Annotated in this window: 55 protein-coding genes and 2 riboswitches (2 of these 57 cut by a window edge); of the genes, 7 read left to right on the top strand and 48 right to left on the bottom strand. The window is 34.7% G+C overall.

Going from position 1 to position 57,671, the window contains the following annotated elements:
* On the bottom strand, positions 1 to 232 hold the 5' portion of the coding sequence (locus CaldiYA01_RS03400; RefSeq protein ID WP_408612170.1) for a hypothetical protein. The gene continues 140 nt to the left of window position 1, outside the view; only the first 232 of its 372 coding nucleotides appear in the window; the start codon lies at positions 230 to 232; the stop codon falls past the left edge of the window.
* A 173-nt stretch (positions 233 to 405) separates the two neighbouring features.
* Positions 406 to 494: riboswitch (cyclic di-GMP riboswitch) on the bottom strand.
* Positions 495 to 619: 125 nt separating this feature from the next.
* Between CaldiYA01_RS03400 and CaldiYA01_RS03395 the strand changes: the two genes are divergently transcribed.
* Positions 620 to 4,105 carry an adenylate/guanylate cyclase domain-containing protein gene (locus CaldiYA01_RS03395; protein WP_238480584.1) on the top strand — a complete coding sequence of 1,162 codons (3,486 nt, stop codon included), beginning with the start codon at positions 620 to 622 and terminating at the stop codon, positions 4,103 to 4,105.
* 47 nt (positions 4,106 to 4,152) lie between these two features.
* On the opposite strand, the gene CaldiYA01_RS03390 is transcribed toward CaldiYA01_RS03395, so the two are convergent.
* The 18 genes from CaldiYA01_RS03390 to CaldiYA01_RS03305 all read right to left on the bottom strand — a co-directional run bounded on the left by CaldiYA01_RS03390 (position 4,153) and on the right by CaldiYA01_RS03305 (position 24,341).
* Positions 4,153 to 6,156 carry a vWA domain-containing protein gene (locus tag CaldiYA01_RS03390; protein ID WP_207181357.1) on the bottom strand — a complete coding sequence of 668 codons (2,004 nt, stop codon included), beginning with the start codon at positions 6,154 to 6,156 and terminating at the stop codon, positions 4,153 to 4,155.
* 103 nt (positions 6,157 to 6,259) lie between these two features.
* Positions 6,260 to 8,956 (bottom strand): pilus assembly PilX N-terminal domain-containing protein, encoded by a 2,697-nt coding sequence (locus CaldiYA01_RS03385; protein ID WP_207181355.1) that lies wholly within the window; start codon positions 8,954 to 8,956, stop codon positions 6,260 to 6,262.
* A gap of 2 nt (positions 8,957 to 8,958) precedes the next feature.
* Positions 8,959 to 9,756 carry a type IV pilus modification PilV family protein gene (locus CaldiYA01_RS03380; protein WP_207181353.1) on the bottom strand — a complete coding sequence of 266 codons (798 nt, stop codon included), beginning with the start codon at positions 9,754 to 9,756 and terminating at the stop codon, positions 8,959 to 8,961.
* Positions 9,757 to 9,775: 19 nt separating this feature from the next.
* Complete coding sequence (locus CaldiYA01_RS03375; RefSeq protein ID WP_207181351.1) at positions 9,776 to 11,035, bottom strand: hypothetical protein; 1,260 nt, start codon at positions 11,033 to 11,035, stop codon at positions 9,776 to 9,778.
* Positions 11,036 to 11,041: 6 nt separating this feature from the next.
* Positions 11,042 to 11,581: a PilN domain-containing protein gene (locus tag CaldiYA01_RS03370; protein WP_207181349.1), complete on the bottom strand. Its 540-nt coding sequence runs from the start codon at positions 11,579 to 11,581 to the stop codon at positions 11,042 to 11,044.
* Between the two features lie 36 nt (positions 11,582 to 11,617).
* The gene (gene pilM, locus CaldiYA01_RS03365) at positions 11,618 to 12,583 is read right to left on the bottom strand and encodes a pilus assembly protein PilM (protein ID WP_207181346.1); all 966 of its coding nucleotides are present in this window, start codon (positions 12,581 to 12,583) and stop codon (positions 11,618 to 11,620) included.
* A gap of 30 nt (positions 12,584 to 12,613) precedes the next feature.
* Positions 12,614 to 13,099, bottom strand: a complete 486-nt coding sequence (locus CaldiYA01_RS03360; protein ID WP_207181345.1) for a prepilin-type N-terminal cleavage/methylation domain-containing protein — start codon at positions 13,097 to 13,099, stop codon at positions 12,614 to 12,616.
* Positions 13,096 to 13,701: a prepilin-type N-terminal cleavage/methylation domain-containing protein gene (locus CaldiYA01_RS12455; RefSeq protein WP_207181343.1), complete on the bottom strand. Its 606-nt coding sequence runs from the start codon at positions 13,699 to 13,701 to the stop codon at positions 13,096 to 13,098. Before CaldiYA01_RS12455 ends, CaldiYA01_RS03360 begins: the two co-directional genes overlap by 4 nt.
* Before the next feature lie 27 nt (positions 13,702 to 13,728).
* Complete coding sequence (locus CaldiYA01_RS03350) at positions 13,729 to 13,995, bottom strand: late competence development ComFB family protein (RefSeq protein WP_238480583.1); 267 nt, start codon at positions 13,993 to 13,995, stop codon at positions 13,729 to 13,731.
* 40 nt (positions 13,996 to 14,035) lie between these two features.
* Entirely contained in the window at positions 14,036 to 14,812 is a 777-nt protein-coding gene (locus tag CaldiYA01_RS03345; RefSeq protein WP_207181341.1) for a prepilin peptidase, read from the bottom strand.
* Positions 14,802 to 15,257 (bottom strand): prepilin-type N-terminal cleavage/methylation domain-containing protein, encoded by a 456-nt coding sequence (locus CaldiYA01_RS03340; RefSeq protein WP_207181339.1) that lies wholly within the window; start codon positions 15,255 to 15,257, stop codon positions 14,802 to 14,804. The genes CaldiYA01_RS03345 and CaldiYA01_RS03340 overlap by 11 nt, the downstream gene beginning before the upstream one ends.
* 24 nt (positions 15,258 to 15,281) lie before the next feature.
* Complete coding sequence (locus CaldiYA01_RS03335; RefSeq protein WP_207181337.1) at positions 15,282 to 15,704, bottom strand: prepilin-type N-terminal cleavage/methylation domain-containing protein; 423 nt, start codon at positions 15,702 to 15,704, stop codon at positions 15,282 to 15,284.
* 16 nt (positions 15,705 to 15,720) lie between these two features.
* Complete coding sequence (locus tag CaldiYA01_RS03330) at positions 15,721 to 16,932, bottom strand: type II secretion system F family protein (RefSeq protein ID WP_207181335.1); 1,212 nt, start codon at positions 16,930 to 16,932, stop codon at positions 15,721 to 15,723.
* Positions 16,933 to 16,951: 19 nt separating this feature from the next.
* A complete protein-coding gene (locus CaldiYA01_RS03325; protein ID WP_207181333.1) occupies positions 16,952 to 18,007 on the bottom strand; it encodes a type IV pilus twitching motility protein PilT in 1,056 nt (351 codons plus the stop codon).
* A 63-nt stretch (positions 18,008 to 18,070) separates the two neighbouring features.
* Positions 18,071 to 19,768 (bottom strand): GspE/PulE family protein, encoded by a 1,698-nt coding sequence (locus CaldiYA01_RS03320; protein WP_207181331.1) that lies wholly within the window; start codon positions 19,766 to 19,768, stop codon positions 18,071 to 18,073.
* Between the two features lie 49 nt (positions 19,769 to 19,817).
* Complete coding sequence (locus tag CaldiYA01_RS03315; protein WP_207181323.1) at positions 19,818 to 22,892, bottom strand: response regulator; 3,075 nt, start codon at positions 22,890 to 22,892, stop codon at positions 19,818 to 19,820.
* Between the two features lie 91 nt (positions 22,893 to 22,983).
* A complete protein-coding gene (aroE, locus tag CaldiYA01_RS03310) occupies positions 22,984 to 23,835 on the bottom strand; it encodes a shikimate dehydrogenase (RefSeq protein WP_207181321.1) in 852 nt (283 codons plus the stop codon).
* On the bottom strand, positions 23,832 to 24,341 hold the full coding sequence (locus tag CaldiYA01_RS03305) for a YqeG family HAD IIIA-type phosphatase (RefSeq protein ID WP_207181319.1): 510 nt from the start codon (positions 24,339 to 24,341) through the stop codon (positions 23,832 to 23,834). The genes aroE and CaldiYA01_RS03305 overlap by 4 nt, the downstream gene beginning before the upstream one ends.
* A 175-nt stretch (positions 24,342 to 24,516) precedes the next feature.
* On the opposite strand from CaldiYA01_RS03305, the gene CaldiYA01_RS03300 reads away from it, so the two are divergent.
* Positions 24,517 to 25,416, top strand: a complete 900-nt coding sequence (locus tag CaldiYA01_RS03300; protein ID WP_207181317.1) for a hypothetical protein — start codon at positions 24,517 to 24,519, stop codon at positions 25,414 to 25,416.
* A gap of 67 nt (positions 25,417 to 25,483) precedes the next feature.
* On the opposite strand, the gene CaldiYA01_RS03295 is transcribed toward CaldiYA01_RS03300, so the two are convergent.
* The 17 genes from CaldiYA01_RS03295 to pdxS form a co-directional block, all read right to left on the bottom strand.
* A complete protein-coding gene (locus tag CaldiYA01_RS03295; RefSeq protein WP_207181314.1) occupies positions 25,484 to 26,443 on the bottom strand; it encodes a C40 family peptidase in 960 nt (319 codons plus the stop codon).
* A 4-nt stretch (positions 26,444 to 26,447) separates the two neighbouring features.
* Positions 26,448 to 26,606: riboswitch (cyclic di-AMP (ydaO/yuaA leader) on the bottom strand.
* Positions 26,607 to 26,707: 101 nt separating this feature from the next.
* Complete coding sequence (locus CaldiYA01_RS03290; protein WP_207181313.1) at positions 26,708 to 27,349, bottom strand: lactate utilization protein; 642 nt, start codon at positions 27,347 to 27,349, stop codon at positions 26,708 to 26,710.
* A 6-nt stretch (positions 27,350 to 27,355) separates the two neighbouring features.
* On the bottom strand, positions 27,356 to 28,597 hold the full coding sequence (locus CaldiYA01_RS03285) for an ABC transporter ATP-binding protein (RefSeq protein ID WP_207181311.1): 1,242 nt from the start codon (positions 28,595 to 28,597) through the stop codon (positions 27,356 to 27,358).
* A 4-nt stretch (positions 28,598 to 28,601) separates the two neighbouring features.
* On the bottom strand, positions 28,602 to 29,621 hold the full coding sequence (locus CaldiYA01_RS03280) for a FecCD family ABC transporter permease (RefSeq protein WP_238480615.1): 1,020 nt from the start codon (positions 29,619 to 29,621) through the stop codon (positions 28,602 to 28,604).
* A gap of 14 nt (positions 29,622 to 29,635) precedes the next feature.
* The gene (locus CaldiYA01_RS03275; protein ID WP_207181307.1) at positions 29,636 to 30,586 is read right to left on the bottom strand and encodes an ABC transporter substrate-binding protein; all 951 of its coding nucleotides are present in this window, start codon (positions 30,584 to 30,586) and stop codon (positions 29,636 to 29,638) included.
* 42 nt (positions 30,587 to 30,628) lie between these two features.
* Positions 30,629 to 30,949, bottom strand: a complete 321-nt coding sequence (locus CaldiYA01_RS03270) for a glycine cleavage system protein H (protein ID WP_207181306.1) — start codon at positions 30,947 to 30,949, stop codon at positions 30,629 to 30,631.
* 30 nt (positions 30,950 to 30,979) lie between these two features.
* Positions 30,980 to 31,480 carry a TlpA family protein disulfide reductase gene (locus tag CaldiYA01_RS03265; protein WP_207181304.1) on the bottom strand — a complete coding sequence of 167 codons (501 nt, stop codon included), beginning with the start codon at positions 31,478 to 31,480 and terminating at the stop codon, positions 30,980 to 30,982.
* 34 nt (positions 31,481 to 31,514) lie between these two features.
* Positions 31,515 to 32,162, bottom strand: a complete 648-nt coding sequence (locus CaldiYA01_RS03260; RefSeq protein WP_207181302.1) for a cytochrome c biogenesis CcdA family protein — start codon at positions 32,160 to 32,162, stop codon at positions 31,515 to 31,517.
* 17 nt (positions 32,163 to 32,179) lie between these two features.
* Positions 32,180 to 32,827, bottom strand: a complete 648-nt coding sequence (locus CaldiYA01_RS03255) for a hypothetical protein (RefSeq protein ID WP_207181300.1) — start codon at positions 32,825 to 32,827, stop codon at positions 32,180 to 32,182.
* On the bottom strand, positions 32,788 to 33,231 hold the full coding sequence (locus CaldiYA01_RS03250; protein ID WP_013290985.1) for a type II toxin-antitoxin system PemK/MazF family toxin: 444 nt from the start codon (positions 33,229 to 33,231) through the stop codon (positions 32,788 to 32,790). Before CaldiYA01_RS03250 ends, CaldiYA01_RS03255 begins: the two co-directional genes overlap by 40 nt.
* Positions 33,188 to 33,502: a hypothetical protein gene (locus CaldiYA01_RS03245; RefSeq protein ID WP_207181298.1), complete on the bottom strand. Its 315-nt coding sequence runs from the start codon at positions 33,500 to 33,502 to the stop codon at positions 33,188 to 33,190. The genes CaldiYA01_RS03250 and CaldiYA01_RS03245 overlap by 44 nt, the downstream gene beginning before the upstream one ends.
* Before the next feature lie 105 nt (positions 33,503 to 33,607).
* The gene (alr, locus tag CaldiYA01_RS03240; RefSeq protein WP_207181296.1) at positions 33,608 to 34,780 is read right to left on the bottom strand and encodes an alanine racemase; all 1,173 of its coding nucleotides are present in this window, start codon (positions 34,778 to 34,780) and stop codon (positions 33,608 to 33,610) included.
* Positions 34,777 to 35,298: a hypothetical protein gene (locus CaldiYA01_RS03235; RefSeq protein WP_207181294.1), complete on the bottom strand. Its 522-nt coding sequence runs from the start codon at positions 35,296 to 35,298 to the stop codon at positions 34,777 to 34,779. The genes alr and CaldiYA01_RS03235 overlap by 4 nt, the downstream gene beginning before the upstream one ends.
* A gap of 9 nt (positions 35,299 to 35,307) precedes the next feature.
* On the bottom strand, positions 35,308 to 36,843 hold the full coding sequence (locus tag CaldiYA01_RS03230) for an NAD(P)H-hydrate dehydratase (RefSeq protein ID WP_207181292.1): 1,536 nt from the start codon (positions 36,841 to 36,843) through the stop codon (positions 35,308 to 35,310).
* A gap of 23 nt (positions 36,844 to 36,866) precedes the next feature.
* A complete protein-coding gene (acpS, locus tag CaldiYA01_RS03225) occupies positions 36,867 to 37,232 on the bottom strand; it encodes a holo-ACP synthase (protein ID WP_207181290.1) in 366 nt (121 codons plus the stop codon).
* Positions 37,233 to 37,485: 253 nt separating this feature from the next.
* Positions 37,486 to 38,052, bottom strand: coding sequence for a pyridoxal 5'-phosphate synthase glutaminase subunit PdxT (pdxT, locus tag CaldiYA01_RS03220; protein ID WP_207181288.1), 567 nt, complete (start codon positions 38,050 to 38,052; stop codon positions 37,486 to 37,488).
* A 3-nt stretch (positions 38,053 to 38,055) separates the two neighbouring features.
* Complete coding sequence (gene pdxS / locus CaldiYA01_RS03215) at positions 38,056 to 38,946, bottom strand: pyridoxal 5'-phosphate synthase lyase subunit PdxS (RefSeq protein ID WP_207181286.1); 891 nt, start codon at positions 38,944 to 38,946, stop codon at positions 38,056 to 38,058.
* Positions 38,947 to 39,038: 92 nt separating this feature from the next.
* On the opposite strand from pdxS, the gene CaldiYA01_RS03210 reads away from it, so the two are divergent.
* Positions 39,039 to 40,427 carry an aminotransferase-like domain-containing protein gene (locus CaldiYA01_RS03210; protein ID WP_207181284.1) on the top strand — a complete coding sequence of 463 codons (1,389 nt, stop codon included), beginning with the start codon at positions 39,039 to 39,041 and terminating at the stop codon, positions 40,425 to 40,427.
* Between the two features lie 3 nt (positions 40,428 to 40,430).
* Positions 40,431 to 41,567 (top strand): M20 family metallopeptidase, encoded by a 1,137-nt coding sequence (locus tag CaldiYA01_RS03205; protein ID WP_207181281.1) that lies wholly within the window; start codon positions 40,431 to 40,433, stop codon positions 41,565 to 41,567.
* Here CaldiYA01_RS03205 and CaldiYA01_RS03200 read toward each other — a convergent pair.
* The 6 genes from CaldiYA01_RS03200 to CaldiYA01_RS03175 all read right to left on the bottom strand — a co-directional run bounded on the left by CaldiYA01_RS03200 (position 41,544) and on the right by CaldiYA01_RS03175 (position 47,893).
* On the bottom strand, positions 41,544 to 42,137 hold the full coding sequence (locus tag CaldiYA01_RS03200) for a hypothetical protein (RefSeq protein ID WP_207181279.1): 594 nt from the start codon (positions 42,135 to 42,137) through the stop codon (positions 41,544 to 41,546). The genes CaldiYA01_RS03205 and CaldiYA01_RS03200 overlap by 24 nt on opposite strands.
* Before the next feature lie 109 nt (positions 42,138 to 42,246).
* Complete coding sequence (locus tag CaldiYA01_RS03195; protein ID WP_207181277.1) at positions 42,247 to 43,857, bottom strand: peptide ABC transporter substrate-binding protein; 1,611 nt, start codon at positions 43,855 to 43,857, stop codon at positions 42,247 to 42,249.
* A 56-nt stretch (positions 43,858 to 43,913) separates the two neighbouring features.
* Complete coding sequence (locus CaldiYA01_RS03190) at positions 43,914 to 44,879, bottom strand: ABC transporter ATP-binding protein (RefSeq protein ID WP_207181276.1); 966 nt, start codon at positions 44,877 to 44,879, stop codon at positions 43,914 to 43,916.
* 34 nt (positions 44,880 to 44,913) lie between these two features.
* A complete protein-coding gene (locus CaldiYA01_RS03185; protein ID WP_207181274.1) occupies positions 44,914 to 45,930 on the bottom strand; it encodes an ABC transporter ATP-binding protein in 1,017 nt (338 codons plus the stop codon).
* Positions 45,931 to 45,972: 42 nt separating this feature from the next.
* Positions 45,973 to 46,950 carry an ABC transporter permease gene (locus CaldiYA01_RS03180; protein WP_207181272.1) on the bottom strand — a complete coding sequence of 326 codons (978 nt, stop codon included), beginning with the start codon at positions 46,948 to 46,950 and terminating at the stop codon, positions 45,973 to 45,975.
* 22 nt (positions 46,951 to 46,972) lie between these two features.
* Positions 46,973 to 47,893, bottom strand: a complete 921-nt coding sequence (locus tag CaldiYA01_RS03175) for an ABC transporter permease (RefSeq protein WP_207181270.1) — start codon at positions 47,891 to 47,893, stop codon at positions 46,973 to 46,975.
* Positions 47,894 to 48,303: 410 nt separating this feature from the next.
* Here CaldiYA01_RS03175 and CaldiYA01_RS03170 point away from each other — a divergent pair, with 410 nt between their 5' ends.
* Together CaldiYA01_RS03170 and rpsT are read left to right on the top strand one after the other, a co-directional pair.
* Entirely contained in the window at positions 48,304 to 49,248 is a 945-nt protein-coding gene (locus tag CaldiYA01_RS03170) for an L-lactate dehydrogenase (RefSeq protein WP_207181268.1), read from the top strand.
* Positions 49,249 to 49,366: 118 nt separating this feature from the next.
* Positions 49,367 to 49,666 (top strand): 30S ribosomal protein S20, encoded by a 300-nt coding sequence (gene rpsT, locus CaldiYA01_RS03165; protein ID WP_013291003.1) that lies wholly within the window; start codon positions 49,367 to 49,369, stop codon positions 49,664 to 49,666.
* 48 nt (positions 49,667 to 49,714) lie between these two features.
* Here the strand turns inward: rpsT and holA are convergent, their stop codons facing one another.
* The 4 genes from holA to CaldiYA01_RS03145 form a co-directional block, all read right to left on the bottom strand.
* A complete protein-coding gene (holA, locus tag CaldiYA01_RS03160) occupies positions 49,715 to 50,722 on the bottom strand; it encodes a DNA polymerase III subunit delta (protein ID WP_207181266.1) in 1,008 nt (335 codons plus the stop codon).
* A 7-nt stretch (positions 50,723 to 50,729) separates the two neighbouring features.
* Positions 50,730 to 52,988, bottom strand: a complete 2,259-nt coding sequence (locus CaldiYA01_RS03155) for a DNA internalization-related competence protein ComEC/Rec2 (RefSeq protein ID WP_207181264.1) — start codon at positions 52,986 to 52,988, stop codon at positions 50,730 to 50,732.
* Positions 52,985 to 53,824, bottom strand: a complete 840-nt coding sequence (locus tag CaldiYA01_RS03150; RefSeq protein WP_207181262.1) for a PHP domain-containing protein — start codon at positions 53,822 to 53,824, stop codon at positions 52,985 to 52,987. The genes CaldiYA01_RS03155 and CaldiYA01_RS03150 overlap by 4 nt, the downstream gene beginning before the upstream one ends.
* A 107-nt stretch (positions 53,825 to 53,931) precedes the next feature.
* Positions 53,932 to 55,320 (bottom strand): NAD(P)/FAD-dependent oxidoreductase, encoded by a 1,389-nt coding sequence (locus CaldiYA01_RS03145; protein WP_207181261.1) that lies wholly within the window; start codon positions 55,318 to 55,320, stop codon positions 53,932 to 53,934.
* 179 nt (positions 55,321 to 55,499) lie between these two features.
* Here CaldiYA01_RS03145 and CaldiYA01_RS03140 point away from each other — a divergent pair, with 179 nt between their 5' ends.
* Positions 55,500 to 56,546, top strand: coding sequence for a hypothetical protein (locus CaldiYA01_RS03140; protein WP_207181259.1), 1,047 nt, complete (start codon positions 55,500 to 55,502; stop codon positions 56,544 to 56,546).
* A gap of 58 nt (positions 56,547 to 56,604) precedes the next feature.
* Here CaldiYA01_RS03140 and CaldiYA01_RS03135 read toward each other — a convergent pair whose 3' ends face one another.
* Together CaldiYA01_RS03135 and CaldiYA01_RS03130 are read right to left on the bottom strand one after the other, a co-directional pair.
* The gene (locus CaldiYA01_RS03135; protein ID WP_207181256.1) at positions 56,605 to 57,348 is read right to left on the bottom strand and encodes a TIGR03915 family putative DNA repair protein; all 744 of its coding nucleotides are present in this window, start codon (positions 57,346 to 57,348) and stop codon (positions 56,605 to 56,607) included.
* A 3-nt stretch (positions 57,349 to 57,351) separates the two neighbouring features.
* Positions 57,352 to 57,671, bottom strand: partial view of a putative DNA modification/repair radical SAM protein gene (locus CaldiYA01_RS03130; protein ID WP_207181254.1) — the end only. It continues 928 nt past the right edge of the window; 320 of the gene's 1,248 nt are visible here — the last part of the coding sequence; its start codon lies off the right edge, out of view; it ends in the stop codon at positions 57,352 to 57,354.

Genomic DNA, 57,671 nt, shown 5'->3' with positions numbered 1-57,671 from the left:
ATTGAGCATCAGGAGAAAAATCAATGTATATATTACCATTTTCCGCATATATTTGAGCATTAAATGTAATTGAGTCTATGCCATCAGGTAGAGAATTTTTTTTGAAATCAATCTCAACAAAACCTACCTGGAATTTTCCTCCTTCGTTTGTAACTGTAAAGCTACCATTGAACAACACAGGATTCTCATTTTCAGCAATAACAACAGAAGTAGCTATTGTCCAACACAACATCAATACAAACACTGCTAAAGAAATTTTCTTAAGTTTTGGAGAACTCATAATCTCTACCCTCCTTTTATCGGGCACTATCAATATAGCACCCAAAATAATTACCACAAAAATCTAAAAGGCACCTGACTTTGCCAGGTGCCTTAATGCTAAAGAAAAATATCTTTAGCATATGTTTCGGCAGCCTGGCGACCATAGGAAGCTTCCTTCCGACAGGCCCATGGCTTTGCGTCCCTGCCTTTCGACAGGTTTGCCCTTTTCGACATATGCTACTATTTTTATCGTATTTATTTTGATATAATTAAATTACTATTTATCGTTTGTTTTTATTATCTCACAACAGTCTTCTTTTTTCAATATTTATTATTTCCATATATGCTAATTAAAGGTGTGATAAAATTGTTCTGTTTTAACTGTGGAAACAAGTTACAAGAAAAATTCGTTAGCAGTTGCATTGTATGTGGTATAAAATTTGACAAGTACTGTGCAAATTGTAATTATCCAGTCCCTTCTTTTGCTAATTTTTGCCCAAACTGTGGCAGTTTTATTTCAAAATCACAGGAATATTCTAAAACAGAAGAACTTAAAAAATTAGCTATAATGTTTGCTGATGTTTCGGATTTCACAAAACTTTCTGAAAAGTTTTCTCCTGATGAACTTAGAAACTTGATAAATGAATTTTTTGAATATATTTTAAGACCGGTTTACAATTTTAATGGAATTGTAGATAAATTTATAGGTGATTGTGCCCTCATTATTTTTGGACTAAAAGATTCTCCAATTGACGCACCATTAAAAAGTGTCCAGTGTGCGCTTGAAATGATAAAGTTATCACAAGAATTTTCAAAAACTAAAAATATTAATCTTTTTCTTTCTGTTGGAATAAATTATGGTTTTGTTATGGTGGGAAAGATTGGCGGATTTTTTGAAAAGGACTATACTGTTTTAGGTGACGTTGTGAATACTGCTCAGAGACTTCAAACTGCTGCTCCACCAAATACAATTTATGTATCAGAGAGTATTTATAGAGAAACATATGAAAATATAGAATATTCTGGCCCAATTGAGCTAAATTTAAAAAACAAATCTAAAGTTGTGAAATGTTATATTCCTAAAAAAGTTAATGAACAAGTTGAATATAACCACATCATTGAGGTATTGTTGCACAACTACACATCAAATGTTATTGACAGAATTATTTCAAAAGATTCTGATTTTTTAGTATTATTATCTTCTGATAACTGTGGAAAGCATTTTATTATCAATATTATAATGAGACATTTAGATAAAAGTAATATAAGGTACTATTATATCAGTTTATCAGAAAGATATGCGCAGAAACCTTTTTATCTTTTATCGTTATTAATTTTAAAAATACTAAATGTAAATTATGAAGATTCTCTAATTATAAAGAAAAATAGGCTTATATCATTTGCAGAGTATTTATTTAAAGAAAATCTCAAGATGGCCGAAAAATGTTATAACTATCTTTCACTTATTCTTCACTTAGATCTCAGTAGTGATTTTAAAGAATTCATTTCTTATATGACACCAGAGGATATTATGTTTGAACTTTTTGAAGTTATTACCTTTTTTTTAAAAAAGGTTTTTGAAACAGAGTTTTCTGTTGTTATAATTGAAAATCTAAATCTGGCAGATAAAGAATCATTAGATTTTATCGTTAGTTTTATATCACAACAACAAAGTAAGCCATTTTTTATCTTCTCAACAAACACTGAATTAAGAAATTTTCCAGAAAATTACTACATCAGAGTCAATGAATTGTCAATTGAAAATATCAAAAAGGCAGTTCAAATTTATTTTAATACAAAAGAAGTTGATAATGAATCATTGAGATTACTCATAGATATATCTGAAGGCAAATTAGACTATCTCTTAGAAACATTGAAATGGTTAGAAGTAAACAAATTTTATATAGTATTGAATGATATTTTTAAAATTGTTCTTTCCGAAAAAAATATAGAAAGCATTAAGACTAATATTATTCTCAACAAGATTTTTCACGTTGAAAACGAAATATTGGATTTTTTAAAAATTGCAGCCGTTTATGGTTTCAGATTCAGTAGCAGGATAATATTTAATATACTTCAACCTTCAAAGGAACCTTCATATTTAATAACTCAAGCACAAAAGTTAAATCTCATCAAATTTGTAGATAGTGTATATAACTCCAATTTTCCAGACAAAATATACCAATTTGTTGAACCAGAAATTGTAAAAATACTTCTTGAGTTGATTCCATTACACATTAGGAAAAACTTGCACCTGAAAATTGCGACCACCATCGAAAAAATAGTGTCTAAGGAAGACTTAGCAATTTATTATGAGACATTGTTTTATCATTACAAAGAAGCAGGAAATTTTCTTAAAGGTGCAAATTACCTTTTTGAGCTTGCAATGCAGTACAAAAAAAGACAGCTAATAAATTATGCTTTAAAATACCTCTATAAGTTACTTGACGAGATTAAAAACATTAATGTTGAAGATGCAATAACTCTTTATACTTCCATTATAGAACAACTTGCAAGTTCAGAAAAAAACTTAGGAAATTATGAAGCAGCCATTTCGCACTATACTAAACTTCTTAATCTTTACAAAACAGATGAAGAAAAATTTTTATTAGAAGCTGAAATTTGTGAATGTTATATCCTCCAAAGTAACTTTGAAAAAGCAAAAACCTATTTAAACAAATTAAAAGAAAACTATGTTTTTGAAGGAAACATTAAGAAAAGTAGAATATTATACCTTTTATGTCTTTATAAAAGCTACATTGGCGAACCTGATTTGCAATATTATATAAACCAGCTTGAAATAACATTAAAGGAAAATGATGATTTTGAACAACTTGCACAGATTTTAAATATTGTCTCTTATTCTGTCTATGCATTTACTGGTGAGTCAAAAAAGGCATTTCTTTATCTTAAAAAGGCTTTAAACTATGCAAATAAGTCAAAAAACTTATTGCTTAAAGCAAAAATCCTTACAAATATTGGAACACTTTACTATGAAGAAGGCAAATCATCAGAAGCAATAAAATATATGTTTGATGCATTTGAGCTTTCTAAGATTTTATCTAACCGTCACCTTCAGTTGATTTTGTTAAACAATATTGGAATAATAAATTTCGAAAAAGGAGTTTTGGGAAAAGCCTTAGAATCATTCTTAAAAGCTTTATCATATGCGGATGAATGGAAACTCTTTTATGAAGAATGTGTGTCTTATCTTAATCTTGGTGAATTGTATCTTGAAAAAGGAGATATCATAGAAAGTTATAACTCCTTTTCACAGAGTTTAGACCTAGCAAATAAATTCAATTTTATCTCAGAAAAAGCTTTATCTTTAATCGGACTTGCAAAAGTAATGCTTGAAAAAGGTAATCTCTCCGCTGCAAATGACCTGCTAAATGAAGTTGCAAAAATTATATCTGATAGCAAAGAAAATAGGATTGAGCTTGAGTATATTCTTGCCAAAACTAAACTAGACCTCTTAAAAAATAAGGTCGATAATGCTATTTTGGTTATTGAAAAAGCAATTGCAATAACCGAACAATTAAAAAATCCATTACATAAAATAAAAACTTTGAGAATGTACTCAACCGTTCTAAGACACAAGGGAGAATATATAAGCGCTCTTAAAAACCTTAAAGTTTGTGAGAAACTTGCAAATCAAATAGAGTCATCTTTAGAACTTGCAAAGATATATTATGATATTGCAAACACTTATATTGTTTTAGGAAACGAAAAAGAGTTTGATGAAACAATAAAATTAGCACATTTCTGGGCTGAAAAGATTGATAGTGAACATAATATAAAATCATTAATTGATACTCTTTTGAAACAAAGCAAAAGAGGCTGACTTCTATTTATTTGAAAAAGTCAGCCTCTTTTAAATCTTGATACTTTTTATCTGAGGATAGCTTTTTTAACAACAACATTATTAATCTTCTTCTCATACGCAGTGGTATATGTTACACCACCACTAATAATATCAATTTGTGAGATATTAAAACTCACAGTTGCTGATGTGAAACTTGGTTTTAATTTAAATGTAATAGTCTTTGATAATACTCTCAAACCATTTTGCTGTCTTGTAGTACTGTCAACTACAAGCTGGATTGGAAATGTTACGTTTGTATTAAGTTTGTCAGAAGGATTCATTTCGATATATACCTTTATTTTAGCCGAAGAATCATAACTAAATAGTCCCAAATCATCAACTTTTATAGATATATTTGCGCTTGAATTATCTGAAATTATTTTTTTAGTAATTGAAAAACTTTTTATCATATTTGTAGCATCAATAACAAATAAATTAATAGGTGTTAAGTTCATAGAATTAGGTGCACTATTTATGCTGTAAGACAATATTGGGGTAAAATTAAATGTACCTTCTCTTAAAAATGTAATCTTATAATCGATAGTCAAACTCGTAGGTGTTGGCCCTAAATCAACTGCGTAGTTAAATGAAGGATTTGTGGTTGTAATCTTCTGCAGTGCAATGTATGAATCATTTACTGCTAAAGCAAAATTATTAATGACTGTTGGAATATCAAGTGACTTACCAAATGCGCTAATTATAAGCTTTGCATCATATTGAGTATTTGGCACATATATATTACCACTACCTACTATTTGAAATGTAGCACTAATTCCTGGCATTCTGACAAATTCAACCTGCCCAAGATTTGCCTCCACGCTTCCTGTGGTTTCACCGTTTAAAGTATCATATCTTCTGAATGTAAGTGTTGCCTTCCCAAGATTATATATTCCTTCTGAGTTAGATGTTATCTTAAAAGATACCTCTTGCGAAGCAGGAGTTGTGCCACCATTTTCAAATGTGACAGGATTAAATGTACCTATTAATTTCCCATTTTCAACTCTCCAGCCAGCAGGCATTGAAGTTATTGTAAGCCCTGAGGGAATTGGGTATTCAACAGTCAGATTATCATATGTTACTGCCAAGTTTATTATTCTAAATATCTCCTGCAAAATAGAATTTAACGCACTTGGGTTTGAGATATAATAAGACTTTCCGCTTGCAGTACTTGCCATCAAATCGATAAATGTTTTGTCAACATCCGCACCAGTTGTATCAACTCCAACTACAAATACCTTCGCTCCACTTTGCGCAAGTGTTTGAACAGCAGAAAGGGTCTCTGACTTTGTAGTATTATCTGGCTGAGAACCAGGTCCATCAACAAGTGGATACCCATTTTTTGTACCATTTATATAAAATGTTGGCATACCATCTGTAATAAATACAACATATTTGTCATTTCCAGAGGGTGACGAGTCAAGAAGTGCTTTTGCTTTATTAAGCGCAGCTTCCATGTTAGTTCCGCCAGATGCAACCATATTGTCAATGTATGTCTTTGCGTTATTTACAGCAGAAGAGCTTGTTAAATCTATGAGATTCTGTGTGCAATTATTCGGTAATGAATAAGGTCCATATATAGAAGATGAATTTCCTTTGTTCCATGTTCCATTTTGATAATAAAATCCTTTAATATAAAAAGTGGAATTATCATTTATAAAAGTATCAAAGTCAACAATCCCAAGCTTGTCACCAGACTTTGCAGAATTTTTAAAACTGTCAATTAGATTCTTTGCGGCATTTTTTGCCGCCGTCATCTTACCATTGCTACTCATCGAACCAGAAGAATCAACAACAAGTACTACCGAAACAGGTGACCTTGTCACGTTTATAGAACCTGTCGGTGTTAGCCTGAGTTTTACTTCAATGTCATTTCCTACATAGCCTTTAGATTTAACTACACCTCCATTAAATCCAATACTCACAGAAGACGTATCCGCTGCCTTTGCTTTTGTAGAAAAGTAATAAAACCCGCTACAAATTGTCATAAAAATTAGTAATACACCAATCCATGCCATAAATCTCCGTTTCATTAAAATCCCTCCTTTTTTTTAATGTATCCAACACTTATAATTAAACTTATACAAATTACTTTTCCATTTCAAATATCTTCTAATATAAATTATACCACTTTCATCAATCACTAACAACCTGTCTTTTACTTTTAACCTTAATATTTGTTTTTACTGTTGTTTCATAAAATGTACTAACAAATGGTATTTCAATAATGTCATTTGTATCAATGCCCTTTATAAAGAAGTTGTAAAGCTGACCCAACCTGTCTGATATGCTGTTAAAGTTTGCATAGTTAAAGTAATACATAAGCTGGCTTGAAATGCCTTTACTATATTCAATTGTAAGATTACCATTTCCACAAACTACAATATCCCCTCCTGCTATTATATTTCCTTTTAGAGTTTTTTCTTGTGTACTACTGTTTCTTAGAATAACACTGCCTTTTGTCACAATCAAAACATTTTCTATGTCTAAAAGTGAAACCCCATTATAGCTTGGAAGTCCAAAATCAATTTCTTCCACGTCATTTTTGCTGATAACAATAAGATTTTTGTCATCATTTATTATAAGTCGGTCAGATCCAATCTGATTAAAATCGACAAAATCAAATAAGTCAAATTTATCTTTTGTGTTATCTAATAACCCTTTGTCAACAAGATTTAATTCTTTGAAATAATTTTCTTTTGTTGGATCTATCACATTGTCTATTATAGACTGTCTTAATATATCTGAAGATGATACGGTCTGGCCCAAGTTGACAAACTCACCAGTACCTGCCGAGCCAATAGTCGAATTAATAGTCGGTTCATTTAAAAAATTGATAATTCTTCTTGCCAAGTAAAGTTTACCATTTGCATTTAAAAAATAATGAAAGTAACTTGTATCATAAGGGTTTGATGGGTCAAAATGTATATTTCCTCCACCAACAGTTATATTAGTGGAACCGGTATTATACTGTGTATCAAAATCAGTAGGGTCTTTTATGTGCGCGGTGAGATAGTGAAGTACAAAGTTTATTGATCTTTCTACTGACGAAATTGGAAAACCACCCACTGTTTCAACATCCATATCATAGAAGCTTGCTTCTACTTCCTCTGTTGGACTTACCTTCACTTTAAATGGTTTAAAGTAATCAGAAGCAAATAAATCCAGTGTTGTAAAAGAACCAATACTTCCATTTAATCCAAGAGTATTAAGAAGATCAGAAAGTTCTGCTATAGGAAGATTAAAATATTGGTAGATAGTAAAATTAGGCATTAGCGAAGAACTCTCTGGCATTCTGAAAAGTTTTTCCTTACCATTTTCATCAGTTCTATGTATTTCATCAACAAATACAACTCCCATTAGCACAATATTTTTTCCTATATTTAATCTTGCTGTATCTTCATTTATCGCTATTGAAGAACTCATGTTGTAATTGTAAGGAACATCTGCTGTGCCAAGACCAATTAGCGAGCCTGAAATATTAATGTTGCTATTTTGAGCGTACATTGAGATGTTGTCCATGATATATGCATTTTTGCCTATTGTAATTGAAGAATTATCCGATGCATTTTCTGTAACAATACTGTGACAATAAACATCATCTGTAATGGTTATCTGTGAATTAGGAGCACAAGTTTTAACAAACCCACCGTATAGCGAATATTTATCCATAAGCCTCACTGGATTGGAAGGTGCTTCGGGATTCAAATCAGTATATCCAACAAATACAGGTGCATTTTCAATTCTTATATTTCCACTTATAACTCCCGAACCACTCAAGATGTTTTCAATTCTATTTTTAGTCATTGAATCTATTTTATTAACTCTTGAATCAGAAGATAAATTATCAAGCTGAGTTTGTGTCAAGCCTGCCAAAATTCCACCAAAATATTCAGACGGATTTGAATATCTCACATCATTTGCAGTTCCATTCACATAGACCTTTCCACCTTTTATTTTGAACAAATTTAAACCATTTAGAACAATCAAGTTCCTACCTGCAAAAATTGCATAGTCAAGTATATGGTTAAAACTTCTCTTTATTGTCCTCGTAGAAAAATTCAAAGCATTACTTTTATATGGGAAAATACTAAAATCTGCTCTTAAAACTCTTTTAGTTTTTTCTTTTAGTAAATTTACAACAACTTCCATCTTAATATCAATTGGATTTTCTATATCAGTACTTGACATGTGCAGGTTCATATCAGTTGCAGGGTCAAATCTTATTTCAACATCAACTTCCGGATTATTAAAATCTACCATTTTCATAAATGAATATAAATCATTTGAAGTTCCTCTCCAGTTATCAATTGTATAAATGGTGCCAGAAACAGTAAACTCAATTGCAGGTCTCTCAGAAAACGTACCTGAATTTGTAAAAAAATTGTTCATATACTCTTTAAACTTTTCCAAAAATTTTTTTCTCACTTTATCTTGGTACTCCTTATTAATTTGAACAAGTGCATTGTCATAATCAGTCTTGGATATAAGACCATTCATGTACTGCAGATAATACTGGCTCTCCTTTTGCTGATAGTCTTTTAAGATATTTGCAATATCTGGATTTTGAGTGTTAAGAACACCACTTTCCATAAAAACATAATTATCTGCCATTTTTCGTGCTTTGTCTGCGACCATGTCAAGATAATATATAATTCTTTCAAAAACACTTTCTGCATCGTAATATGCTCTGTTTTTTGCATAGTAGCCTTTACTAATTTTTAGTGATGATATTGCTGCTTCAATCAAAGCAACGGACATAACAAACATAACCGCTATGAAGATTATTGTAAGTACCAACGTCGAACCTTTATGTTTGCTTTCAATTTTCATATCTACTTCACCCTGTGAGTATAATATGTTGTATATTCTTTAATAAACTGACCATTTAAATCATAAATTTTTAAAGAAATCTGCCTTACCCTTTCTACGCCTGTAAGAACAGAATGTCTCGGAGAATTATCATAGACAATGAATGGAGTTGTTGCAAGGATTTTGATATTATTGTTAACATTCGTCAGCCAAAGATTGAACATAGTAGTAGTAAGTTTATTTGAGAGGTCATACACACCATCAATTACTACATAGAGAAAATGTGATAAAGTGTCACATACAAACTCTGCTCCAAGTTTGGCAGGTTCTGTACTGTTTCCACTTAAAAAAGTTATAATTGGTGAACCATTTAGGACAAAAGTATATGTCGCCCTCTTGGTTGCTTCGTCATATCTTATCTGTATTCTAAGTTTGTCAAATGTACTAGAAGATATTTGTCTTTCATAGGTATTATGAGTTGCCAAATCCTCGATTGTCAGTTTACCTGTCGCATCTAAATATATTCTAAAATCTATTTGGCTGTTTTCAATATTTTGAATAGTTCCCGTTTTAAATGAATCGTCAATCTCGTAGTTTACTGTATATCCATTTATATTCAAAGAACCTGTGCCATAAACATTTTGATATACAAGATTTTCAACAGCTTGATTTATAACTTCAGCAACTTCAAGATTTGTCTTTGCACTAATGTTTACCTTCAACGACTGCTGAATAAGTAACACTATGGGGGTGACAAACAGTGCAAATACTGCAACTGTCACAATAACCTCAACAAGAGTAAACCCTTTTAATTGTTTCATGCTTGCTCGTCACCCCACTTTATTTTCTCACAACGCTAATATCAAATCCACTTGGTGCAATGTTCACTCTTGGTTTTTGCTTATCATCACCTGAAATATAAATTTTTACTGGTTTATCAGAACTATTAGTTACTTTAAGAGTTACTACATTCTCATCATCTTTGTATTTTCTTGGGGTTGAAAATACCACAATTAAAATCTGGCTTTTATCCTGCAAATCCAAAATGTCAAATTTATTAGCTTGGGGATATTCGCTTGCCTGAGTACCAATCCTGTAATAATACTTGTCACCTTCTTTTTTAATTGTTATAAAAGCATTTTCACTTTTCTTTTTAGCACCAAATATTGAACCTTTTTGAGTTTTTTCAATAGTTACATTGGTTGTAGGAGAATATAAAGTTGATACTGTTACAACAAAATCTGCTTTATTAAAATCTACTTTCTCTTCTGATAATTGACTTTGGTCTTTAGTGCTTGCACTTTTTTCGTTAAAAGTGATATTTTTATTGTTTTGTGGTAACTTAAAACTGGTTTCTGCATTTGTTAAAGACATATTATCTGTTCTTTCCACTTTTAAGGCTGATGACTGTTTTGTAATTTCATTTTTTTTTAAATCTTCTTGAGTATAGATAAACTTGGCCTTTTGCCCAGATCCACCACTGAACAAATCGCCTTTACCATATGAAATTGCAAAGTTTTGCCATTTCCTTTCAGGAGCAAGCGTATCTTCAAAACCATAAAATTTAATTTCAAAACTTGCTGTTATCATGTTGTTATTCCCGCCTGACAACGAGATTGAATCGACAGAATACAAAGGTTCAAATTCCTTTTGCAAAAACAATAATTTTTTGAAGTTAGCATATGTCATTTGCCAGTTTTGTTTAGATGAATAAAAGTATGCTTTTGCAATATTAATATTGTTATAAGTAACATTTAGGCTCTGTCTTTGCGAAAATGTAAAGTCTGAGGTTTTACTCCCAACCATCTGAGCAAGCCTTTGCAAATCAAGCATTGAAAATTTTTCGTCTTGATTGGGCGGAATTTTTTGACTTATAGACATATAGTCTTTTTCAACTTCTTTTAACTTTTGTTTTTGAAGATTATAAATAGCAATCTTCTGATCTATTTCACTTAGCTTACTTTCTAACTGTTGCTTTTCTGAAATTAAATTACTAAGCTTTTGAGAATAAGGAGTATAGAAAAAGTTATAAAACAAAAATCCAATAATAACCATACCAAGAATTACTAAAAGTTTTTTATCTCTGTCTGTGATTTGCACTTTTTCTCACTTCCTTGCTATGTCTGCTGATATTGTTGAAGTTTTTGAACTTTCATCTCCAGTTACACTACTAAAATTTACGTTCATAAAGTAATTACTTGTTTGAAGGTTGTAAACAAACTGTGTCACTGTTTCAAGTGTATCTGCCTTCACTGTACATGTAATTTTTTCAGTTGAAAGATTCAAGCTTTCAAACTTTAGATTTATAGGTGCTAATGCCTCAAGCTTGTCCAAAATTTCTAAATACTTTATGTGGTTTTTTGATACATATTCAAGTAAAGCTCTCTTTTGTGTATCCAGTGTTTTTTTCTCAACAAGTCTTTGTGCTTCTACCATTTGTTGCTGCTTTATTCTTATTTCGTCACTCAATCTTTTGATATCATTATTCGTAGTCATTATTTTAGTCAAATAAATAGAAGCAATTAACGCAAATAAGCATATCTCCAATATAAACACCAAAAAATATACTCTAAGCGTTGCATCTTTCTTTTTTATCCCTCTTTCATATGCCAACAAAAGATTTATATCTTTCAGTTTTTTTGCCATTCATTATCTCTCCTCAGTAATATGAAAACTAAAGTGCTATAGGATTCCACTAATTGTTGTAAAATAGTTACAAACTTCACTTTTTGTAAGTAATATTTTTTTGTCAATTGATATAAGATCTGTAAGCAATACCATTTGTGCGTTTATCTTAGTTTTTAGCATATCGCTTATATCTATATGCTGGCAAACTTCCCCCATTAAATATACCTTTGAAAGTTCTTTGCTATCCTGTTCTCTGTTTCTATAAAACTCGTAGAATTTTGAAATATTCTCAACAATCTCATTTATAGTATATGTATAAAAGTATTCTATGAAAGCTTCTGAGTCTTCTTCCTCATTGAACATTCTTTCTAAATCATAATTGGGAAAAGACTTGGAAAGAACAATTTCCCCCTGATTTATTATTACAATAGTAATGAAAGAACGTACAATGTTTACAAGCATTATAAGCTCTTTTTCTGCTTCTTTCCTAACTTTTCTTTCTAAATCAACAAGCTTTGATATTGTGTTTGGTTCAATATCAATCTTTTTTATTTTGAGCCCCAGCTTGTTTGAAACTGTAACAATATCTTCAATAAGACTCTTAGCAAGTGCAACAAGTAAAATTTTCTGCTTTTTTGTTTTTCCTTCATTGAAAACCTTTAATTGCTTATAATCAATAACATAATTTTCTATACTTGTAGGAAAATATTGTCTTGCTTCAAATGTGATAAGGTTAAAAGTTTTTTCTTCATTCAGGCATGGCACTACCAATTCTCTTATTATCATATTTGAAATGCCTGACAAAACAAAGGTTATATTATTTTTTGGAAAGTTATTTTTCAAAAAAATATTTCCAAGAGTTTCGTAAAAAAGATTAGGCTCAAACTTCATATCATTTATAATGAGATTATCCTTTAATTGCTCTTCTGCAAGTTTGTTTATATGAATATTACCTGAAAAATTCCCTTCTGCAATCTTAATATAGTTTTTGCCAAGTTCTATAACAACCTTTGTACTCATATTCTTCTTTTTCCCCTCAAAATAAGATTTCTACCAGTCATATCGTCTGGTATATACAATTTTATATGTCCTTGTCTTTCCTCGAATTCCCAAATCAACTGTATATTGAATTTTTATTTGCGGTGTGACATCTTCAACATCAAAGTTTATTATTTTTCCATCTAAGAAAGAAGTGATATTACCATTTTTTGTTATCCTAATTCCCTTTGTAGAGGGTTCAAACGTTATAGAGATAGCTATGCCAGAAACTGCAGAGTTATCTTCATACACAATCATATCAATTCTTTTAGAAAGAGGATATACCAATATATTCTGTTGGTCTGCCATCTGCAGCCACTGTTTTATTGTATCCTCAAGTCTTTTTGCCTGGGACTCAATTTGAGCAATTTTTGCCTCTTCTTGAACTACCTTAAAATTGTTGATAAAAAAGCTGTACAGAGCAACCACGATTATCCCAACAATTGCAACAACAGCTATTATTTCAATAAGTGTGAAACCTTTTAAAACTCTCTTCATTGCACTTCAACGCTCCCTGGTGGTACGCTATTTAGCACTACTACCCTTTTGTAGCCATGACCTGACACGGGAATTACCTCAATTTTGTTCTGTGCAGAAAAAGTGCTAACATTTCCTCTTGCAAGTACAGAGCCTGTAAATCTTACTATCTCTCCATTAGGTTTGAATGTAATATAAGTTGCAACAGCACCGGCACTGTCCATCAATATTGATGAACCCAAAGCATTTTGAAGTTTTACTGTCTTTGACTTTATATCTTTTAACACAGTTTCTTGTGGAGTAAAACTTGCATCGAATTTTATCAACTGGATTTTTAAAGACCTCTCACCCGTTACAGGGTCAGGAATGTAGTAGTTGTCAATCTTTATGTAATACTTCGATATATGCCCACCCGGCGCGGATGTATATGTGTCATATTCCATCTCAGAATCAATCTTTTCATAAAGCTCTCTTATCATTGCAGCAAACTGGGTTGCAACACTGTTTACATCAGCTCTTTTTTTCATCGCTATATAATTTGGAACTGCAATTGCTAAAAGGATTGCCAAAATCGCCAAAACAATTGCCATTTCCTGCAGGGTAAAGCCTTTAAACCTTTTCATCTTATCCCTCTTCTATTCCTAAAAGCTTTAATCATGTTTTGGATTGCTTTTTACAATGAAAGCTGCTGCTGCAATTGCAGCTGTAATGTCCACTGTAAATTGTTCTTGAAGTTCTGAAAGTCTTTCAAAAAGCTCTCCTTCTTTTGTGACAAAATACCTTGGTGGAAGTCTGTTGAGTGCTAAAGCCATAATATCAAGTTTGCACTTTGGACACTTGCAAACATCAATGTTTTCAAGAACTTTATCTATCATGTTTCCTACTGCTTCTTCCATATAGTTTTTTATTGTATACACCACTTTTGCCCCCTTGCTATTGTTTCAATTTTTTTTTAGGCTATTTTATGTACTCTAAATACATCTTTAAAATAGTATCACCATATAGTATTGTGACAATCAGTGCAGCGGATATAAACGGTCCAAACGGGACTTCGCTCTTCAAACTCTTATTCTTCTTTACCAATACAAATGCTGCAAACACAGCTCCCAGAACAAATGCAAGAAAATTTGCTAAAATAGCTTCTCCTGCTGTAAATCCTGCTCCGCCCGCCGCAATCAAAAGTACATCTCCAAATCCCATTGCCCTGCCTTTAGACAGAATGTAAATTATTAAAATTAAAAGCATTGAGAAAATCATTCCTGAAAAAATGCTCAAAGCAGTCTTTATGCTAACTCCTCTTTCAAAAAATATCTGCAAACATCTTGCAGCAAACAACAAAAGTACGCTCTTTGTTGAAATCTCCATGGTGTCAATGTCAACTGCTGAGATATAAAGAAGAATGCAGTAAATGAAAAAAGCAACAAACATCTCTGTCGTAAAACCATACTTGTGGTAGCACAAAAGCCCACCTGCTGCTGTTAAAAGCTCAACAATGGGATATCTTATAGAAATTTTCTCTTTGCAGAACCTGCACCTTCCTCTTAAGATTATATAGCTTATAACGGGCATCAAATCATACCACTTTATTCTCTTTTTACATTTTGGGCAGTGGCTCGGGGGGAACACAATCGACTCCCCCCGAGGAATTCTGTATATACAGACATTCAGGAAGCTGCCAAGGGTGAGGGAAAGAAATACACATATCACTGTCTCTACATTAAAATTATTGCCCATAAGTTGAGTCTGGATTAGGATAAAGTTCTTTTGCTGAACTAGCAGCTTGACCAGCTTTTACTACCAATTTGTCGTCAGACAAGGTATAGTCAACAAAGAATTTATAATTTGTATTATACTTTGGTTTGTATGAACCTGCATTCATATATTTTTTCAAATCTACAAGTTGCCCGTTCAATGTCACTGTCCCGTTTGTATCATCAACTTGAGCACCACTTACATCTGCTCCTATAGAATTTCCTTCACCTACCCATTGCATGATAGCCGTAGCAATTGCTTTTGCATTAGCAATATCTGCGTTTTTCTTTGCATTGTTAATCTGTTTCAACACCTGTGGAACAGCAATTGCAATCAGTACCGCAATTATTGCCAAAACAACAACCATTTCAATCAATGTAAAACCTTTATTCTTATTATTAACCTGCTTTACAAGCCAAGCCATCATGTTAACATCTACCTCCTATTTTTTTTATTTATAATTTCCATCAAACTCAGGAAAAAGTTCCCACTTATTTGAGTCATCACCCGCATAAATCTTTAAAACTGACGACTCATATTTGTAATAAAAGTAATAATTTTTATTTATCCTTGGCCTTGGCAGGCTTCCTGTAATATATTTACTTAATCTAAACCCGCTTGCGCCACCAATTTGGTCTGAATCAATTTTGTGGAAATTAGCATCTGGAATAATTTCACTCAAGCTCTTCCCGCTTTCTTCCTGCCACATCAAAAATGCGTACGCAATGTGGCGGGCTGTTTGGCTGTCTGCTCTTTTTTGAGCATTCTGGATTGTCCTTAAAACCTGTGGTGTTGCAATTGCAACAATTACTCCAATTATTGCAATCACTACAACAAGTTCAATTAAAGTAAACCCACAAAACTTTCTTTTCATAAGCCACCGCCCTTTTTTATGTGCCGATGCTGCCATAGAGCTTGAACATCGGCATGATGATTGACGCAAGCAAAAATCCAACCATCAAAGCAAGCAGCACAATCATCACTGGTTCAAAAAGAGATGTAAGTCTTGTGACCTGATTTTCTACTTCATTTTCATAGTAATCTGCTGCTTTTTCAAGCATGTACTCAAGCTGTCCTGTCTCCTCGCCAGTTTTTAACATAATATTCATAAGCTTTGGAAAAATCCCCATATCCTCAATCGGATAAGAAAGCCCCTCACCACCTTTCACTCTCTCAATTACCTTGTCAAATTCCTTTTCTATGTAGGCGTTTGACAAGATATTTTTTGTTGTATCCAAAGCCGTTATCAAGGAAACACCAGCATTCAAAAGTGTTGCCAGCGTCCTTGTGAAACGGCTGGTTACCTGGCCTAACATTATCCTTCCTATAACTGGCATTTTTATTTTTATTTTGCCAACAATAACCCCACCTGTTGGTGTTGATTTAAATACTTTATATCCAAATACCAATGCTACAATCGCAAACAGAAGATAAATCCCGTTTTGCTGCATGAATTTGCTTGAATTTATCACAAACCTTGTTGTTGCAGGAAGTTCAACATTGAGCTCTTCAAAAAGTCCAACAAAGGTTGGAATAACGTACGTCAAAAGAATTATTAGCACTATTACCGCTACACTTATAACAATTGCAGGATACATGAGAGCATTTACTATCTTTTGCCTGAGTTTAAGCTCCTTTTCAAAGTGTGTAGCCATCTTGTCCATAGACTTGTCAATCGACCCTGCAACCTCTCCTGCTTCAACCATGTTCACTAAAATTGGTGGAAAGAACCTTGGATGTTCTCTCATAGCACTTGACAAAAGTGTTCCTCTTTCAACCTTTTCATAAATATCACTAATAACTTTTCCAAACGGTCGTCCTCTGTATTGCTGGCGCAAAACGTCCAAACAGCTTAAAATTGAAATACCTGCTGAGAGCATTGTCGCAAACTGTCTGCAAAAGATTGAAAGGTCTTTCACTGTTGATCTCTGCCCAAACGGAAGTTTTATCTCTCTCTGAAGTGTTCCTTTTTCTTTTATTTCTAACACAAACACGTTTCTTGCTTTTAAAATCTCAATCGCCGATTGCTCATCCTCCGCAATTACTGTACCACTAACCTTTTTACCGGAAGAGTCCATTGCACTGTATACATACTCTGCCATCTTAATTCTTCCTACCCCTTTAGAATATCAAAAGCTTGTTTATAAGTTCCTGGTCAGATGCATACATTATTGCATCTTCTCTTGTTATAAGCCCTCTTTTATACAAATCAACAAGAGATTGTTCCATTGTTACCATACCATTTTTAGTATGCGTCTGAATAATTGACTGTATTTGATACGTTTTTGCTTCTCTTATTAAATTTCTTATCGCCGCATTTGCTATCATAACTTCAACAGCTACAACCCTGCCTTTTCCATCTCGACGTGTTAAAAGCTGTTGCGAGACAACTGCCTGAAGCACAGTTGAAAGCTGAACACGTATCTGCTGCTGTTGATACGGTGGAAAAACATCGATGATTCTATCAATTGTTTTTGCTGCACCAACGGTGTGAAGTGTTGAAAAAACCAAGTGCCCGGTTTCTGCAGCGGTAAGTGCTATGGAAATTGTCTCTAAATCTCTCATCTCGCCAACCAGAATTACATCAGGGTCCTCACGAAGAGCAGCTCTCAGGGCTGCCGCAAAACTTTGAGTATCATTCCCTATTTCTCTTTGGTTAACAATACTCTTTTTGTGTCTGTGAAGATATTCAATAGGGTCTTCCAATGTAATAATGTGTAAGTTTCTTTCACTGTTTATTATGTCTATTAGCGACGCTAAGGTAGTTGATTTTCCTGAACCTGTCGGACCAGTAACAAGCACAAGTCCTTTGTTGAGCCTTGTAAAATCTTTTAAAATTGATGGAAGCCCTAACGTTTCAAATTTAGGTATATCCTGTGATATAACCCTAAACGCAATTGCATAGGATCCTCTTTGTTTGAAAGCATTTACTCTAAACCTGCTAAGACCTCTTATGCTGTAAGAAAAATCAACTTCACCAGCTTCTTGCAATCGTTTGTACTGGTATTCATTTGTAATTTCTTTTACAAACCTTTCAGTTATCTCTGGTGTGAGACTCAAATCGCTCATACGTGTAAGTACGCCGTGCACCCTCATGATAGGGGGTGAACCTGCTGTGATATGTATATCAGAAGCGCCTTTTAAAAATGCTTCTTTTAAAATCTCGTTTATATCCATTTAGGCCTTTCCTCCTTCCTCTATCCTCAACTCTTTTTAATTAAACCCCTCGAACATTTAAAATCACTCAAGTGAAAATGTAACTCTTAAAAATTCTTCAACTGTAGTTATCCCGCTTAAAACCCTCTCTTTACAAGCATCTTTCAATGTTTTCATTCCTTCTTTTATAGCAAGTTGTTTTATTTCATCACTGCTTACATCTTTTTTCACAATTAATCTTTTTATCTGATTTGTTACTATCATTATTTCATATATCCCAGACCTGCCGTAATATCCTTTATTGTTACAAAGTGCACAACCTCTTCCTCTGTATAATTTTACATTGTAATTTTCTTCTATGTCAAGAGCCTTTAGTTCTGCTTCGGTAGGAGTGTACTCTTCCTTACAATATGGGCAAATTTTTCGAATAAGTCTTTGAGATATAACACCAACAAGTGACGAACTTATCAAAAAGTTTTCAATACCCATATCAACAAGCCGCGTGACAGCAGACGGTGCATCGTTGGTATGGATTGTGGAAAGTACCAAATGCCCTGTGATAGCAGCTCTTACTGCCATATCAGCAGTTTCTTTATCTCTAATCTCACCTATCATTATGATGTCAGGGTCCTGCCTTAAGATAGAACGCAGGGCTGCTGCAAATGTAAGCCCTGCTTTTGGGTTTACTTCAACCTGATTTATACCATATATTGTACTCTCAACAGGATCTTCTACTGTTATGATGTTTTTTAACCCTGTGTTAAGCTCATTAAGAATTGTGTACAAGGTAGTGGTCTTTCCACTTCCAGTTGGACCACACACAAGAATAATACCATGGGGTGCTGATATAATTCTGTTATACTTTTCCAAGTCATCTTCTGTAAAACCAAGATCTGTTTTCGATTTAATAAATGCTCCTTTGTCAGCAATTCTTATAACTATCTTCTCACCGTAGACAGTTGGAAGTGAAGAAATTCTCATGTCATATACCTTGTCAGCAAACAAGAAAGTAGTTCTACCATCCTGAGGCACTCTTTTTTCAGCAATGTCCATGTTACCTATAACCTTTATCCTTGCAACAAGAGATGGTAACGTTTCAATCTCAAGTTGAAGTATATCATAAAGTATACCGTCAATTCTAAACCTAACTCTAATTTCATTTTCAAAAGGTTCAATGTGAATATCACTTGCACGTGATGTTATTGCTTGCTCAAATATAGAATTTACAAGCTTGACAACAGGCCCTTCCACGTCATCTTCTGAACTTATTTGCATTCTTGTTGTTTGGATTTTTCTTTGAGATGAGCCTTCTTTTTTTAGCTCTTCAATAGCTTTTAGAGCTTCTTGCTTACCGTAAAATCTTTCTATTTGTCTTTTTATTTCAGATGCTTTAGCAATCACCGGCTGGACATTTTTGCCTGAGTATATCGAAACATCTTCAATAGCAAATATATTCAGCGGATCTGCCATAGCAACAACAAGTTTATCATCCTTTAGCTGAATTGGAATTAAAGTATGCCTTCTTGCTATACTCTCTGAAACTAAGTTCACAACCTCAGGGTCAATTACATACTGGTCAAGCTTAACATGTGGAATTCCCAGCTGGAATTCCAGAACTTCTAAAATTTCATCTTCTGTAATATAACCCTTTTCAACAAGAATTTCGCCTATTTTTTTACCTGTTTTTTTCTGAATCTGAAGCGCTTCCTCAAGTTGCTGTCTTGTAATAATTCCTGCCTCTAATAAAAGCTCACCAATTTTTCTCTTTTCATTTACTGGCAACTGAATTCACCTTCTTTTGGTCTTTACCAACTTATCTCTTCTTAAAAACTTAGCCAGCAATCTCACTCAAACCACATTTTTCTTCCAAAAATTCTATCTTCATTTCATCTTGTTTTTTTACTAAGTTATACTTAATACCTAATACTGTAATCAAATATATTCTCCACCCAGATTCCATCTTTTCTATGCTGACAAATTTTACCGTCTTTTCACTTTTTATAACTGGAACAGTATTAACAAAATCACCTGCATAAGAAGGTACCTCTAATATTACAACGCCGTTTTCATCAAAAACCCTGTATGATATATCCTCTGCATCTATATACTTTACTAAAACACCAGCTTCATCAATTTCAACTTTTGAAGTTGCTTTTTCAAACTTTAAAAGAACTTGTGATAAGTTAGATTCTATTTCCCACTGTGCACGGTTAAAGCTTGTTCTTATACTTAAATTTTCCTCAGCAGGTATAAACTCTATAAGTTTTATTATTCCTTTCTCATAATACTGAGAAGTCAATTCAATCTGGTCATATACAATTTTTGACAGCTTGACTTCTAACATACCTTTGCCAATTTGTTCTATCTCTGGCTCTTTAAATAGCTCACAGTCAAAACTAAGTTTCAGATATGCTTCATTTTCACTATTTACAACAACTTCACATACTACAAGTTCAGGTAGTTTTTTCATTATAATTTTAACAGTTCTTTCTTCATCAGAACTTATAATAGCAGTTGACTTTTTATTAGTTTTTATTACAATGCCATAACTTCCATTAGACTTATAAACCTGATAGCTCTTGATAAGGCTGTCTTCAACTTTGAATAGTCCCGTGGAAATAAAGATACCTTTTTTCTTAATTTCTAATTCAAATTGATTGTTTTCTCTTACTTCTTTTAAAATAAAATCATTTTTATTAAGTCCAATGAACTGAATAAAATTCTCAAAAGCTTGAATTTCTATAACATCCAGAACAAATTCTAAATCAAAACCCTTTTCGTGATTATTTACAATAAAATCATCCTTAAAAGAATAAATGTCTATTAAAACTTTATTATTCTCCTCTTCTTTAAAAACAATTTTTTCAACACAACAGCTCTCAAGCTCAACAGGTAATGTGGATATGTTCTCCAATTGAGCATCATGAATTTCAATTCTGATAACCCCATTTTCTTTTTTAATCTCTTTATTTAACTCTCCCTCTCCTCTTATATGCAAAATAGCTTTATTATCTTTTTCTTCGTACTCATAAAAGTTGATTTTGTTCTGTGCTTTCAAAGGTGTTAGGTAAACATCTGTAGATACCTTATCTTTAGCCAAAAGAGAATAAAAACTGCATCTTTTTTTAAGATATATTAGACCCTCATAACCATTTCTAACTCTTTCAATATCTACTTTTTCAATAAACTGATTTTCTTCCACCATAGAATCTTTTATTAGATTTACAAATCTATTGAGTATACTAAATCTTAATTTCTTGTCTTCAACAAGCTCAAGTTCTATCTCAGAAGGCTTAATATTCTGGAAAATAAGTCTTGTTTGCAAGTTATCATAAAGCAAAAATGCTCTTTGCGATCTGCATAAAATAAGTATTCTGCTATTTTCTTTAGATACACTCACTTTACTTACTGGAGTGGATATAATCATGTAGCTCTTTGCTTTATTTGCATAATCTTTTTTAAATTCTATCCATTCAATAAAACCTTCTTCGTATTCATATCGCTTGTTCAGAAGTTCATCTGGCACTTCTAAATCTATAAAATATACATATAACTTATTATTTTCTTTATCGTGTTCCATTTGGACCTGTGCATCCCCAGTCGATGAAATTATTTCAACTATTGTCATATCCTCTTTAGTAAATACATTCCATTTCCTGATTAAATTTGCTTCTTTTAACCTGATTCCAAACGAAGATCTTCCTTCAATCTTTTCAAATTCTAAGAATTTTGAACTTTTAACTAGAACTACAAAACCTTTGAAAGTCTTGAGCACTTCAATTATTTCAACCAAACCATCATTAATTTCCATTACTTCCTCTTTTAATGCTGACTCTTTGCTCAGGATATTAATTTTTAAGTTGTTTTCAGCTTTTTCTACTTCTATGTTTCTTGAAGATATTCCTTCTATTAGCAAAAGTTTTGTCAAAGGATTGTAGGATAGACGAGCAGTCTCTTTTTGTAATAATATCTCAATTATCCTATCGTTTTCTTGTATGTTGAACTTTCGTATATCAGTTTTAATTGCAATGTAAACATTGCCTGAAATCTCTTCTACTTTTATCTCTCTTAAACCCTCATCAGAAACCTTTATGGTCTCTTTAACATTTGGGTCGACTTTACAATCTTCAACGTTAAGTATAAAACCATTACCAATCTTCATTTTACCAAAATTGTATGTTACAGGTTCATTAAAATAAAGGGACAAAACATATCCTTCGTCTTTTTCGAATACCCTTATATCTTCAAGTCTCGCTTTACTATTTTCTTCCTGCAAATCTGACTTAAAATCAATATGTATCTCTTCTTTTTCAATTTTTCTATTTTCTTCTACATTTGTGTTCTCATAAAATGGCTCATTTTTCGTGTTTTCTTCTGCTAATTCTTCTACTGGTAACTTCTCATCTAAATTACTTATTTCAAAGTCAGGTGTTATAGCTCCTTCTAAATTTGGTCCTTCTGAAGTTTCTTCAGAGTTAACTATTTGAAGTCCTATAACCTCTTTTTCTTTCTTTTCACTCTTGCTTTCTTCATCTTTCTTAAGTTCTATGCTTTCACAAACACTTTTTAATACACTTTCTATTTTTTCTTTTGAGAACGGTTTTGTAATATAATTAACTGCACCTTCCCTTAAAGCCTGCATTACAGCTTCCTGTCCTGAAAGCGCAGAAACCATTATTATTTGAATGGCTGGATTTATTTTCTTTATCTCTTTTAAAACATCAATCCCACTCATGTCAGGAAGGGTTATATCAAGTGTAATAATATCTGGCTTTACTTTAGAAGCTTGTTCTATTGCGTCTTTCCCTGTTGAGGCTTCTGCTACAACATTGTACCCAAGCTCAATTAAAATACCCTTTAACACCTTTCTTATAAATACAGCATCATCAACTATCATAATTTTCATTTTTGATACACCCCTCGATTTATGTCCTTATATAAATTATACCACAAAATAACATAAAGTAAAAAAATTTTTGGGAAAATTACAAAAATACTTATTCAAATTGGGCTACTTTCCTCTCACATTGATTTAGTATTTCAGCAATCAAATTTGAGACAATATCAATGTCACCAAACCAAATCTTTTCAGCTTCAACTGCTTGGTACACAAGCATCTTAAGTCCGTTTTCAGTCTTTATCCCTCTCTTTTCAGCTTCCTTCAAAAAGGCGGTCTTAAGAGGATTGTATATCATATCATATACAAAAACTGGCGGGCTCTGCTCATAAATTTCAAAGTCAAAAGGATTGTTTTCAATATTCGGAAACATTCCCACAGATGTTGTGTTAATAATTATATCGTATTTAAACTCATATCTTCTTAGCCATTCTATTGGAAGTATCTTTAAAATGTCTTGAAGAACCTCTTTTAACCTTTCTGCCTTCTCATATGTCCTGTTTGCAACAAACACTTCTTTTGCACCCATCCTGTAAAGTCCGTAGATACAAGCTTTTGCCGCACCACCGCTACCAAGTACCAATATCTTTTTGTCTTTTACATCAACCCCCCTATCCTCTAAGCTTTTTTTAAAACCTATCCAGTCTGTATTGTAAGCCAAAAGCTTCCCATCTTCTTTTTTCACAGTATTTGCCGCTTTTATTATTCTGACATCTTCTGAGACTTCATCACAAAACTTTAAAATATCTTCCTTGTATGGTATTGTTATGTTAAACCCAACAACATCCTTGTCTTTTTTTACCATCTCAACAAATTCTTTTAGCTCTTCAGTATCAGAGAGTTCTAAATTTGAATAAATTGCATCAATCTCAAACTCAGATAGAATCCTGTTATGAATAAAAGGTGAAATTGAGTGTTTTAAGCTCTTTCCAATCAAAAAAAGCTTTTTCATTTTCTCTCATCCTTTTCGTAATATTTTAGAATTTTCTTCTCAAAAATCCTGTTTATCCTTGTTACAAAAAACTCCTTTTCTTTTAATGGTCGGACCAATATCACAAAGAGTTTTAACCTTTTTGCACCTATGACATCTGTAAAAAACTGGTCACCTATCACAGCTGTTTGATGATTTTTCTTGCCCTGATGAAGCAGTATTGATGCTTTTAAAAATCCAGATTTCAAAGGCTTTTTTGCATTATAGATGGCAGGAATGCCAAGCATACTTTCTATTTTTTTGACTCTATCCTTCTGGTTGTTCGAAACAAGGCAAATTTTAAATCCCATCTTTTGAGCCTTTTCAAGCCACTCAATAATCTCGTCTCTTACATCAAATTCACCCCACGCAACTATGGTGTTGTCTATGTCGATAATGAGATAGTTTATTCCTCTTTTTATAAGAGTTTCAAGGTCAACATCCAATATACTTTTGCATATCATGTCAGGCTTAAATTTTTTTAGCATCTTCTCTGCCCTTTCTCTCCCTTTTACCATCTAAAAATTGTCAAAGAAAAAATGAATCTACACAACTTTTTTGTTTTTTGATTTGTGAAAATACAACCTGATAAGGTATAATTTAATTATATTCTAAGCCTTTATAATTTTCAAAATAAATTGAGAAGGGGGAAAAAGCTTAAAAATGGTTGAGGTAAAAAAAGTTGAGTATATGGGCTGGGAAAACTGCTATAAAATCTCTAATGGAAAAATCGAAGCAGTTGTCACAACAGACGTGGGACCAAGAATAATTCATTTTGGATTTGAAGGTGGTAAGAACGTTTTTTGCGTGGTAAAAGACCAGGCAGGAAAAGTTGGCGGTGATGAGTGGAGAATATACGGCGGCACAAGACTGTGGCACAGCCCGGAAGCTATTGAGCGCACATATTTCCCTGATAATCACAAAATAGACTTTGAAATTGTAGAAAATGGCATTGTACTAAAACAACCTATGGAAACCACAACTTTCTTGCAAAAAACAATTGAACTGAAGTTTCACCCAACTGAACCAGAAGTTTATGTAACGTATAAAATCAAAAACAATGGTCTTTTTGAAGTTAAGTTTGCAATTTGGGCTCTTTCTGTAATGGCTCCTGGTGGAGTTGAAGTCATGCCAATTCCAAAGATTGATACAGGACTTTTACCAAGCTATCCTTTGGTTATGTGGCCATACACAAAACTTAACGACCACAGAGTCTTGTGGGGAGAGAATTTTATTATTCTAAAACAGGATAAAAACTGCAAACCACCGTTTAAGATTGGATATCCAAATTTAGATGGCTGGGCTTGCTATTTAATCGATGGAAACTTGTTTATAAAACAATATAAACACATAGATGGTGCCCAGTACCCTGACTTTGGATGTTCTTACGAAACATATACAACCGATTTCATGCTTGAGATGGAAACTCTAAGTCCACTTTACCTTGTGGCACCGGGCGAAGAGATTTCTCATCTTGAGGTTTGGCAGCTCAATAAGGTTGACGCTACTATTGAAAACGAGGAAGATGTCAAAAACCTAATTTTGCCTTTGATAAAAAAGTAAAAAACATTTTCAAACATAAAAGGGGCTTTTCCCTTTCTGATTTTCAGGAAAAAGCCCCTTTTTACTTTCATCTTATGACCCTTTTTGCCATCATAAAAAATCTTCCATAATATGAATTTAGGTCAGTTTCTGTTACACGTCCCCTTGCACTTGACGCATGAATGAACTTGCCACCACCTAAATATATGCCAACATGATTTATATAATTTTTCCCACCATCTGTATCAAAGAAAAGCAAATCTCCCGGTTGAATTTCACTATACGAAATTCTCACACCATTTGCCCTTGCCATGTCAGCTGCTGTTCTTTCTAAATTTATTCCAAAGTTTCTAAACACAAACTGAACAAATCCTGAACAGTCAAAACCAGTTGATGGCGATGTTCCACCGTATGAGTATCTTATGCCACGAAATCTTTGAGCAAACTCCAAAATTCTCTGTGCCAAGCTAAGATTTATAAAAGTTTCTGCTTGACTTCTTTCAAACCCACCACGTGACACTGTTTTTGATACAAGCTGCGATGGCATCTTCAAAAGGTAATAAGCCATATATCCTACTGCGCCATCAAGCGTCTTTACCTTCACCCAGCCATTTTGTTCTTTTGACAGGACATACACCTTGCTACCATTTTTTAATGTCTTCAGCACCTTTGATGAAGTTGACATATCACTTCTCAGGCGTGCATTGTCTTTTAAAACTGTGGCTTGCGCAATTATATCAGCCGTTTTTGCTACACTTGCTCTTGAATTATTTAAAACTGCGCTCATTTTTTCATTCGTAATAGCTATGTAATCAGACTTTACATACCCAACAATTCCATCATACGAAATCTTTACCCATCCACCTGTATTTGACAAAACTTGTGCTTTAAACCCTTTGGGGAAAACTCCTAAAATCTTACTACTTGTTGAAGGTGCACTTCTTATATTTATTGTGGATTTTGCCTGGGCTGACTGGGCAAAGGCCTTTGCAGAAAAAAACATCAAAAAAATTACAAGAAGTATAGCCATTAAACTTCTGAGATTCATGCAAAAACTCCCTTCTTGAGGCTTACGGGATTAGCTGACGGGTTCGGGACAAGAAGGCTATCCCTACGGCAACACTTTTGCCGATTCACCCCTGACTTACTTTGGGTCTCCCGCTGTCTGAGCAATTTTTACAATTTGCTCAGACATTCAGCCTATGAAGTTTATTATTTTGATGTTATTATTTTATTACAAGTCACTTTATTCTGTCAACCCTTTTTTACAGAATTGTTACGCAAATATTTCTGAAATATTACAACCCCATCTCTAAAAGCCCAAGTCTTCTTTGACCAGCACAACCTTGATTCTTCCCTTTGCAGGAGACCTTCTTGTTACAACAATATGGCTGCAGATGCACTCAAAACTTAAACAATCATGGCATTTTCCGTCCTGGGTACAGGGTGTGTTTCGAGAAAGTCTTTTTGAGTTCATAGGAGATGCTATGTTCCTTACTCTCAGCAAACCTTGTTCCTCGTTTAAAACAAGCTTGTTCTTTCCGGCAATCACTATTACATTTTTAGGACCGAAAAGAAGCGCTGCAAGCCTGTTGCCATTCCCATCTATGTTTATGAGTTTTCCGTCAAGTGTTATTGCGTTTGTTGACATAAGATAGTAGTCAGCCCAGAAAGATTTTCTGTAAATCTCACCAAGCTCCTCAGGTGTTATTCCTTCTTTGTATCTGTCCAAAAAGTTGTAATTGCCATTTCTCAGAAAATCTATCACACCACATTCAAAAAGTGTCATTGACCCACCGCATGATACCATGCTGCCTTTTGAAATGAGTTTTTCTAAAAGAGGTACAACATCTTCTTTTTTTTCAACAACAAAACATTCAAAGTTTCTTGCCTCCAAGTTTTTCTTTACAGTTTCAAAGTTTGTATCCAACCACCATGCCTTATTTTGATTCATTTTAAATCACTCCTTTACATCTTTTACATTTGTTTCTCTTAAGATATAATCTTTCAAACTCTCACTGTTTGAAACAACTAAGGCTTTTTCTCTCAAGCAATTGTAAAGATTTGTTGCAAAACCGCCTGTAAAATCGCGTTTTGAAATATCCTCCTCTTCAATTATGCAAAGCTTATTAGCATACCTTAGCGCCTCTAAGTTTTTCAGGTTCTGAACACCAAACGGAATACTGCAAAGCACGCACAGGTCTGCCTTGCTGATTAGCTGAATATTTTCAATATACTCTTTTTCTCCAATTGGCATAAAAGGTTTCGTAAAAACTGTATAGATGGAAAAAAGCTGAGCTGTTTCAAAGTCTGTATCGTTTGTGGAAAGTACACCTGTTGTGACTTTACACCCCATTTCAACGAGCATCCTGAAAAGAAGCTGTGCGCTCCCACCTCCTGCAACAACATGAACGTGCACAGCTTTTGGGTCTTCTCTCTGGATAAGTTCTATATCAAATATCCCAAATGGATTTTTGTAAACAACTGCGTCAACATTGTACACCTTTTTGATGTTCTGTTGGTTTAGAACCTCATCTGGTCTTCCAATATCTACAATTTTACCATCTTTCATTATAATCACGCAATCGCACACTTTGGCTGCAATTTTCAGATTATGAATTGCCATTATGACAATCTTGCCATCAAGCGCTTCCTTTTTTGCAATTCTTAAAATTTTTTCTTGATGGGAAATATCCAAGTTTGAATTTGGCTCATCTAAAAGCAAAACTTTGCTACTTTGAGCAAGCACACGTGCAAAGGAAGTTCTTTGCCTCTCACCACCAGAAATCTTTAATATGCTCAAAAGTTTTTTGCTGGAAAGATCAACCTGTTCTATTTTCTCCTCCGCGATTTTTTTGCTCTCGTAGGTAGCAAAGAACCTGCTCTTTTCATAAGGAAATCTTCCCATCATCACAACATCAAGCACTGTAAATGGAAAGCTTGAAAAGATGTGCTGTGGCATGTACGAAATAAGCTTTGCTCTTTCTATGTCGGAAAGCTTGCTTATCTGCACATCACCAAAACAAATCCTGCCTTCAAAAATTTTGACAAGCCCTGCTAAAGCCTTTATTAGTGTACTTTTACCACTTCCGTTTGGTCCAACAAATCCATAGACTTTCCCTTCTTCGAACTTAAGTCTTCCATTTATCTCAACAATGGGATAAGAGTAGCCGCATTTAAGGTTCTCAACAAAAAGAGGCATTATTCTATACACTCACCTCATTTTCACGCTTTTTCAGAAGGTACAGAAAGTACGGAACCCCCACTAAAGAGGTTATAATCCCCACCTTTACTTCAACCGGTGAAAACAATACTCTTGCAATTGTATCACACACAATCAAAAATATTCCACCACTTAAAATTGAAGCAGGTATCAGCCTTCTATAATCGCTTCCAACAATGAGTCTGAGCATGTGGGGGACAATTAGCCCAACAAAGCTGATTGGTCCTGAGACAGAAACCGCTATCCCTGTTATGAGCGAAACAAGAACAAGCAAGGTTTTTTTCAGCTTTTCTGGATTTACTCCAATTGTAAAGCTTTCTTCCTCTCCAAGTATCAAAATGTTTATCCTCTTTGCAAACAGCAAAGAAAATAACATTAATATACAAAGAGGAATAAAGCTAATCTTCACATGTACCCAGCTGCGACCGTCCAAGCTTCCAAGCATCCAAAATATATATTCGCTTACCTGATACTGATTTATGTTTGAAAGAATCAAAGAGTTTATTGAAGACACAAAGGTTGAAACTGCAATACCAATTAAAATGAGGTTTGTAATGGGCGTTTTGTTGTTCTTGGTTGAAAGCCTATACACTAAAAACGAAATCAAAAGCGCACCTGCAAAAGCAAACAATGGTAAATAAAATATGTTTATGGTGTTGAGCGAAAAGGCTATACAAACAATAGCACCAAAACTTGCACCGCTTGATGTTCCAATAATTCCTGGGTCTGCCATGGGATTTCTGTAAAGTCCTTGAACAAGCGCACCTGCTATGCTTAAGCTCATCCCAACAATCATGGCAATTATTATTCTTGGAAGTCTTATTTGTCCGACAATTGTCAAATCCATATCATTCGTTGGACCAAAACTTATACCTATGAGCGATAAAAGTGCCTTTAAAACACGAAGGGGAGGGATAAAAACACTTCCCACCCCTATGGATATTATAAATACTGTCAAAAGCAGAAGAGCTAAAATAATCAAAACCTTTTTCAACTGTACCACCACTTATAAAAGCCTTATTTGAAAAGATACGGATATGCAGCTTTTGCCAAGTCATAAATACCTTCAACAATATAGTGCGAAACTGTTTGAACGTGCCTATCATCAAGAATAATTACGCTGTTGTTCTTCACAGCTTTCAGGTTTTTGAAAGCAGGGTCTTTTTTGAACTCCTCTACGTACTGCTGAGAAGTCTTTTTTGGATTGTACGACGCAGATGGAATAACAATGATGTCTGGGTCCCACTCCAAAATCTGTTCTTTTGAGATAGTTGGCCAGCCTTTCAATCCAGCAACAGCTGCTATATTTATAACCCCTGCATACTTTGCTATTTCATGCTGTGTTGTATTTTTACCATATGTTGAGTTGAAATAGTATGTGTAAAAAAGCACATACTTCTTTTTTCTCAAGTATTTTACTTTCTTTTGCACAAAATCAATTTTATCATCCATGTACTTTATAAGAAGTTGGCCCTTTTGTGTTTCACCAGTTAATTTTGAAAGATTTATTATTTCCTGCTTAATATTTGCAATTGAATTTGGATTTAAACTGACATATATTGGACACTTAAGACCTTTCTTCAAAAGGTCATACTTTGACTTGTCAATGTAATAAGGTACTATAACAAGGTCAGGTTTTGCAGCAATTATCTTCTCAATATCATTGCTTGAGTATCTTCCTTTCACATTCTTAGCAAGATTCACAACATTAGAATTGTTATTATCATCAGCAAATATAGAAAGCCCAACAATTCTGTTACTTGATACCATATTGAGCAAAATCTCATCTGTCTGAAGCGCAAGCGACAAAATCCTTTGAGGTTTCTGTTTTACAGTTATGCTATATCCTTTTCCATCCTTGACTGTGACAGGAAAGTCGGCAGCATGAGAATAAAATGGAATTAAAGCTAGCGCAAATGCAATTAAAACAACTATTGCAACTAGTTTTTTAGAGAACTTCATCGGCATATTCAACCCCTTTGTATGTAATAATTTGCTTGCATTATTATATCACACAAGTTGCTGGATGTCTATACTAATTATTTCTGTTTCTTCTGGTAATAAATTTAATAAAGTAGGATCAAAAAGAAGATCACGGTTTGCCCACCTTATATAACCACTCACTGGTGATTTCAAGGTGTACGTCTTGTAGATTGACTCAATTCTTGCAAACTCCTCTCCTTCTTGAATATACCCTGACGTCTTGAAAAACTCAAACATCACAATGTCACCAAGCTCTATCTCCAAATTTTTGGTAATACCTACCGAAGCAATCGAACCATTAACTTCAACCCACATATCCCCAAAAAGAAGCCTCTCACCATACAGCATCCTTTTTCATTCCCTTTTTTCGAAGTATTTTTATTTATCAGTAAAATTTTTAAGCTGCTCGTAAGTCATCATACCAACGTTTTTCGCTATTATCCTTCCATTTTCGTCAATCAAAAATGTTGTGGGTATTCCTTCAATCCCAAATTGTGCAGAAACCTTTCCATCTTTGTCAAGAAGCACTGGGTATGAAACTCCCATTGAATTTAAGAATTCCTCAACTGTTGCTTTATCTTCTTGAATATTAATGCCAATCAAGACAACATCTTTGTTTTCTCGATGGAATCTTTCAAAATCGGGTATTTCAGCCCTGCATGGTGGACACCATGTTGCAAAAAAGTTGAGTACAACCTTTCTGCCCCTAAAATCCAACAGTGAATACTCTTTGCCATCCACTGATACAAGTTTGAAATTAACTATACCTTCGGCAGCCGTATTCTCTTTTGAGCGCGACATAATCTGGTATACTAAAATCCCAATCAAAATGGCGCTTATCAATATAAAGATAACACTTTTGATTCTAATATTCAACATGAAATATTCACCTCTTTTTTAATTTTTCAAATTTCTACCTGAAGAAATTTATCTTATCAAAGAATGCAAGCATACCAAATGCAATCAAAAGCGCACCTGTAAAATACTCTATTGCACTGCTGTACCTATTCAACATGCCAAAAAAAGCTTTTAGCCTGTCTATTAAAAAGCTTGAGATCAAAAACGGTACAGCAAAACCTATCGAATAAATAAAAAGCAGCATCGCTCCTTTTAAAAGAGTCTTTGAAATAGCCGCCATGCTCAAAATAGAGGCCAAAATTGGTCCTACACAGGGTGTCCAGCTTATGCTCAAAACCATTCCTAAAATCAACGGTGAAGCATTAATATCCAAATTACCTTTACCCTGTATAGGTATAAAAATCCTTTTTAAAAAATCTGGTGACAAGTCAAGCATCACCAGACCCATCAAAACAATAACTATTGCTGCTATCTTTTTTAGCACAAAACTGTACCCAGAAAAAACACTGCCTACCACTGCAGCAAGCACTCCAAGTGCAACAAAGACAATTGAAAATCCCAGAACAAACAAAAAGCTATTTTTTAACCTGTTACCTTTTTGAGAAAAAAGATATAGAACATACACCGGTATAAGCGGCAAAATACACGGAGAAAAAAAAGACAAAAAACCAGCTGTCGCTGCCGCTAAAATATCTATTTTCATGATATTCTTCCCCTTTGTTATTTGATTTTGTACCCACCATTTACAATTACCCACACGTCATCCAGAGCTTTAAATCCTCTACCATCACTTCTTGCCACTAAATAAAAATGGTTAAATAAAAGTTGCTGGTTTGAACCCACATCTTTTGCACTTGTCAAATCAATGATTGTTGCCCCTTTGGGCACCACAGAAATAGCTTTTCCAACTCGTACCACAAACTCTGTTGATGCATCAAATAAGATGGTCTTGCTTTTTGGTACCTTAATAACCTCGTAACCTTTAGTGTATACAAAATCGCTCTTTTTTGTTACTAAAGCGCCTGAGACGTTTTTAAGTTTGGCATCAAGCTGCTTAGTTTGCTCCTTTAGTTTTTCAATCTCGGAAGATAAATTGGCAAGCTGGCTTTGCAACTTCGGAATATCTTGTACTTGCCCTGAGGAAATATTTGTATCCATTATTTTCTTATCTAATTCATTTATTTTATTGTCTATGTACGACTTTAACTGGTCAACCTGTTTTTTCAAAAAACCGTATGTGACAAGTGCGTTGCTGTCAATTGACTGAGAAAATGCAAATATAACTCCCATACTTAGCACTCCTGCCACCAGAACAAGTATCAAAAAATTTACGCCTTTTTTAACCCTGCGCCTTCTTTCTTTTTCCAATCATATCCCTCCGCTGTCCATTCTATTAGCCCAAGGCTTATCAGAATTGCCTGGTTTACCTTTTCCATGACCTCATCAGAAAGTTTGCCAACCTTATTTTTGAGTCGCACTTTGTCAATTGTTCTGATCTGCTCAAGTAAAATGACAGAGTCACGGCTGAGACCAAACTCACCCGCACGAATCTCAACATGCGTTGGAAATTTAGCTTTGCCAATCTGTGAAGTTATCGCAGCCACAATCACAGTTGGGCTGTATTTGTTCCCTATATCATTTTGAATTACCAGAACTGGTCTTATGCCGCCCTGCTCAGAACCAACATGTGGAGCAAGGTCAGCATAAAATATGTCTCCCCTTTTGATTTCAAGTGGTGGTTGATTTTGATTTTGCTGTATCACTTTCTCCACTCTCCGCTACCCTACTTTCTTCTATTCTATAAAAATCATACCCAAAATCATCATAAATTATATTCTCATATTTTAAAAGTCCTTCAAAGTCAAGTGCAACCCATTCGTTTGCAATATTTCTATTTAGCTCTGCATACTTTTTATAACAACTTTCAAGTTCTCTTTCAATCTTTTTCAGCTTTCTTTTTTCAATAGCTGTCCTCATAAAACTATCATCATAAGAATTACTTTTATACTGCAAAAGGAATTTCACAAATCGTATTTGCGGCATCTCATTTCCCCCTTGCAAAACAAAATATAAAAAACATGTAGGAATAAGCGGATGAGCTTATTATCATTATACGGTTTTTGAAAAGAATAAATCAATGTAAATTTTTCATAAGATATAGTTTAATATTTTGACAACTCGCCCATCCTTTATATAAACCCGTGGAATTCGCTTGCTAAACGAACACACAACCTCATAGTTTATAGTGCCAATCTGATCAGCCAAATGGTCAGCCAAAATCTCATTTTTTCCTTGTTTTCCTATAATGACAACTTCATCACCAATCTTCACATCTTCAATATCGGTCACATCTACCATGCACTGGTCCATACATATACTCCCAACAACCTTAGCAAACTCACCTTTTATGAGAACATGTCTTTGGCTGCTCCCAACGCGTGTAAACCCATCTGCATAACCGATAGGTATAGTGGCAATTTTGCTTTTGCGTGTAGTTATATACTTTCTGTTGTAGCTTATTGGGAAGCCTTCTGGCACCTCCTTCACATTTATAACTCTTGCCTTGACAGACATCACAGGCTTGATACTTATATGCTCTTTCAAGCTACTATTTGGATAAAGCCCATATAGAATAAGGCCAAGTCTTGCAATATCAAGTTGATACTGGGGGAAACGGATTGCCGCACTGCTATTTGCAATGTGCTTATATTTAAAGTATACCCCATTTTTATTGAGTTCTTTCACAAAGTTTTCAAATTTTATAAACTGTTCATGCGTAAAATCGTCCGAATCTGGATCGTCTGCAGATGAAAAATGAGAGAATATTCCTTCAAGTTCGATGTTCGGCAGCTTAGCAATATTTAATATGGTGTTTACGCTCTGTTCACAGCACAAAAATCCAATTCTTCCCATTCCAGTATCAACTTTGATATGTATCTTGGCTTTTTTACCTATCTTTTGCGCTGCCTGGCTAAGATAATATGCCTGCTCATACGTGTAAACTGTTTGGCTTATCTCGTTTTCAACAACCTGCTCAGAAAGTTCAAAAGGAGTAAAACCTAAAATTAAAATTGGAACATCAAAATTGAAATGTCTCAGTTGTAAAGCTTCGTCAATTATTGCCACAGCGAGCATACTAACACCATTTTTTACAAGTACTCTTGAAATTTCAACCGCTCCGTGCCCATATGCATCAGCCTTCACCACTGCCATTATTCTTGTTTGAGGTAAAATCTTTTTCTTGATATTTTCAAGATTGTATACCAAATTATCAAGATCAATCTCTGCCCAAACTCTGTTGTAGAGCGACACTTTGCTCATCCCTCTCTGTATTTTTTGTATTCTGTCAAGTAGATTGTTTTTACAAATCTTTTATCCTGATATATTACTCCTATTTTATCCAGTTTGCCGTCCACAAAGTAGAAATGAAGATACCTTATATCATCTTTAAGCTCTAACGTAATAATTGTTTGATTTTCTTGAACTACAATTGAGTATTTTTCTGCATTTATTAGCTTATCTATATAGTAGTCCAAAAATATGTCCTGGGCAATACTTTTAATGTTTTTGCCATCCATCAAAACATTTCCGTCCTCTTTTGTCAGCTTTATTTTTCTTGTGCCTTTTACAAACTCCGCCTCAACCCTCCCATCAATTCTCTTTTCTAAAAACGAGTACTTCGAAACACCATCTTTTGAAGAAATTTCCACATAACCTCTTGCAATATAGTCAGGAAAAATTTTTAAAGCAGGACGTTGAACAGTATTTTTGCATCCGGGAAGTTCAAAAAGCAGCATAACTACTATACACAGCCAGAGTTTTTTAGACAAAAACCTCATTTTTTATATTTAACCTTCAATTAGTCTCCTAATAGCACTGTCCAACCCCTCTATAATATCTGAGGGCAAAATTGTCTGCATTGCCTTTTTTTCAAGCAAGATATCTGCCGAAAGAGAATGAAGATATACCGACAGTTTTGCCGCCTCAAAAGCAGAATACCCTTGAGCAATCATAGACAAAATAATACCCGTGAGAACATCTCCGCTTCCGCCTTTTGCCATGCCAGGATTGCCAAGAACATTTATAAAAACCTCATCTCCGTCTGTTATTATTGTTCTTGAACCTTTTAGTACGCATATAGCTCTAAATTCACTTGCAATCTTTGTGGCAGCATCAATTGGACTTTTAGCAACATCTTTTACATCAACGCCAAGAATCCTTGCAGCTTCCATATAATGTGGGGTTAAAACTTTTTGAGATTTATAGTTTGCCAAGAGTTTTTTTGCTTTTTGGCTTGATGACAGAGTATTTAGTCCATCTGCATCTATTACAATAGGTATTTGGAAATTTTCTAAAATATGAATCAATATCTTTTCAACTTCTTCATTCTTCGTAAGCCCACAGCCAAATCCCAAAACATCAAACTTGGCAAGGTATTCGTCAAATTTTACAAAACCATCAAAAGATATAACACCTTCTTTGCCCTCAAGAGGCAGCACTACTATCTCCGGTTTTCTTAAATTCTGAAAATAAAGCGCTTCTTGGGGTGTTATTAAGTAGCAAAGTCCACAGCCACTTTGTACTGCAGCATTGCTGCACAGAACCGCCGCACCAGGATAATACTTTGACCCGGCAACTATTCCCACCTTGCCATAATCGCCTTTGTGAGAGTCGGGAAACCTGTAAAATTTGGATATATCTAAATCCTCGGCTGTTAGAATCTTTACCTTGATATCTTTGATAATCTTTTCAGGGATACCTATATCTTTAACAATTACCTTTCCACAATAATAACTACCTGGGTACAAAATATTCCCTATCTTAGGGTAAACAAACGTTACTGTCTTGTTAGCCTTAACAGCACAGCCTCTCACAGAAGCTGAATCAGAGCAAATTCCACTTGGAATGTCAACTGAATATACATAAGCGCCGCTACCATTTATATACTCAATTGCCTTTTTATAAAGCCCATCAATGTCTTTTGAAAGACCTATCCCAAAGATTGCGTCAACTATTATGTCAAATCTCTGGGTTTTGAGGGATAATAATAGTTCTTCTGACAAAATGCTAACATCGACTTCCAGCCTTTTCAATATATCAAGGAAAACTTTGGATATCAAAGTCACATTCTCATCGAATAAGAATACCTTTACATTTGGACAAACCTGGGCAAGATACCTTGCAACAACAAATCCATCGCCGCCATTGTTGCCTTTTCCGCAAAAAACTGCAATGTTTTTGTCATCAAGAGTTTCAAAATCCTTTCTTATCTCTTCAAAAACACAAAAACCAGCATTCTCCATCAGCACAACTTCAGGTATCCCTATTTCCTGCGAAGCTTTCCTGTCAATTTCCCTCATCTGGGATGAGGTCAAAACAAACATTTATCATCCCTTCTTTTTTTTTTTTATTTTTCAGCAATGGCAACTGCAACTGCAACCGATTTTTGGTGAGATATACTCACCACAATATTTTTAATTCCAAGCTCAAAACAAAGAGCCTCTGCCCTGTTATAAAGCTTCACCATTGGACAGCCAGTTTTCCCCTTTTGTATTTCTATGTCTTTAAAGCAAAAAACAACTCCTGTTGAAAGTGCTTTGGCAACTGCTTCTTTTGCAGCAAAATACCCTGCTATTGTCTCAGGATTATATCTTTTCTGTTTTATATATTCAAGCTCACAGGAAGTAAACACCCTTTTTAAAAATTCATCAAATCTTTTCATATCTTTGAATCTGTCCACTTCAACAATATCAATTCCAATATTAAATATCATAAACTATTTTCTCCTTCTGAGTTAAATATTGCATAATTTTTGCTTGAAAAACAGCAAAAAATATAAATGAAAGGAGGGACTAAACATGAGTTTTATAAGCTGCTGGTATCCCTGCAAATATCAAAAAGATGGATACTGCTTAAAAACCCACGTTTGTCCACCCTCAAAATACTGTACTGATTTTTGCCTGTTTTTTGAACCAGGAGAAAGTGTTAAGGGAAAAAAAGAGAAAGAAAAAGAAAACCTTTAGAATTTATTTTACCACATTCTCCACAAAGAAAGAATGCCAATAATTTTGAGATGTAAGCTCTGGATGAAATGTTGTAGCTAAGATATTTTTTTGCAAAACTGCAATTGGAGTTTCAAGCTCTGCTAAAACCTCAACACCTTCTGCTACCTCAACAATCCTCGGCGCTCTTATAAAAATGCACTCTGTGGCTATGTTGAATCTTGGGACAAAAACTTCTTTTTTGAAACTGTCAAGCTGGCTTCCATAGGCATTTCTTTCTATCACTATGTTAAGAACGGGAAGAACACCACTTCCCTGGTTTTTGATATTTTTAGAAAGCAAAATTGCACCGGCACATGTTCCCCAAACTGGCATGCCTTCATATATCAAGCTTAAAATCTGATCTTTTAAACCTGTTTCAATCAAAAATTTTCCAATTGTAGTGCTTTCTCCCCCAGGCAAAATTAAGCCGTCAAGGCTTTTTAAGTCCTCTTTTTTCTTGACAAGCTGAGGCTTTGCCCCAAGCTCTTCTATCTTTTTCACATGTTCTATAACTCCGCCTTGAAACGCCAGAACTCCTATTGTCTTCAATTTTTAATTCCCCCTAAACTGCAAAAGTTCATGCTCAGAAAGATTTCTCAAATCTATACCTTCCATCTCTTCTCCAAGGTCATATGATATTTCTGCCAGTATTTTGGGGTCATTGTAATATGTGGTTGCCATCACAATTGCCCTTGCTCTTTTCTCAGGATTTTTGCTCTTGAAAATACCAGAACCAACAAACACACCATCTGCTCCAAGCTGCATCATTAAAGCTGCATCAGCTGGTGTTGCAATTCCGCCCGCCGCAAAGTTGACAACGGGAAGACGTTTGAGCTCGGCTGTTTTTTTCAAAAGTTCATAAGACACTCCAAGTTCCTTTGCATATGCATAAAGCTCATCACTATTTAGCGATGCAGCATAGCTAATTTGCTTGTTTATTCTGCGAAGGTGTCTTACCGCCTCAACAACATTTCCTGTCCCAGCCTCACCTTTTGTTCTTATCATGGAAGCACCTTCTTGAATTCTTCTCAAAGCCTCACCCAAATCTCTTGCACCGCACACGAACGCAGCTTTGAACTTCCACTTATCAATGTGATGCTCCTCATCAGCAGGCGTCAAGACCTCGCTCTCATCAATATAGTCGATGCCAAGTGCTTCTAAAATCTGAGCCTCAACAAAATGTCCGATTCTTACCTTTGCCATAACAGGTATTGAAACAGCACTTTTAATTTCCAATATAATTTTCGGGTCAGCCATCCTCGCAACCTTGCCTTCTTTGCGCAGGTCTGCCGGAACTTTTTGGAGAGCCATAACAGCAACAGCACCTGCTTTTTCTGCAATTTCAGCCTCTTTTGGAGATGTCACATCCATGATGACACCGCCTTTTAACATCTGTGCAAGATTTTTATTGAGCTCATATCTTTCATTTACAATCTCGCTCATAATTTAGCACCTCCGTATCGATATAATTTGTTGAAGTCTTTTGTCCACTTTATTATAATTAAAATAAACTGTGTGTAAAGACGGGATGAATTATGAGTGTATCGATACAGATTGACAAGAATTCAAAAAAGCCTCTTTACCTTCAGCTTTATGAAGATATAAAGCAAAAGATCTTGTCAGGTGAGATTAGTTATATGCAGAGGCTTCCGTCTGTGAGAAATCTTTGCAAGATGTTAAATGTGAATCTTTCCACTGTGACAAAGGCGCTGAGCAAGCTTGAAAATGAAGGCTATATCAAAGCAACCCCTGGAAGTGGCTATTACGTTGTATACAGTGAGTATCAGGATAAAATCATTTTTGAGGAAGAAAACCTTATAGATGCTCAAGGTTACATCAATTTGGCTTCATCAAAGCTTCCATATAGCCTATACCCCATCGAATGGTTCAAAAATTCTTTAAACTGCGCAATTGAAGAGTATTCACCGCAGATTTTCGATTATATCGAACATTTTAAAAATCCTCTAAAGGAGTACTTGGTAGAGACATATCTTAAAAAGCTTGGGATTGTTACAAGCCCTCAAGAGCTCACAGTTGTATCAGGTGCTCAGCAGGGAATTGAGATTACAACAAAAAGTTTTTTAAAGCCTGGCGATACAATATTTTTGGAAAATCCATCGTACCTTGGTGCATACCATATATTTAGCAATATGCACCTGAACATTGTTAGTATTGACATTGACCAGATGCAAAATATAGAAGATTACATTAAAAAGTTTTCACCAAAGGCCATATACATTATTCCTTTTTCGCAAAATCCAACCGGGGTTTCATACAGCAAAGAGTACAAGGAGTATCTGTGTGAGATTTCACAAAAATATGATTTTTACATCATTGAAGATGATTTTTTAAGTGATATAGGTGTGGATGAAGGAATTTTACCAATCAAAGCATATGACAAATACGACAGGGTGTTTTACATAAAGAGCTTTTCAACCGTTACAATGCCTGCACTGAGGATTGGATTTGTTGTCGCACCAAGGCATCTTTCCGAAGAGGTTGCATACTACAAGTCAATGGCAGATATCTCAACATCGCTTTTGATACAGGTATCTTTTTATTATTTTTTGAAAAACTTCTTTGACAAGCACATAGAAAACTTGAAAGCATACATAAACCAAAGACAAAAGCTATTTTTAAGATTGGCGAAAGACCTGCAAATAGACGACAGGCTGTTTACTCAAGATGTTCAGGGAATATTTGTTTCTTTCTACCTTCCACCAACGATATCATCTGCTACTATTTATAACAAACTCAAAACACAAAGGGTTTTAGTGCAGCCCCATACATGTTTTTATCACAAACCTGCCTCTACAAACTTTTTCAGAATAAGTTTTTTAGATTGTAAAGAAGATGAGCTTCAAATAGCCATGCAGAAAATTCAAAAGGTTTTGAATTCAGCTTACCAAAAAGAGGAGGTATGAAAAGTGGAGTTTTGTGCTGAAAAACTTAAAGATACTATCAGAAAAAATATGGAGCTTTTCATTAGCATCAGAAGAGATTTAAATAGACTCGCCGAACTTTCGTACGAAGAGTATAAGACACAAAAATATATCACAGAAAGACTTTCAGAGTGGGGCATTGAAAACTTTCCAATAGCAAAAACAGGCGTTATTGGAATTATAAATAGGTCTGAAGAATGTATTGGAATAAGAAGCGACATGGACGCTATTTTGGTGGAAGGTCAACCAAGACACTGCTGTGGTCACGACTTTCATATGGCAGTGGTACTGGGGACAGCAAAGGTTCTTGTTGACATGGGCTTTGAAGGATGTGTCAAGTTTATATTTCAGCCTGCTGAGGAAGGGCCAGGAGGCGCAAAAAGAGTAATCGAAGAAGGCGGACTTGAAAACCCAAAGGTGACAAAGCTTTTGGGATTTCACGTATGGCCAGGTGTTGATGTTGGAACAATTGAGGTTTCAAGTGGAGCTATCATGGCAAGCGTGGATGATTTTGAGATTGAGTTTATTGGAAAAGGTGGGCATGCTGCAATGCCAGAAGCAACCAAAAATCCAATTTATCCTGCCACCGATTTTATTCAAAGTAGTAATAACTTTTTCAGCGCATTTTCCAATAAGTTATATTCTTTTCACATCTCTTTTTCTTCGATAAACAGTGGAGAAACATTTAACGTCATCTCTGAAACGTGTAAAATAAAAGGAACTGTAAGAACGTTTGATAGCAGTATGCAAGAATTTATCTATAAAAACATAAAAAAACTTGCAAAACTTTCTGCCCAAAAATATGATTGCCATGTGAATATAAATTATTATTTTCAATATCCACCTTTGATAAATAGCTATCAAGCTACTGAAGAGTTTCTTGATGTAGCAAAAAAACTTCTTGGTCCTAAAAATGTAAAAAAGGCAATCCCAAGCTTTACAGCAGAAGACTTTGCATTTTACTGTCAAATAATTCCTTCGGTTTATTTCAGGCTCGGCATAAAAGAAAAAGGCAAAGGAGAAAATCCTTTGCACTCACCATATTTTGATGCATCAGAAAACAGTATCTTTTACGGTATATTTCTTTTGGCAGGGTATTTACTTAGCCTTCAGAAGAGCTAACAGGACTTTTTGTGCACGTGAGAACTTGTTGCTTCTGACATAAATGGCTATATATTTATTCTCTGTATTAAATCCGTATTTTTTAAGCAATAAAACTTTGTCTGCCTTAACACCATACAAATCTTTTGTTGATTTGTCTTTCATTTTAACATAGCATGTATCGTCTACAAATTCATCCAGTTTATTTTTTCTCACAAAAGACTTTAGAGAATAAAACGCTCCATTTTGGGCATAGTTTGTAAATAGTTTTTTGTCAAGGATATAAATATCTCCCTCGCCCGCAGCAAGCATCACCATAAGTTTTTGCATAAACGCAAACTCCTGCTCGGATTTAGGAGTGCCGCCAGTGTAAAGTATCTGATCAATGAAAACTTGATCACCTGATTTTTTCTCAAGCTCTGAAATCAGCTTTTGAGCGTTTTCATCACCAATGAAATTGCCAACAAGCACAATCCTAACCTTTTTGTTTATATCGTCTTGACTGCTTGAACACCCTGTCACAATAAGCATCAAGAAACTTGCAAGAGTAAGTATTAGCAAAACTTTCCTAAATTTTAAAGCAAATTCCATTGCCCATCTCACCTGCCCAAAAGTAAGATTTTTTCGATTCTAAAGCAAAAAAGGGAAGAGCAAAAAATTCTTCTTTTGCCCTTCCCTTATTATTTTACTCCATTACAATTTACTTTACAATCTTAGCATACATGAAGTAGTTAAATCCAAGCGGCGAAATGTAATAGTTCTTTACATAGTCTCTGAGTACATGACCTTTTACATAGAAGTAAATTGGAATTATTGCATAGTCTTGCATCAAAATCTTTTCTGCCTCCATCATATACTGCATTCTCTGCTTTCTATCTGAGGTCTTCTTTGCTTTTATTACAAGCTCATCATATTTTGGATTGCTCCAGTTAGTGTTGTTGTTATCGCTGTATGATGTGAATAAGTCCAAGAATGTCATTGGATCAACATAGTCGCCAAGCCAGCCGTCTCTTGCAACCATGTAATCCTTTTTATGTCTTCTTTCTAGCAGAACCTTCCAGTCCATGTTAGAAAGTTTTACTTTTATACCAAGCTGTTGCCACATGTTTTGGATAGCTTCTGCAATCTTCTTATGTCCTTCACTTGTGTTATATATAATCTCTATTTCTGGGAAGCCCTTTCCGTTTGGATATCCAGCTTCTGCTAAAAGCTTTTTCGCTTTTGCTAAATCAGCTTTTACTGGTAGAAAGTGTCCTGATTCGTCTCTGAAATCTTTAGAAATACCTTTTATACCGTATGGTACAAAGCCTGTTGCTGGCTTTTGTCCAAGCTTACCAATATTTTCCACGATATATGTTCTGTCAATTGCAAGCGAAAGAGCTTGTCTTACTCTCTTGTCATTAAATGGTTTTACCTTGCAGTTTACATCATAGTAGTATGTGCCAAGAAGTGGCCATATCTTCATTTTCTTTTCTTTGATTAATCTTGGAATCTCGTCAGTTGGCACAGACTCTGCACCGTCAACCTGACCTGCTTCATATGCCATAAGGTTTGCTTTGTCGTCTTCCGAAAGCTTGTAAACAATCTTTTCAAGTGTTATAGATTTTGCATCCCAATATTTTGGATTCTTCTTAAACTCAATATATGAGTTGTGTACCCATTTTGTCATGATAAACGGACCATTGCCAATATATGTCTTTGGATCAGTTGCCCATTTGTCACCATACTTTTCTACTATATCTTTTCTTACTGGGAAGTATGTTGGGAAGTTTGTAAGTTCTAAGAAGTATGGTGTAGGTGCTTCCAATGTAACCTGTAAAGTTGTATCATTTAACGCCTTCACACCAACATCAGATGCTTTTGCTTTACCTTCATTGAATTTTTGACCATTTTTGATGTAGAAAAGCTGATATGCATACTCAGACGCTGTTTTTGGGTCTAACGCTCTTTTCCATGCATACTCAAAATCGTATGCTGTAACAGGTTTTCCATCCGACCACTTTGCATTCTTTCTTATATAGAATGTGTAAGTAAGCCCGTCTTTTGAAACTGTCCATTTTTCAGCCATACCTGGAACAGTTTCGCCTTTTACATTTACTCTTGTCAAACCTTCAAAAACGTTGATTATAATGTTTGCAGCATCAGCAGCAGTGTTGAGTGCTGGATCTAAATATCTTGGTTCAGCACCATTGATGTACGTAAAAACCTGTTTTGATGAAGCAGCTACTGCTCCCTTGTAATTTGAGCTTAAAAATAAACCTGTCACAAGGAACACAACCAAAATAAAGGCAGCAATAATACGTTTCTTCATAAACACTCTCCTCCTCACATCAAAATTTTTATTTTTTTATCTTCACGCAGCCTGCCTTATTTTCTGTCCATCAAATGGCAGGCTACGTAATGACCACAACCTACATCCTTAAGTACTGGCTCTTCCTCTTTGCACCTGTCAAACGCATACCTGCATCTTGTTCTAAACCTACAACCGGTTGGTGGATTGAGGGGGCTTGGAACATCTCCCTCTAATATAATCCTTGTCCTTTCTTTAGAGATTTTCGGGTCAGGTATTGGTATTGCGGAAAGAAGTGCTTGTGTGTACGGATGCAAAGGATTACTATAAAGTTCGTTACTTTCTGCAAGTTCCACAAGCTTTCCTAAATACATTACACCTACCCTGCTGCTTATATGCTTTACCATTGACAGGTCATGAGCAATAAAAAGGTAAGTAAGTCCAAGCTGCTGCTGCAGGTCTTCCAGCATATTCACAATCTGAGCCTGAATTGATACATCAAGCGCTGAAATTGGCTCATCGCAGATGATAAATTCAGGTTCAACTGCCAATGCCCTTGCAATACCTATTCTCTGCCTCTGACCACCAGAAAACTCGTGTGGATATCTGTTTGCATGTTCACTATTGAGGCCTACAAGTCTTAAGAGTTCTTGAACTCTTTCTTTTTTTTCATTCCCTTTGGCAATATTGTGTATCTCAAGCGGCTCACCTATAATATCACCAACTGTCATCCTTGGATTGAGTGAGGCATATGGGTCCTGGAAAATCATCTGCATGGATTTTCTATAAGGAAGCATGTCTTTTTTTGTTATATCTTCTCCTTTGAATATAATCTGCCCGCTTGTTGGCTCATAAAGCCTTATGATAGTTCTTCCTGTTGTAGACTTGCCACAGCCGCTTTCACCAACAAGTCCCAGTGTCTCACCCTTTTTTATGAAAAAGCTTACATCATCCACCGCTTTTATATATCCTTTTTTCCCCAGTCCCATTTTTACTGGAAAATACTTTTTTAAATTTTTTACTTCAATCAAAACCTCATTCAACTTCTCCACCTGCCTCTTGAATTGCAACTTAAACTTATTCGTTTGCTACTTTTGCCTTTTCCAGCAAGCTCTGTGGAGCATACTGGTGATTCAGCCAGCATCTTGACCTGTGCTCGTCCCCAACTTCGAAAAGTGGTGGTCTTGCTTCCAAGCATACTCTCATTGCATATTCGCACCTTGGCGCAAACGGACATCCTTTTGGCGGCTTTAGAAGATCTGGTGGCTGTCCTTCTATTGGCACAAGCCTTTTTTTAAGACCTAAATGCATCTTCGGCACAGACCTTAAAAGCCCCCATGTATACGGATGCTTGGGGTTGTAAAATATATCATCAACAGTTCCTTCCTCTACAATAATTCCACCATACATTACAATTACCTTTTGACATATGTCTGCCACTACACCAAGGTCATGAGTAATAAGTATAATTGACATATTAAGCTGCTGTTGAAGTTTTTTCAAAAGGTCTAATATCTGAGCCTGGATGGTAACGTCAAGTGCAGTTGTTGGCTCATCTGCAATTAAAAGCTTGGGGTTGCACGAAAGAGCCATAGCTATCATAACTCTCTGACGCATACCACCCGAAAACTCGTGAGGGTACTGCGAAAGTCTTCGCTCAGGGCTTGGGATACCAACTAATTTTAGCATCTCAACTGCTCTTTTTTTAGCCTGAGCTATTGTGACTTTATTGTGTATTTTTATTGCCTCTATTAGCTGATTTCCAATTGTAAAAACAGGATTCAAAGAGGTCATCGGGTCTTGGAATATCATACTGATTTTGTTTCCTCTAATATCTCTCATTTCCTTCTCAGAAAGCTTCAGTATATCCTTACCTTCAAATATAATCTGACCGTCAACTATTTTTCCAGGCGGTGCAATAAGTCTCATGATGGACATTGAGGTCACACTTTTCCCGCTTCCAGATTCACCTACAATACCTACAGTCTGCCCCTCATATACATCAAACGAAACATCGTTTACTGCCTTTACTTCTCCAACATGTGTAAAAAATGATGTTTTCAGGTTCTTTACTTCTAACAATTTTTCAGCCAATTCTTTTCACCTCAAATTCTGGAAAAATTATGCTTAAAAAAGTTACTTTCTCATTCGTGGGTCGAGTGCATCTCTGAGCCCATCCCCAAACAAGTTGAATGCAAGTATTATCAAACACAACAAAAGCGACGGAAAAAATAACCTATAAGGGTATGATATAAAACCGTTAACACCGTCTGATGCTAAAGAACCAAGTGATGGAACAGGTGCGTCAACACCCAGGCCAATAAAGCTCAAGAAAGACTCAGTAAAAATAGCGCTTGGAATCTGCAGTGTAGCAGTGACTATAATTGACCCCATACTATTGGGAATCAGGTGCCTGAGCAAAATTCTCCAACCACTTGCACCAATTGTCTTTGCGGCTGTGACATACTCTTGTTGTTTTAAACTCAATATCTCGCCACGTACAATCCTTGCCATTGAAATCCAGTACGTTAATCCCAGTGCAATGTATATACAAACAAGTGGTGCACCCGCTGTCTGAAGTCCGCTTAAAAATGAATATTTATCAAAAAGTTTCTCCAAAGTAGGTTTTAACGATACTGAAAGAAGAATAACGTATATCATCAAAGGTATGCTGTACAGGATATCAACTATTCTCATCATTATGTTGTCTACCTTACCACCTATATAACCTGAGATTCCTCCATATAGAACACCAATCACGATATTTATAATTGTTGCAACAATTCCTATGGAAAGAGAGATTCTCATACCATACAAGCATCTTACAAACAAATCTCTACCAAGCTCGTCAGTTCCAAATAAATGAGTAAGTGATGGTGGCAGAGCTTCATGCCCTCTAATTTGCTGGTCATATTTGTATGGCATAACAATCGGACCAATTATGGCAAGCAATACAAAAAACACTATTGTCCACATTGATGCCATTGCTACTTTATTAGCTTTAAGCCTTCTCCAAGCATCCTGCCAATAACTCATACTTGGTCTTACAATTGTATCCTGCTGTCTTTCTTCTCTTGTCACAGGTACAAAAAGTTCTTTTGATATATTCTCCATTATCTTCTTTTCCCCCTTAAAATCAGTCCTCAAGTTTTATACGCGGGTCTATAAACACATAAATAATATCAACAATTAAGTTCATAAATATCAAAAACACTGCATAAAATATAGTTGTTCCCATAACAAGCGAATAATCTCTATTTGATATACTATCAACATAGAACCTTCCCATTCCTGGGATTGAGAAAATCTTTTCAACAACAAAACTACCAGTGAGTATTCCTGCAATTAAAGGACCTAAGTATGTTACAACAGGAATCAAAGAGTTTTTCAGAGCATGTTTGTATATGACTATAAAATCTGAAAGTCCTTTCGCTCGTGCAGTTCTGATATAGTCCTGTGATAAACTTTCAAGCATACTGCTTCGAATAAGCCTTGCAATAAAGGATATTGGATAAGCTGCCAGCGTTACAACCGGAAGTATATAGCTTTTTGGTTCATCCAGTCCCATAATAGGAACAAGCTGAAGCTTTACGCCAAAGATATACATTAATATTACCGCAAGCACAAATCCAGGTATTGTAATAAAAATTGTAGCTATCACCATGGACAAATTGTCTTGCCACTTCCCTTGATGCACAGCTGACCAAATACCAAGAGGTATCCCTATTAAAAGGCTTAGGATTATAGCTAAAATACCTACCTTTGCAGAAACAGGAAATGTCTCTGCAATAATTTCATTGACAGTTCTGCCTTGATTTCTCATTGATATTCCCAAATCACCGTGCAAAAGGCTATTCAAATACTTAAAGTACTGCACTGCAAGAGGTTTATTAAGTCCGTATTTTTCGTTCAGGTTTTGTAAAATCTGTTCAGGCAAAGTTTTTTCACCTGTGAATGGACCACCTGGTATCATTCTCATGAGGAAAAAGGTTACTGTAATTATTACGAATAACGATACAATAGACCACAATATTCTCTTGAGTATGTATCTCGCCACGTATTATCTCTCCTTTAGTATTTAGTTTGTAAGTTATCTATTGCACATTTATGCAACTGTTTGAATATTTATAAAATTATTTATTTCAAAATTTACGTTGATAATTATAGCACTATGTTCTTGTATAATCAATACATTTATCTGCACTTAATTTTCTGAAAATATTAATTTTTTGTCAATCGTTTGAATTGTATGCATGTATTTGTTTATACTTATTAAAATTTTTCTCAAATTTTTGGCTGCCGTATTGCTCAAAATGAAGGTTTGTATTTTAAAGTTTTCATTTTAGTACTTTATAGATTATTAATATTTATACTCTTACATGTCATAAAAATATTTACGTGTTTTGAACTTTTCTATTGAGGGTAAAATTATGATAGAAAATAAATAGACTTGGGAGGAAAAATTTTATGCGAAAACCGGGTAAAATTGTAATAATAGGAACAGGTTTTGTTGGCGCCTCAACTGCTTTTGCTCTTGTAGATGCCGGGCTTGCAACAGAACTTGTTTTAATTGATGTAAACCATGCAAAAGCTGAAGGTGAAGCAATGGATTTAAATCACGGAATATCCTTTGTAAAACCCGTCAAGATATGGGCAGGTGATTATGAGGATTGCAAAGATGCTGATATAATAATAATCACTGCTGGTGCCAACCAAAAGCCTGGTGAAACAAGGCTTGATTTGACATATAAAAATGCGCAGATTACAAAGTCGATAGTGGAAAATATTGTCAAATACACGCAGGATGCAATACTTTTAATGGTCACCAATCCTGTTGATGTTCTCACATATGTTATGTATAAAGTTTCAGGTTTGCCAAAAAATCAGATTATAGGTTCTGGAACAGTCTTAGACTCATCGCGATTTAGATACCTCTTGGCACAGCACTGCCAGGTGGACGTTAGAAATGTCCATGCATATATCTTGGGCGAACATGGAGATAGTGAGATTGCTGCTTGGTCGCTTACAAATATAGGTGGTGTTAATTTTTTGCAAGAGTGTCTTTTATGCGGGAAAAACTGTTCACCTGAAGTAAAAGATCAAATTTTCAACAAAGTAAAAAACGCTGCATACGAAATAATTGAAAGAAAGGGTGCAACATATTATGCAATTGCACTTGCTGTCAGAAGAATTGTTGAAGCTATAATCAGAGATGAAAATTCTATACTGCCTGTCTCATCAATAGTTGATGACGTATATGGTGTAAAAGATGTTGCAATTTCCCTTCCTGCAATTGTCAACAAAAGCGGTGTTGTAAAAGTATTTGATATTCCTCTGACAGATGATGAAAAAGAAAAGCTTAAAAACTCTGCTCAGGTAATAAAAAGTGTGATAGAGTCTTTAAACCTATAGGCAAGGCAAAAACCTTGCCTTTTGCCTTATTTTCTTTGCTACTTTGAGCTGTTGCAATTTTGCTTTTGTCGTGATAAAATAGCAATTAGTCTTAAATTTTGAGTGGAGGTGAAAAATTTTGGCAAACACAAAGTCTGCTAAAAAGAAGATAAAGGTTATAAGACGAAGAACTATCGAAAATAAGATTCAAAAATTTAAAATGAAAAAGGCTATAAAAGAGGTCAAAAAAGCATTGCTTAGCGGTGACATCGAAAAAGCAAAAGAACTTTACTCAAAAGCTGCAAAGCTCATTGACCAAACAGCTGCAAAAGGTGTTATACACAAGAACAATGCTTCAAGAAAGAAATCAAGACTTATGAAACTAATCAACAAGTATGCTGCTCTATCTTCACCACAGCCAGAATCAAAAGCTCAATAATAAAAAAGGGCTGTCCAGTCTCTTTTCAATGGATAGCCTTTTTGTATTTTATTTTACTATCTGGTACAAAAGCATTTCAAGCGCTGTCTCATCATCAATTTGCCCTTTTTTTATCATGTACTCATATTCTATGGTTTTTTGGATTATAGATTTTATCTTGTCAATGGTAAAGGTTTCTGCCTGTTTTTTGTACTTGTCAATAAAGAATTCAAGAATACCAAGCTGTTTTGCAATCTGTTTCTTATTTGTCTCCTGCATCTCTTTTAACATTCCAAGTATCTTAAAATGACGCAAAATCAAAGCTAAAATCTTGCTGACACTTGTCCTGAGCTGATATAGCTCTCTCAGATACTTATAACCACCTTCTGTGTCTTTTGAGGCAAAAGCATCAAGCATCTGGAATATATGGTCTTGTGGGTTGTCTGTTAATGTCTTTAATATATCATCATGAGTAACCTTACTCCTTTTACCAAGATACGAAATAAGAACTTGTAAATAGTTGTAAATAAGCATCATGTCTTTGTTGTAATGAAGAATAATCTCCTGTGCCATATTATCAGAGATTGTTTTCCCTTCTTTAGACATTACATTTTGAACCCATTTTACCAAATCGGGCATAGAAGGCTGCACAAGATCTGCAGAAAATGCTATTTGTTTGAGGGCAGAAAATAGCTTGTTTTCTTTTGCTTCGTATTCTTTAAAGATTATATAAGTACTGTCACTTTTAAAATTCTTGAGATTATCTATGATAGCAGAAAGATTTAAGCTGGAGTTTGTAGATGCATACTTGAAAAAGTTTTTAAAGATTAGCACTCTTGGCTCTAAATCAAAAGATATTGAAAACATTTCGTTTATTATATCGTTATAATTTGCAGTCTCACCGTCAAACTTTACTATATTGTTCAAATTCCCACCTACTATGGCATGGCTAAACCGTCGTGTATATTCATCAATCAAAAATATTTCTTGTCCATAAAAAAGGTAAATCTTCTTGAAATCCTTTTTCAAGAGCTGCGAATTTAATTCTTTTATAATCTCTTTTGATTTTTCAGCCAACTCATATTCACCTCACAATATACGGGTTTATTATCACTTTATTTTTGTCAACCACTATGTCTATGGTTCCATTTAAATCTGTTCTATAAACCTTAATATTCCTTTCTTTGAGTCTTTGTAAGACCTCATTCGAAGGATGCCCAAAGATGTTGTCTTTCCCTACAGAAATTACTGCAAGTCTTGGCTTTACATTTTCCAAAAACTCTTCAGATGTTGCTGTGCTGCTTCCATGGTGCCCCACCTTTAAAACGGTCGCATGTAAATTATATCTTTTCATGTATTCTATCTCAGACTCATATGAAGCATCACCTGTGAAAAGCATGCTAAAATTGCCAAAGGTCAGCTTTACAACAACAGAACTATTTTTATCTTCTTCTACTGGTGGGATAAAATAGGCTTTTAAATCCTTGTAGCGGTAAATCTTTAGGGTATCCACTAACATAACCTTTTGCCCTTTGAGCTTTTCAGTATTTTCAAGATAGACCTCTTTTGATGTTACAATCCTGTCGACTTTCATCTCATCAAGCAGATACTCAAAGTCTCCAATATGGTCATTGTGCTTGTGTGTTAGGACTAAAACATCAAGTTTTGATACTCCTCTTTTGAGTATATACGGAAGAACAACTCTTTTCAAGCTGCTAAAATCTTCATACTCAGGCCCAGTATCAATGAGCATTGAAAACCCCTTGTATGTAATAAGGCTACTGTCTCCCTGCCCCACGTCTATCACGTTTATGGTAAGTCTGTTGTAATTTACAATAATCTGGAAAATGAATACTGCTAATACAGCAGTAATGCTCAAATATATCACATATTTTAGTTGCCTATTTATAAAGCTTTTAAAAAGTAAATATGCCACAACAAGATAGTAACAAACTATTAGCTTCTCATCCCATAAAATGACCTTTACATGCGAAAATCCAACATGAGACAGCTTTGAAAGGTACATTAGCGCCTTTACAGAGACTTCTAACAGGACTTTAAGTGGTAGTATATTCGCATTGAAACCCAAAAATAGACAATACAGCAGCCCAGCCGGCACAACAGCACCTGCAACTGGTACAGCAACTATGTTTGTCAGGAAAGAAATAACTGAGACCTCAGAAAAATAATAAGCCATCAACGGCAATATTAAAATTTGAGCAGAAATTGAAACTGCAATAAGTGAAGATATACTTCTTGGTATCTTTAACTTTGCAAAATACTCATATATCCCTTTATAAAACAGAATTATTGAAAGAACACTCAAAAAAGACAGCTGAAACCCAATGTCAAAAAGAAAAAGCGGATTTACAAGCAGCATCAAAACGCTTGATACTGCCAAGCTGTTGAGCGTATCAGGATTTCTGTAAATAATCCTTCCAGCATAGTATATTATAGCCATGATTGAAGCTCTAACAACAGATGCCGACATCCCTGTAACAATGGCAAAAACAATTATAATACCGATTATTAAAAAGTTTACTCCTTTACCATAAATCTTCAATATCCTTCTGAACAAAATCTCAACAAAAGCGCAAAGCACTCCTACATTTCCACCAGAGACCGCAAGAAGGTGAGCAAGTCCGCTTCGCTGAAAATCTTTGTACACATCATCTGGAATTGTGGATTTGTTGCCAAGAATCAAACCTTTTAAAAGCGAAGATATATCATTTTCAAAAGAGCTATCTATGAGGTTATTTAGAACTGCAGAAAATCTATTGAGAAAACTTAGAACATTTTTGCCTTGAGTGATAACCTCTACGTCTTTTGAGTAAAGAGTATAAATAGCACCTTTACCTTTTAAATATTCGCTGTAGTTAAATCCATATCTGTTTGTTTTCCCTTTTGGAATTTTGAGTTTCCCAGAAACTTTTATAGTATCTCCATAAAAAATACTTTTTTTAAACTCTGTTGTGACTTTAGTAACAACAGCCTTTGAATTTAGTCTTGTTTTGAGGTAAAAGGAAATCTTTTTTTCACTTGTCTCGGGAAATGAGCACACACTCCCAACAATAGAAACATATTTCCCATTCAGATTTTTTTGTGGTTTTTGAATATAAAAAATGTAGTGTGTCCTGAAAAGCTGCAGTGTAAGAAAAAGAAAACATAAAATAAACAAAAACTTTTCCTTTTTAAAGTACTGAGGAAGAAAATAATAGGTAGCACACAGCGTTCCTAAAATTAGCAAAAGGCAAAATACAACTACCTCAATTTCTTTTATATTTCTGCCCAGAACAATTCCTATCATCATAAAACCGGCAACAAATAACGCCTTTCTTGTCATTGTTTTAGTACCCTGCTTTCTAACAAGTAGAAAATTTCATCATCTACCTTTAAATTTCCCTTTCCAATCCCTATACAAATCTCTGGTTTGTTTTCCCCGTGAAAGTCGCTTCCGCCACTGATAGCAAGGTCAAGTTTTTTAGCAATCTCAAATAGCATATTTGTCTCTTTTTGGCTGTGGTCTGAATGAAAAACCTCAAGCCCGTCAAGCCCGTATTCTTTTAGTTCTAAAAATACGTTTTCGGTTCCCTCTTCCAGATATAAGTACTTGTGAGGATGTGCCAAAATAGCAAGCCCGCCTGCCTTTTTTATTGCCTCAATAGCCTCTTGAGGTTTTAACTTATCCTTTTTTACATAAGCAGGTTTTCCAAAACCTAAAAGTTTTTCAAACACCTCTTTTGTGCTCGAAAAATATCCTTTCTTGACAAGCACCTGGGCAATATGAGGTCTTCCTATCATTTCCCCTGAAGATAACCTTTCTACTTCATCAATCGAAATTTCATATCCCATTTTCCTCAGTTTTTCAATAATCTTAGGGTTTCTTTCCTTCCTGAACCTTTCAAGCATTTTTAGCCTATGCTTCAAGAATTCATTGTTGATGTCTACAAAAAGCCCTAAAATATGCATTTCTATCTCAAAATCAGCGCTTATCTCAACACCGCTGACTACTTTTATTCCAAGCCTTTTCCCCTCATCGATTGCAAGCGTAACACCATCTATTGTGTCATGGTCGGTTATGGCAATAGCAAAAAGCCCTTTTTCTTTAGCAAGTTTTACAACTTCTTGAGGGGTATACGTTCCATCTGAAAATGTTGTGTGAACATGGAAGTCAATCATTTTGAACAGCACTTCCTTTCATTGTTTATTATATCTTAAACTTGACAAAACAAAAAGGTGGTCCTATTTCTTTTTTAAGACCACCCCTAAAGCTTAAACAAATATACTTATAATTTCTTAGCAATCTCGCGGGCAATCAAAACTCCATTTACACTCGCCTGCATAAGTCCTCTTGTAATTCCTGCTCCATCGCCACCAAAATAAAGGTTTTGAATTGTCAAACACTCAAAATTATTCTTGACTTTCACCTCATTTGAATAAAATTTAACCTCAACACCATAAAGCAGCGTGTCAAACGATGCAACTCCCTGCACTACATAGTCCAAAGCTTCAATCATCTCTTTTATATCAAGCATTATTCTATATGGCAAAACCAAGCTCAAATCACCGGCAACAGCATCTGTAAGCGTTGGTATAACAGAGTTTCTTTTTATTCTTTCCTCGTTTGACCTTCTACCTCTTATAAAATCACCATACCTTTGAACAAGTACCTTGCCTCCTGAGAGCATGTTTGCAAGTTCTGCAATGTACTTGCCATACTTTATACTATCTTTGAAGGGGTCTGTAAAGTGCTTTGATACAAGCAAAGCAAAGTTTGTATTGTCGCTTTTTATATTTTTGTAGCTGTGACCGTTAACTACTGCCAAGTTGTCATAGTGTTCAACAGCAACATACCCACCCGGGTTCATGCAAAATGTTCTTACCTTGTCATCAAATGTTTTTGTATAGTATATGAACTTGCTCTCATAAAGATGCTCTGTTATCCCCTTCCATATATGATTTGGCGTCTCTACCCTCACACCTATGTCAACCCTGTTATTCTCACACGGGATATTATACTTTTCTATTATTTTCGAAAGCCAGCTTGCACCTTCACGTCCAACACATATCACAACATTTTTTGCATAGTATATACTGCCATCTTCAGCAACAACCCCTACCACTTTTCCGTCTTCCACAACCAAGTCTTTTACAGGGGTTTTGAACCTTATCTCAATGTTATTTGACAAAAGAAAATCTTGGAGTCTTTTATATATCTTTTTTGCCTCTTCGGTACCAAGATGTCTTATTGGACTTTCAACAAGCGTAAGGTTTGCAACAGTTGCCTTCCTTTTTATTTCCTCAATCACCTGACTATTTGTACCATATACTTTAGTGTCTGCCCCGTTTTCAAGGTATATACTATCTACATACTTTATAAGTTCTACTGCATTGCTTTGTCCGACAAATTCTTGAATTCTGCCACCAACGTTTGGCGATAGTGATAACTTCCCATCAGAAAATGCACCTGCACCCGAAAATCCAGTTGTTATATTGCAAGGTTTGCAGCCACTACAAACATTTGTAAACCTTTTTGGACATTCTCTTGACTCTATGTCTCTTCCTTTCTCGAATATCACAACTTTTGGTGCAGAAGAAGTTCTTACAAGTTCATACGCCGTAAATATCCCACATGGTCCTGCTCCAACAATAATGACATCATACTTTGTGTTCATATTTTCTCACCCTTTTACTTTTTGCAAAATTAAATTTCCCTTTGAAATGTTACACCAAATAAGAAAATTTGTCTATTAAAAATTTACACACTTTTTTAATAATTGAGAAATGAAAAATCTAAATAAATGAGGTAATATAAAAATAGAAGAAAAAATTTACAAGGAGGCAAGCAAATAAAATGAAAAGAAAACTGATAAGCTCAATTTTGGTATTCATTTTTACTTTTCTCTTATTAGTACCGGTATATGCTGACCAGGACGCATCAGCTACTTCATCTTCCCAGACCGTGACAAGCTCAGCCTATAGCACAACCCAGGCACAAACTTATCAAACTACACAAGATACTACTTATTCTCAGACATACAATACTCAAAATTCGACAACCACAACCACAACATATTCTTCAAATTATGGCACAAATTCAACCACTGAAGTAATTCCACCTATTTCAAATGACAATGTGAATATTCAAGAACCACAGAAACTTACAAAAGAACAGAAAAAGGTTATTATTAATCTTCTTTTACAAATAAATCAACTAAAAACGAAGTTTAACAAGATTAATGCTGAGGTAAATCATCTTAGGGCAAAGATAAATGCTTACATCCAAGCTGCAAAAAGATATGATAAGAATTTCTTTAATCAAGAATTGAACAAGATAATTAATGAGGTAAACAAGGCAATATCTCAACTTCAAAAGGAACTTAACAAAAAGAACTTCTCATCTTCTAAGGTAGCAGAACTCAACAATCAACTAAATCAAAAACTTAATGAACTAAAAGTGTATGAAGAAGTCTATAAAAACCAGCAACAACAGGCAGTTGACCAGGCTGTATATCAAATCAAACAGTTTGTCGACCAGATACAACCAACAGTAAATCAAAAGGTGTACCAGATAAATACTATCGATAAGCAGATAAAAATCAAACTCTATGAATATCACCAAACAATCAAAACTGGCGACTACAATAAAACGGTAAGCATATTGAATGAAGTGGTAAGATTATATCAAGCAAAAGTTGATACTATTTCTGAAATAAAAAATCTTTACACAGATGTTCTTTCTAAAATTGAAAATATCGTTAAAAACTCTCTCAATATTCCTAAAAAGTATATTCAGCCAATCCCAGAAAAGAAAATCACAATCCCCAGCAAAGGTAACTCTAAAATAGAAATAGAAATAAAAAAGATTCCTCAGCAGCCTCACAAAGGAAAGAAGAAATAAAATTTTAAACTTATCTTCAAAACAAAAAGGTGTACATCCAAAAGAGAAGGATGTACACCTAATTTTTTTCTAAAAGATACTTCCAGTATCTTTTGGGCATATTCTGCTGCTGAAGTTTTAGATTCTTCCTCTCTTCAATTGCCATTGCTTTAAAATAATTCTTCCACAGCATCTGAAACATCTCATCTTGATGAGTCACTTTCAATTTTAGGTTGTCACAAGTTAAAAACTGGACTTTTTTTCTATCGTAAATAGCAACTTTGTTTCGCTTCACATCATGGATGACCCAGTAAAATTCATTTAGTCTATTTTTAAAAAAATATGCAATTGGTTTTATGATGTCGTTTTTGGGCTCAAACTTGGCATAAAGAAAACCTTTATCTGTCTCACAAAACCTGATAAGCCCCATGTACTTTCCTATTTCCCTGCTAACGTTTTTTGCCATCTTTTCAACTGTATTTACAATATCATCACTGTAAAGATACTTTATCTTTTTACCATGAACAAGTACATAAAATAGATATCTCAAAATATAACCCTCTTTGTCCTTAGTATCTGATAAAAATGCATAGTAAATCCTTTTGAAAACACTGTTATCAGCTTTTTTAATCATCTCTTTCCTAATTTCTAAAAACGTTTTTAAATCACTTTGAACCTCTCTTACATTATCTATGAACATTGGTTGGTACTCATTTTTTGAAACAATTATAGTACTATCTTTATCTATACCTTCAGAAATTATGTGAAATGCCGCACACATAAAACCTTCGAATGTTCCGTCATACAAAAATATTTTGTACACCTTTTAAATCTCCCCTGTTATCACAGATGTAAATACTTCCCTATCAAAAAACGAAAGCTGCTGAGGTCTTTGCAAAGAATTTTTGTCTGTAAGTTTTTGCTTTATTTTCTCAGGTTCTAAGTCAATCAAAAACCTTTCAAATGTCTTGCCGTTACAAGTTATAAAATATTTTGCTCTTTTTAGAACAACACCCATCTTTTTTAAATCATCAAATTCAAGAGAATGAAATACTCTGTTTTTTATTATCCTCCTTGCACTTTTTATACCGATTCCTGGTACTCTTATGAGTTGTTCATAGCTTGCTCTGTTGACCTCTACAGGAA

It is taken from the genome of Caldicellulosiruptor diazotrophicus, assembly GCF_017347585.1.
Taxonomy (GTDB): Bacteria; Bacillota; Thermoanaerobacteria; order Caldicellulosiruptorales; family Caldicellulosiruptoraceae; genus Caldicellulosiruptor; species Caldicellulosiruptor diazotrophicus.
Note: the sequence above shows the minus strand (reverse complement) of the source record. Positions and strands in the feature narration are given on the sequence as shown.

Bases quoted from the DNA above. Each gene is read 5' to 3' on its own strand.
- pdxS (WP_207181286.1), bottom strand. From the start codon at position 38,946: ATGAGCGAGATTGTAAATGAAAGATATGAGCTCAATAAAAATCTTGCA.
- CaldiYA01_RS03145 (WP_207181261.1), bottom strand. From the start codon at position 55,320: ATGAACACAAAGTATGATGTCATTATTGTTGGAGCAGGACCATGTGGG.
- CaldiYA01_RS03345 (WP_207181341.1), bottom strand. From the start codon at position 14,812: ATGGGCAATAATTTTAATGTAGAGACAGTGATATGTGTATTTCTTTCC.
- CaldiYA01_RS03260 (WP_207181302.1), bottom strand. From the start codon at position 32,162: ATGAAAATAGATATTTTAGCGGCAGCGACAGCTGGTTTTTTGTCTTTT.
- CaldiYA01_RS03150 (WP_207181262.1), bottom strand. From the start codon at position 53,824: ATGATTGACTTCCATGTTCACACAACATTTTCAGATGGAACGTATACC.
- CaldiYA01_RS03300 (WP_207181317.1), top strand. From the start codon at position 24,517: ATGGTTGAGGTAAAAAAAGTTGAGTATATGGGCTGGGAAAACTGCTAT.
- CaldiYA01_RS03140 (WP_207181259.1), top strand. From the start codon at position 55,500: ATGAAAAGAAAACTGATAAGCTCAATTTTGGTATTCATTTTTACTTTT.
- CaldiYA01_RS03275 (WP_207181307.1), bottom strand. From the start codon at position 30,586: ATGCCGATGAAGTTCTCTAAAAAACTAGTTGCAATAGTTGTTTTAATT.
- CaldiYA01_RS03295 (WP_207181314.1), bottom strand. From the start codon at position 26,443: ATGAATCTCAGAAGTTTAATGGCTATACTTCTTGTAATTTTTTTGATG.
- pilM (WP_207181346.1), bottom strand. From the start codon at position 12,583: ATGAGTACAAAGGTTGTTATAGAACTTGGCAAAAACTATATTAAGATT.
- CaldiYA01_RS03270 (WP_207181306.1), bottom strand. From the start codon at position 30,949: ATGCTGTATGGTGAGAGGCTTCTTTTTGGGGATATGTGGGTTGAAGTT.
- CaldiYA01_RS03180 (WP_207181272.1), bottom strand. From the start codon at position 46,950: ATGGAGAATATATCAAAAGAACTTTTTGTACCTGTGACAAGAGAAGAA.
- CaldiYA01_RS03195 (WP_207181277.1), bottom strand. From the start codon at position 43,857: ATGAAGAAACGTATTATTGCTGCCTTTATTTTGGTTGTGTTCCTTGTG.
- CaldiYA01_RS03315 (WP_207181323.1), bottom strand. From the start codon at position 22,892: ATGAAAATTATGATAGTTGATGATGCTGTATTTATAAGAAAGGTGTTA.
- CaldiYA01_RS03330 (WP_207181335.1), bottom strand. From the start codon at position 16,932: ATGGCAGAGTATGTATACAGTGCAATGGACTCTTCCGGTAAAAAGGTT.
- alr (WP_207181296.1), bottom strand. From the start codon at position 34,780: ATGAGCAAAGTGTCGCTCTACAACAGAGTTTGGGCAGAGATTGATCTT.
- CaldiYA01_RS03210 (WP_207181284.1), top strand. From the start codon at position 39,039: ATGAGTGTATCGATACAGATTGACAAGAATTCAAAAAAGCCTCTTTAC.
- CaldiYA01_RS12455 (WP_207181343.1), bottom strand. From the start codon at position 13,701: ATGAAAAGGTTTAAAGGCTTTACCCTGCAGGAAATGGCAATTGTTTTG.
- CaldiYA01_RS03325 (WP_207181333.1), bottom strand. From the start codon at position 18,007: ATGGATATAAACGAGATTTTAAAAGAAGCATTTTTAAAAGGCGCTTCT.
- CaldiYA01_RS03305 (WP_207181319.1), bottom strand. From the start codon at position 24,341: ATGCTAAAAAAATTTAAGCCTGACATGATATGCAAAAGTATATTGGAT.
- CaldiYA01_RS03370 (WP_207181349.1), bottom strand. From the start codon at position 11,581: ATGGCAAAAAAACTGAAAGATATAAATCTTTTGTTGGCATATGAAAGA.
- aroE (WP_207181321.1), bottom strand. From the start codon at position 23,835: ATGAAAAAGCTTTTTTTGATTGGAAAGAGCTTAAAACACTCAATTTCA.
- CaldiYA01_RS03290 (WP_207181313.1), bottom strand. From the start codon at position 27,349: ATGAATCAAAATAAGGCATGGTGGTTGGATACAAACTTTGAAACTGTA.
- acpS (WP_207181290.1), bottom strand. From the start codon at position 37,232: ATGATATTTAATATTGGAATTGATATTGTTGAAGTGGACAGATTCAAA.
- CaldiYA01_RS03155 (WP_207181264.1), bottom strand. From the start codon at position 52,988: ATGACAAGAAAGGCGTTATTTGTTGCCGGTTTTATGATGATAGGAATT.
- CaldiYA01_RS03170 (WP_207181268.1), top strand. From the start codon at position 48,304: ATGCGAAAACCGGGTAAAATTGTAATAATAGGAACAGGTTTTGTTGGC.
- CaldiYA01_RS03230 (WP_207181292.1), bottom strand. From the start codon at position 36,843: ATGTTTGTTTTGACCTCATCCCAGATGAGGGAAATTGACAGGAAAGCT.
- CaldiYA01_RS03385 (WP_207181355.1), bottom strand. From the start codon at position 8,956: ATGAAAATTGAAAGCAAACATAAAGGTTCGACGTTGGTACTTACAATA.
- CaldiYA01_RS03360 (WP_207181345.1), bottom strand. From the start codon at position 13,099: ATGAAGAGAGTTTTAAAAGGTTTCACACTTATTGAAATAATAGCTGTT.
- CaldiYA01_RS03235 (WP_207181294.1), bottom strand. From the start codon at position 35,298: ATGAGGTTTTTGTCTAAAAAACTCTGGCTGTGTATAGTAGTTATGCTG.
- CaldiYA01_RS03380 (WP_207181353.1), bottom strand. From the start codon at position 9,756: ATGAAACAATTAAAAGGGTTTACTCTTGTTGAGGTTATTGTGACAGTT.
- CaldiYA01_RS03340 (WP_207181339.1), bottom strand. From the start codon at position 15,257: ATGATGGCTTGGCTTGTAAAGCAGGTTAATAATAAGAATAAAGGTTTT.
- CaldiYA01_RS03245 (WP_207181298.1), bottom strand. From the start codon at position 33,502: ATGCCGCAAATACGATTTGTGAAATTCCTTTTGCAGTATAAAAGTAAT.
- CaldiYA01_RS03335 (WP_207181337.1), bottom strand. From the start codon at position 15,704: ATGAAAAGAAAGTTTTGTGGGTTTACTTTAATTGAACTTGTTGTAGTG.
- CaldiYA01_RS03200 (WP_207181279.1), bottom strand. From the start codon at position 42,137: ATGGAATTTGCTTTAAAATTTAGGAAAGTTTTGCTAATACTTACTCTT.
- CaldiYA01_RS03285 (WP_207181311.1), bottom strand. From the start codon at position 28,597: ATGCCTCTTTTTGTTGAGAACCTTAAATGCGGCTACTCTTATCCCATT.
- CaldiYA01_RS03390 (WP_207181357.1), bottom strand. From the start codon at position 6,156: ATGAAACGGAGATTTATGGCATGGATTGGTGTATTACTAATTTTTATG.
- CaldiYA01_RS03265 (WP_207181304.1), bottom strand. From the start codon at position 31,480: ATGTTGAATATTAGAATCAAAAGTGTTATCTTTATATTGATAAGCGCC.